The 50,361-nt window shown below is 52.5% G+C and carries 46 protein-coding genes and 3 tRNA genes (1 of these 49 cut by a window edge); 19 read left to right on the top strand and 30 right to left on the bottom strand.

Annotation, left to right across the window (positions count from 1 at the left end; genetic code table 11):
* Positions 1-307 precede the first annotated feature (307 nt).
* Both ACIPUG_RS17155 and ACIPUG_RS17150 read left to right on the top strand, forming a co-directional pair.
* Positions 308-1,384 carry a sugar ABC transporter substrate-binding protein gene (locus ACIPUG_RS17155; RefSeq protein ID WP_039468151.1) on the top strand — a complete coding sequence of 359 codons (1,077 nt, stop codon included), beginning with the start codon at positions 308-310 and terminating at the stop codon, positions 1,382-1,384.
* A gap of 14 nt (positions 1,385-1,398) precedes the next feature.
* A complete protein-coding gene (locus ACIPUG_RS17150) occupies positions 1,399-2,649 on the top strand; it encodes an LVIVD repeat-containing protein (protein ID WP_039552926.1) in 1,251 nt (416 codons plus the stop codon).
* Between the two features lie 54 nt (positions 2,650-2,703).
* On the opposite strand, the gene pgl is transcribed toward ACIPUG_RS17150, so the two are convergent.
* Together pgl and ACIPUG_RS17140 are read right to left on the bottom strand one after the other, a co-directional pair.
* On the bottom strand, positions 2,704-3,702 hold the full coding sequence (gene pgl / locus ACIPUG_RS17145; RefSeq protein WP_400339396.1) for a 6-phosphogluconolactonase: 999 nt from the start codon (positions 3,700-3,702) through the stop codon (positions 2,704-2,706).
* A gap of 301 nt (positions 3,703-4,003) precedes the next feature.
* A tRNA-Ser gene (locus ACIPUG_RS17140) sits at positions 4,004-4,091 on the bottom strand.
* A 273-nt stretch (positions 4,092-4,364) separates the two neighbouring features.
* On the opposite strand from ACIPUG_RS17140, the gene ACIPUG_RS17135 reads away from it, so the two are divergent.
* Positions 4,365-5,186: a pyridoxal phosphatase gene (locus tag ACIPUG_RS17135; RefSeq protein ID WP_379059821.1), complete on the top strand. Its 822-nt coding sequence runs from the start codon at positions 4,365-4,367 to the stop codon at positions 5,184-5,186.
* Positions 5,187-5,255: 69 nt separating this feature from the next.
* Here ACIPUG_RS17135 and glk read toward each other — a convergent pair whose 3' ends face one another.
* The gene (glk, locus tag ACIPUG_RS17130; protein ID WP_039499108.1) at positions 5,256-6,221 is read right to left on the bottom strand and encodes a glucokinase; all 966 of its coding nucleotides are present in this window, start codon (positions 6,219-6,221) and stop codon (positions 5,256-5,258) included.
* A gap of 239 nt (positions 6,222-6,460) precedes the next feature.
* Between glk and ACIPUG_RS17125 the strand changes: the two genes are divergently transcribed.
* From ACIPUG_RS17125 to ACIPUG_RS17110, 4 genes are all read left to right on the top strand, one after another.
* Positions 6,461-7,654: an MFS transporter gene (locus ACIPUG_RS17125; protein WP_254360350.1), complete on the top strand. Its 1,194-nt coding sequence runs from the start codon at positions 6,461-6,463 to the stop codon at positions 7,652-7,654.
* 130 nt (positions 7,655-7,784) lie between these two features.
* Positions 7,785-8,855: a sugar phosphate isomerase/epimerase family protein gene (locus ACIPUG_RS17120; RefSeq protein WP_400339395.1), complete on the top strand. Its 1,071-nt coding sequence runs from the start codon at positions 7,785-7,787 to the stop codon at positions 8,853-8,855.
* Entirely contained in the window at positions 8,852-10,003 is a 1,152-nt protein-coding gene (locus ACIPUG_RS17115) for a Gfo/Idh/MocA family protein (RefSeq protein ID WP_400339393.1), read from the top strand. The genes ACIPUG_RS17120 and ACIPUG_RS17115 overlap by 4 nt, the downstream gene beginning before the upstream one ends.
* Positions 10,004-10,127: 124 nt before the next feature.
* Positions 10,128-11,108, top strand: coding sequence for a LacI family DNA-binding transcriptional regulator (locus ACIPUG_RS17110; RefSeq protein WP_039275563.1), 981 nt, complete (start codon positions 10,128-10,130; stop codon positions 11,106-11,108).
* A gap of 76 nt (positions 11,109-11,184) precedes the next feature.
* On the opposite strand, the gene ACIPUG_RS17105 is transcribed toward ACIPUG_RS17110, so the two are convergent.
* The 5 genes from ACIPUG_RS17105 to ACIPUG_RS17085 all read right to left on the bottom strand — a co-directional run bounded on the left by ACIPUG_RS17105 (position 11,185) and on the right by ACIPUG_RS17085 (position 15,104).
* Positions 11,185-12,048, bottom strand: a complete 864-nt coding sequence (locus tag ACIPUG_RS17105; protein WP_174442314.1) for a sugar phosphate isomerase/epimerase — start codon at positions 12,046-12,048, stop codon at positions 11,185-11,187.
* 237 nt (positions 12,049-12,285) lie between these two features.
* The gene (modC, locus tag ACIPUG_RS17100; protein WP_400339390.1) at positions 12,286-13,344 is read right to left on the bottom strand and encodes a molybdenum ABC transporter ATP-binding protein ModC; all 1,059 of its coding nucleotides are present in this window, start codon (positions 13,342-13,344) and stop codon (positions 12,286-12,288) included.
* Positions 13,344-14,033: a molybdate ABC transporter permease subunit gene (gene modB / locus ACIPUG_RS17095; RefSeq protein WP_014914697.1), complete on the bottom strand. Its 690-nt coding sequence runs from the start codon at positions 14,031-14,033 to the stop codon at positions 13,344-13,346. The genes modC and modB overlap by 1 nt, the downstream gene beginning before the upstream one ends.
* Entirely contained in the window at positions 14,033-14,803 is a 771-nt protein-coding gene (gene modA, locus ACIPUG_RS17090) for a molybdate ABC transporter substrate-binding protein (RefSeq protein ID WP_014914696.1), read from the bottom strand. Before modA ends, modB begins: the two co-directional genes overlap by 1 nt.
* Before the next feature lie 145 nt (positions 14,804-14,948).
* On the bottom strand, positions 14,949-15,104 hold the full coding sequence (locus tag ACIPUG_RS17085) for an AcrZ family multidrug efflux pump-associated protein (RefSeq protein WP_010285329.1): 156 nt from the start codon (positions 15,102-15,104) through the stop codon (positions 14,949-14,951).
* Positions 15,105-15,300: 196 nt separating this feature from the next.
* Between ACIPUG_RS17085 and modE the strand changes: the two genes are divergently transcribed.
* The 10 genes from modE to gpmA all read left to right on the top strand — a co-directional run bounded on the left by modE (position 15,301) and on the right by gpmA (position 27,811).
* On the top strand, positions 15,301-16,092 hold the full coding sequence (modE, locus tag ACIPUG_RS17080) for a molybdenum-dependent transcriptional regulator (protein ID WP_400339387.1): 792 nt from the start codon (positions 15,301-15,303) through the stop codon (positions 16,090-16,092).
* A gap of 40 nt (positions 16,093-16,132) precedes the next feature.
* Positions 16,133-17,608, top strand: coding sequence for a molybdate ABC transporter ATP-binding protein ModF (gene modF, locus ACIPUG_RS17075; RefSeq protein WP_400339385.1), 1,476 nt, complete (start codon positions 16,133-16,135; stop codon positions 17,606-17,608).
* 198 nt (positions 17,609-17,806) lie between these two features.
* Positions 17,807-18,826 (top strand): UDP-glucose 4-epimerase GalE, encoded by a 1,020-nt coding sequence (galE, locus tag ACIPUG_RS17070; RefSeq protein WP_039275569.1) that lies wholly within the window; start codon positions 17,807-17,809, stop codon positions 18,824-18,826.
* Between the two features lie 123 nt (positions 18,827-18,949).
* Positions 18,950-19,996: a galactose-1-epimerase gene (gene galM / locus ACIPUG_RS17065; RefSeq protein ID WP_400339382.1), complete on the top strand. Its 1,047-nt coding sequence runs from the start codon at positions 18,950-18,952 to the stop codon at positions 19,994-19,996.
* Between the two features lie 138 nt (positions 19,997-20,134).
* The gene (locus ACIPUG_RS17060; protein WP_094370694.1) at positions 20,135-20,587 is read left to right on the top strand and encodes a hypothetical protein; all 453 of its coding nucleotides are present in this window, start codon (positions 20,135-20,137) and stop codon (positions 20,585-20,587) included.
* A 75-nt stretch (positions 20,588-20,662) separates the two neighbouring features.
* Positions 20,663-21,016 carry a copper-binding protein gene (locus ACIPUG_RS17055; RefSeq protein ID WP_400339379.1) on the top strand — a complete coding sequence of 118 codons (354 nt, stop codon included), beginning with the start codon at positions 20,663-20,665 and terminating at the stop codon, positions 21,014-21,016.
* A 12-nt stretch (positions 21,017-21,028) separates the two neighbouring features.
* Positions 21,029-22,288: a TolC family protein gene (locus tag ACIPUG_RS17050; protein ID WP_400339376.1), complete on the top strand. Its 1,260-nt coding sequence runs from the start codon at positions 21,029-21,031 to the stop codon at positions 22,286-22,288.
* Positions 22,285-23,787 carry an efflux RND transporter periplasmic adaptor subunit gene (locus ACIPUG_RS17045; protein ID WP_039552897.1) on the top strand — a complete coding sequence of 501 codons (1,503 nt, stop codon included), beginning with the start codon at positions 22,285-22,287 and terminating at the stop codon, positions 23,785-23,787. The genes ACIPUG_RS17050 and ACIPUG_RS17045 overlap by 4 nt, the downstream gene beginning before the upstream one ends.
* Positions 23,784-26,921, top strand: a complete 3,138-nt coding sequence (locus tag ACIPUG_RS17040; RefSeq protein ID WP_400339373.1) for an efflux RND transporter permease subunit — start codon at positions 23,784-23,786, stop codon at positions 26,919-26,921. The genes ACIPUG_RS17045 and ACIPUG_RS17040 overlap by 4 nt, the downstream gene beginning before the upstream one ends.
* Before the next feature lie 137 nt (positions 26,922-27,058).
* Positions 27,059-27,811 (top strand): 2,3-diphosphoglycerate-dependent phosphoglycerate mutase, encoded by a 753-nt coding sequence (gene gpmA / locus ACIPUG_RS17035; protein WP_010285317.1) that lies wholly within the window; start codon positions 27,059-27,061, stop codon positions 27,809-27,811.
* A 64-nt stretch (positions 27,812-27,875) separates the two neighbouring features.
* Here the strand turns inward: gpmA and aroG are convergent, their stop codons facing one another.
* Positions 27,876-28,931, bottom strand: a complete 1,056-nt coding sequence (aroG, locus tag ACIPUG_RS17030; RefSeq protein WP_039275579.1) for a 3-deoxy-7-phosphoheptulonate synthase AroG — start codon at positions 28,929-28,931, stop codon at positions 27,876-27,878.
* 296 nt (positions 28,932-29,227) lie between these two features.
* Here aroG and zitB point away from each other — a divergent pair, with 296 nt between their 5' ends.
* Entirely contained in the window at positions 29,228-30,178 is a 951-nt protein-coding gene (gene zitB / locus ACIPUG_RS17025; protein ID WP_014914685.1) for a CDF family zinc transporter ZitB, read from the top strand.
* A gap of 7 nt (positions 30,179-30,185) precedes the next feature.
* On the opposite strand, the gene pnuC is transcribed toward zitB, so the two are convergent.
* Both pnuC and nadA read right to left on the bottom strand, forming a co-directional pair.
* The gene (gene pnuC / locus ACIPUG_RS17020; protein ID WP_039498848.1) at positions 30,186-30,911 is read right to left on the bottom strand and encodes a nicotinamide riboside transporter PnuC; all 726 of its coding nucleotides are present in this window, start codon (positions 30,909-30,911) and stop codon (positions 30,186-30,188) included.
* A 58-nt stretch (positions 30,912-30,969) separates the two neighbouring features.
* The gene (gene nadA / locus ACIPUG_RS17015; protein ID WP_014914683.1) at positions 30,970-32,031 is read right to left on the bottom strand and encodes a quinolinate synthase NadA; all 1,062 of its coding nucleotides are present in this window, start codon (positions 32,029-32,031) and stop codon (positions 30,970-30,972) included.
* Between the two features lie 222 nt (positions 32,032-32,253).
* Between nadA and ACIPUG_RS17010 the strand changes: the two genes are divergently transcribed.
* A complete protein-coding gene (locus ACIPUG_RS17010; protein WP_039552601.1) occupies positions 32,254-32,652 on the top strand; it encodes a YjaA family stress response protein in 399 nt (132 codons plus the stop codon).
* A gap of 14 nt (positions 32,653-32,666) precedes the next feature.
* Here the strand turns inward: ACIPUG_RS17010 and ACIPUG_RS17005 are convergent, their stop codons facing one another.
* From ACIPUG_RS17005 to sucA, 19 genes are all read right to left on the bottom strand, one after another.
* Positions 32,667-33,383 carry a DUF554 domain-containing protein gene (locus ACIPUG_RS17005; RefSeq protein ID WP_039498846.1) on the bottom strand — a complete coding sequence of 239 codons (717 nt, stop codon included), beginning with the start codon at positions 33,381-33,383 and terminating at the stop codon, positions 32,667-32,669.
* 402 nt (positions 33,384-33,785) lie between these two features.
* A tRNA-Lys gene (locus tag ACIPUG_RS17000) sits at positions 33,786-33,861 on the bottom strand.
* A 59-nt stretch (positions 33,862-33,920) separates the two neighbouring features.
* A tRNA-Lys gene (locus ACIPUG_RS16995) sits at positions 33,921-33,996 on the bottom strand.
* A 175-nt stretch (positions 33,997-34,171) separates the two neighbouring features.
* Positions 34,172-34,948, bottom strand: coding sequence for a cell division protein CpoB (gene cpoB, locus ACIPUG_RS16990; protein WP_010285310.1), 777 nt, complete (start codon positions 34,946-34,948; stop codon positions 34,172-34,174).
* Positions 34,949-34,957: 9 nt separating this feature from the next.
* A complete protein-coding gene (gene pal, locus ACIPUG_RS16985; RefSeq protein ID WP_010299226.1) occupies positions 34,958-35,467 on the bottom strand; it encodes a peptidoglycan-associated lipoprotein Pal in 510 nt (169 codons plus the stop codon).
* A gap of 40 nt (positions 35,468-35,507) precedes the next feature.
* Complete coding sequence (gene tolB, locus ACIPUG_RS16980; protein ID WP_400339370.1) at positions 35,508-36,800, bottom strand: Tol-Pal system protein TolB; 1,293 nt, start codon at positions 36,798-36,800, stop codon at positions 35,508-35,510.
* A gap of 138 nt (positions 36,801-36,938) precedes the next feature.
* Positions 36,939-38,114, bottom strand: a complete 1,176-nt coding sequence (gene tolA, locus ACIPUG_RS16975; RefSeq protein ID WP_227527883.1) for a cell envelope integrity protein TolA — start codon at positions 38,112-38,114, stop codon at positions 36,939-36,941.
* Positions 38,115-38,178: 64 nt separating this feature from the next.
* On the bottom strand, positions 38,179-38,604 hold the full coding sequence (gene tolR, locus ACIPUG_RS16970) for a colicin uptake protein TolR (protein ID WP_010285025.1): 426 nt from the start codon (positions 38,602-38,604) through the stop codon (positions 38,179-38,181).
* A 12-nt stretch (positions 38,605-38,616) separates the two neighbouring features.
* A complete protein-coding gene (gene tolQ, locus ACIPUG_RS16965) occupies positions 38,617-39,303 on the bottom strand; it encodes a Tol-Pal system protein TolQ (RefSeq protein WP_039275589.1) in 687 nt (228 codons plus the stop codon).
* Complete coding sequence (gene ybgC / locus ACIPUG_RS16960; RefSeq protein WP_010285019.1) at positions 39,300-39,704, bottom strand: tol-pal system-associated acyl-CoA thioesterase; 405 nt, start codon at positions 39,702-39,704, stop codon at positions 39,300-39,302. Before ybgC ends, tolQ begins: the two co-directional genes overlap by 4 nt.
* 133 nt (positions 39,705-39,837) lie before the next feature.
* Complete coding sequence (gene ybgE / locus ACIPUG_RS16955; protein ID WP_010285015.1) at positions 39,838-40,131, bottom strand: cyd operon protein YbgE; 294 nt, start codon at positions 40,129-40,131, stop codon at positions 39,838-39,840.
* A complete protein-coding gene (gene cydX / locus ACIPUG_RS16950; protein ID WP_011092952.1) occupies positions 40,128-40,244 on the bottom strand; it encodes a cytochrome bd-I oxidase subunit CydX in 117 nt (38 codons plus the stop codon). Before cydX ends, ybgE begins: the two co-directional genes overlap by 4 nt.
* A gap of 16 nt (positions 40,245-40,260) precedes the next feature.
* A complete protein-coding gene (cydB, locus tag ACIPUG_RS16945; protein ID WP_014914677.1) occupies positions 40,261-41,400 on the bottom strand; it encodes a cytochrome d ubiquinol oxidase subunit II in 1,140 nt (379 codons plus the stop codon).
* Positions 41,401-41,413: 13 nt separating this feature from the next.
* Entirely contained in the window at positions 41,414-42,982 is a 1,569-nt protein-coding gene (gene cydA, locus ACIPUG_RS16940) for a cytochrome ubiquinol oxidase subunit I (protein WP_014914676.1), read from the bottom strand.
* Between the two features lie 713 nt (positions 42,983-43,695).
* Positions 43,696-44,865: a YfaP family protein gene (locus tag ACIPUG_RS16935; protein ID WP_039516562.1), complete on the bottom strand. Its 1,170-nt coding sequence runs from the start codon at positions 44,863-44,865 to the stop codon at positions 43,696-43,698.
* Between the two features lie 226 nt (positions 44,866-45,091).
* Positions 45,092-45,964, bottom strand: a complete 873-nt coding sequence (gene sucD, locus ACIPUG_RS16930) for a succinate--CoA ligase subunit alpha (protein WP_014914674.1) — start codon at positions 45,962-45,964, stop codon at positions 45,092-45,094.
* Positions 45,964-47,130, bottom strand: coding sequence for an ADP-forming succinate--CoA ligase subunit beta (gene sucC / locus ACIPUG_RS16925; protein WP_010285004.1), 1,167 nt, complete (start codon positions 47,128-47,130; stop codon positions 45,964-45,966). The genes sucD and sucC overlap by 1 nt, the downstream gene beginning before the upstream one ends.
* Before the next feature lie 202 nt (positions 47,131-47,332).
* Positions 47,333-48,559 (bottom strand): 2-oxoglutarate dehydrogenase complex dihydrolipoyllysine-residue succinyltransferase, encoded by a 1,227-nt coding sequence (odhB, locus tag ACIPUG_RS16920; RefSeq protein WP_014914672.1) that lies wholly within the window; start codon positions 48,557-48,559, stop codon positions 47,333-47,335.
* Between the two features lie 15 nt (positions 48,560-48,574).
* Positions 48,575-50,361, bottom strand: partial view of a 2-oxoglutarate dehydrogenase E1 component gene (sucA, locus tag ACIPUG_RS16915; protein WP_014914671.1) — the 3' portion only. 1,021 nt of this gene lie beyond the right edge of the window; 1,787 of the gene's 2,808 nt are visible here — the last part of the coding sequence; the start codon falls outside the window, past its right edge; the stop codon is at positions 48,575-48,577.

The raw sequence follows: 50,361 nt of genomic DNA, 5'->3' as shown, positions 1-50,361 counted from the left end.
TAGATCACAAAACTCTATGCCTGTCTTTTTTTACCCGCCCATTACTGGGGATTCCTCAGCGCCTCGCGGGCATTTTTCTTTTTATCCGCAGTCAGCACGAATCGTTATAACTTAAACCCAAAAGTCATAATGCTCCCCTCTTCCTCGTCTATCGCTCAACGGCTATGATGCAGTATCACTTTTAAATAGACATCCAGACATAAAGACAGCTATAAAGTAGTGACGCAGAAAACATAACAATACTGCCATCGACACGACACACTTTCATCAACACAAGATCCCTTTATAAAACGCCATGGAGCTGATAATGAAGAAATTTACGCCCGCCCTGCTTGCACTGAGCTTACTGACAGCATTACCGGCACTGGCGAATCAAAATGCCACTATTGCTCCCGTTCCGGCCGCTATCGCCAATCATGACGGTCCGGTTCGCATCGCGGTTATCCGCAACCTGGGTTCCGACGACAACACCACGCAGTTTGTTTCCGGCGTGCTTGAAGAAGGTAAAAAGCTGGGCTTTAAGGTCAGTACCTTTCTGAGCAACGGCGATGATGCCCGTTTTCAGGATTTCGTGAATCAGGCGATTAGCCAAAAATATGATGGCATCATCCTGTCACAGGGCCGCGATCCCTATTCTACCGATTTGATTAAACGTATTGTCGACAGCGGCATTGCCGTTTCCGTGTTTGATACCGCCGTGAATGGCGAAATTCCGGGCGTGACCGTCACCCAGCAGGATGATGCCTCCCTGACTAACGAATCACTTGGCCAATTGGTGAAGGATTTCAACGGTAAAGCCAATATCATCAAACTGTGGGTCGCTGGCTTCCCGCCGATGGAACGCCGCCAGCTTGCCTATCAACAGATCCTGAAAGCCAACCCCGGCATCAAGGAACTCGAATCGATTGGTGCCGTCTCCTCTGACGTTCAGGGCGATACCGCTAACAAAGTCGGCGCGGTGCTGGCGAAATACCCGAAAGGCAAAATCGATGCCATCTGGGGATCGTGGGATGCCTTCAGCCAAGGTGCTTATAAGGCGTTGAAAGAAAACGGCCGGACCGAAATCAAACTGTACAGCATCGACATCTCCAATCAGGACTTACAGCTGATGCGCGAAGCAAGCAGCCCGTGGAAAGTCAGCGTGGCTGTCGATCCTAAACTGATCGGTAAAGTTAACCTGCGTCTGGTTGCCAACAAGATTGCCGGTGAAGCGACACCTGCGACCTACGAGTTCCGCGCTGCCGCAATTCCACAGGCGCTGTTAGCCAGCCAGCCGGGTGCAGTCAACGTCGCCGGATTGGCGAAAATCATCCCAGGCTGGGGCCATACGGATGATTTTATCGCACCGTGGTTTGCTACACTGGAAGCCAAACAGGCGAAATAACACGGAGATAACTCATGGCATCGACCCCTCTGCCCACCCCCGATTACAGCCGTAATATGCGGCTGATTGGACACAGCGATCAGGGTGGCAGACCCGACGGCGTGCAGGTGATGGTTCATCGCGGCTACGCTTATATCGGGCATATGGTTTCACAAGGCGTGTCGATTGTGGATGTGCGCGATGCCAGAAATCCCAAACCGGCGGGGTTTATTGCTGCCCCGCCCGGCACCTGGAATATCCACCTGCAAACGCATGATGACCTGCTGCTTGTCGTCAACGCGCGCGATTTGTTTGCCGACGCCAGCTTCGCCGAGGAAAAGGTCTATTACACCCGCTCCGTCGCCGACACGGTCAGTACCAAACAGCAGGGTAAAAGCTGGAGCGCCGGATTACGGATTTTTGATATCTCAACGCCGGATAAACCGCGCGAGATCAGTTTCCTGCCGCTGGACGGCATCGGCATTCACCGCATCTGGTACGTGGGCGGGCGCTGGGCCTATGTCTCCGCGTTGCTTGATGGCTACAGCGACTACATCTTTCTGACTATCGATCTGGCCGATCCACAGCATCCGGAAGTTGCGGGCCGCTACTGGCTACCCGGCATGCACAGCGCTGGCGGAGAAACCGCAAGCTGGCCGGAAGGCAAGCGTTACGCATTGCATCATGCCATCATCAGCGGCGACACCGCCTATGGCAGCTGGCGCGATGGCGGATTGACGCTGCTGGACGTGAGCGATCGCACTAATCCACAGCTCATCAGCCACCGCAACTGGAGCCCACCGTTTGGCGGCGGTACACACACGGCGCTGCCGCTGCCGGATCGCGATCTGCTGATCGTGTTGGATGAAGCAGTATTGGATAATCAGGAAGATGGCGAGAAATTGATTTGGGTGTTCGATATTCGTGAACCGAGCAATCCGGTGAGCATCGCCACCTTTCCGCAGCCAAAAGAAGCGGACTATGTGAAGAAAGGCGCACACTTTGGCCCACATAACCTGCATGAAAACCGGCCCGGCAGCTTCATTAGTTCGTCACTGATTTTCGCCACGTATCAAAACGCAGGGGTACGCGCTTACGACATCAGTAACCCGTATCAGCCGAAGGAAACCGGTGCGCTGGTGCCTGCTGCGCCAGCCAGAATGGTCGACAAGCGCCCTGGCAGACCGCAGATTATTCAGTCCTGCGATGTGTTTGTTGATGCTGACGGCATCATCTACAGCACGGATTACAACGCGGGTTTGTCGATCATAGAATACCGGGGTTAATCGAAAAAAAAGCCCTGCGGATCAATGCAGGGCTTACTGTTGTGCTTCGCTAACTTAGTCCAGCGCCAGCACCGACACCCACATTGGCCCCTGACCGACGGCGTAACGCGCCAGCGGTTGCAGATCGCCCGAGTTCTGGTCGATGTGATACACCTCAATGTGCTGCGATTTCTGCCCTGCTGAAATCAGGAACTCACCGGTGTTGTCGATATTGAAACCGCGCGGCTGCGTTTCGGTCGGCTGATGTCCGGCCAGCGTTAACGTGCTGCCGTCTTCTGATACCTGGAAAACACTCAGCAGGCTGGCAGTACGATCGCTGATGTACAGGAAGCGACCATTCGGCGTAATGTGAATGTCTGCCGCCCAGCGCGTATCGCTGAAGCCTGCTGGCATAGCATCCAGCGTTTGCACTTTCTGCAATTCCCCACCGGCTGCATCCAACTGATACACATCCACCGAGCTGTCCAGTTCATTCACACAATAGGCAAAGCGTTGATTGGGATGGAAAGCCATATGGCGTGGACCGGCACCTGCTACCGTCGTCATTTCAGACTGACGGTGCACGCTCAATTCGCCCGTCGCACCCAGATCGTACAGGCGGATGCGGTCTTCTTTCAGGCACGGTGCCCATACGACAGAATTGGTTGGATCGATGTTGGTAGAGTGGCACCCTTCCAGTCCGTCCAGTTGTTGGATCGGCTCGCCGACGATGCCGTCAGCACCAATCGGGCTAACGCTAACGCAGGCACCGCTGTAAGACGCGCTGAACAGGAAACGTCCGTCGTTATCAGTCGACAGGTGCGTCGGGCTGCCCGGTAAAGATGCAACACCCGCTTCCGTCAATTTACCCTGTTCATCAATACGATAGCTCAGAACCCTGAAATCAGGACGAACCCCAACATACAGGTGACGCTTGTTCGGTGCGATCACCATCGGCTGAACCTGTCCTGGAACGTCAACGGTTTGCAATAATGTCAGATTCCCCTGAGCACCGAGTTGCCAAACATGAATCTGCTGGCTTTCCGGGCTGGCGACATAAACCACTTGCTGCATCGTATTCTCCTTATTTTTCACGCGAATGTGGCGGCACAGGAAGGCTCAAAAGAAGTTCATCAGAAGGATAATGAACCTGCTCAACCTGACGCACGGCATACCATAAATGACCAATCACTCTATTCTAGAGAGACATCGCAAGGCTACTATTGATTTAAATAATGGCTGATTTAAGTAATGATTGTTTTAAGGAACAGGCGCTGATGGTGGGCAATGACGGATCGATGATGAAAAATGATGGTTCAGAATATCAGGGTAAGATAAGAGAATAATAGCAAGGTATACAGGGAAAGAAGTGAAGTGGCGGAGGAGTAGAGATTCGAACTCTAGAACGCTTTCGCGTCGCCGGTTTTCAAGACCGGTGCCTTCAACCACTCGGCCACTCCTCCGCAATGAGGCGCACTATAAACAGTACGCCGCACATTGTAAAGCAGCGTTGTGGTCAACTGCTTAAAAAATAGATGATAAGCCGTTGAAAGCATAGAAAATCAACAATGGCGCTGTAAAACCGTCCGTTTAGCCTTATTTTCCACCGCCGCGCTGAATCCTTCGTCATCAAATGAACCTCAGACACTTTTATCTCGCTGTTGTCTGTCTATTTTTCGCCATGTCCTTTATCGTAAGGGTAATTTGATACCCACATTTTTATTTGCGAGATAACGATGACCTACCGAGTAATTGCACTTGATCTTGATGGTACGCTACTGAATCAACAGAAAAAAATCCTGCCAGAATCGCTTAGCGCACTCGCGCTGGCCCGTCAGCAAGGCATAAAAGTGATGATCGTCACCGGACGCCACCACTCGGCAATCCATCCTTTTTATCAGGGATTGCAATTGGATACGCCCGCCATCTGCTGTAACGGCACCTACGTCTATGATTACCAGCAGGGCCAGGCATCGCACACCAATCCGCTCTCTGTCGAACAGGCAAAAAATGTCATCACGCTGCTAGAGGAATGTGATATTCATGGGCTGATGTATGCCGATGACGACATGTATTACCAGTATCCGACCGGGCACGTAGTCCGCACGCTGGCATGGGCTGCGAACCTGCCGGAACAGCAGCGTCCTCGTTTCGCTCAGGTGGAAAATCTGGTGCGTCAGACCGAAGCGTCCCACGCTATCTGGAAATTCGCGACCACGCACGCCGATGTTCCCACGCTTAACCACTTCGCCGCAGAAGTAGAAAAACAGCTCGGACTCGCCTGCGAGTGGTCATGGCAGGATCAGGTTGATATCGCCCAAACCGGCAACAGCAAAGGCAAGCTGCTCCAGCAATGGCTTGGCGAACAGGGCATCAGCATGAAAGACGTCGTGGCATTCGGCGATAACTTTAACGATATCAGTATGCTGGAAGGCGTAGGATTAGGTGTCGCGATGGGCAACAGCGCCGATGAGATCAAGGCGAGAGCCGATCTGGTGATTGGCAGCAATGAAGAGCCTAGCATCGCCGATGTCATCCGCACCCGCATTCTGGCATAACCGACGATGACGCAATCAGGAAAAGCGACCACTCTCGCTTGCCTGATTGCGTGCGACTCGCAAACAGACTTACAGCGCGCTACCCAGCACCTGCCGCAGGTACGCCCCCGCCCCCATTAATCCTGGCTGCTCATGGGTAATCAGGTACACGGGGATATCCTGCATATAGCCTTTGAACCGCCCTTTGTCTTCAAAAGCCGCCCGAAAACCGGAAGCTTTAAAGAATTCAAGAAAGCGCGGAACAATGCCACCAGCAATATACACACCGCCAAATGTGCCTAAATTTAACGCCAGATTGCCGCCGAAGCGTCCCATAATGACGCAGAAGAGCGACAGCGCGCGGCGACAGTCCACATCCGTATTGTTGACAGCCCGTTCGGTAATATCTTTCGGCTCCAACTCCTCCGGTGTGCGGTCATCAGACAACACCACAGCACGGTAGATATTTACCAGCCCCTGCCCGGAGAGTATGCGTTCAGCGGAAACATGCCCGAGCGACTGGCGCAAAACAGAGAGAATTTTGTCTTCTTCATCGCTATTCGGCGCGAAGTCTACATGCCCGCCCTCACCCGGCAGGCTAATCCATTGATTGGCGGCATGGACCAGATGAGCAACGCCTAACCCCGTGCCTGCACCATACACAGCAATGGGTTTACCTGGCACAGGCTCCCCACCGCCAAATTGGAGTAAATCGGTGTTAGCCATCACCGGCACCGCCATGGAAACGGCGGTAAAATCGTTGATGACCTCAAAATGGCGCAGACCCAGACTCGCTTTCATTTCTGCGATGGAAAATGCCCAGGTATGGTTCGTCATTGCCACCCAGTCACCGGTAATCGGGCAGGCAATCGCGATACAGGCATCCTGTACCGTGACCTGCCGCGAATCGAGATAATCACGAATGGCTCCTTCCAGCGAAGGAAAATCCAGCCCGGAATAGGTCTCGGTTTGCGATAATTCACCCGTTGTGGCATCACACAATGCCAAACGCGTATTGGTGCCACCGACATCGCCCACTAAAACAAAGTGCGTCATTCTTCTTTTCCCCCTCAAGCAAAGCAGACTCCCGATCATTGCGCGAAAACAGCCAGCTACGCTATGGCTATATAACTTTCTAGTGATAAGGATCTCATTTATGGCTAAAAGCTGCGGTTAAGTTAAAAGTAATCGATTACATTTAGAAAACACAAATTGTAATCGATTACTTTTAAGAGAGATACCACATGGTTTCTTCATCTGAAAACACAGCTACCAAATCGTTACAGCCGGCCTTCGTGGTTCCCAGACTGTCACTCATGATGTTTTTAGAGTTCTTCATCTGGGGCTCATGGTCTGTCACCCTGGGCCTGGTTATGACACAGCACAACCTGGCCGCCATGATTGGCGACGCATTCTCTGCCGGACCAATCGCCTCAATCCTGTCGCCGTTTGTACTGGGCATGGTGGTTGACCGCTTCTTCCCCTCACAAAAAGTCATGGCGCTGCTGCACCTGATCGGCGCGGTCATCCTATGGTTTGTGCCTACCGCGTTAATCAACGAAGACGGCTCACAGCTGCTGATCCTGCTGTTCGCCTACACGTTGTGCTTTATGCCAACGCTGGCATTAACCAACAACATCGCGTTCCATAACCTGAGCAACAGTGAGAAGAGCTTCCCGGTTGTACGGGTCTTCGGCACCATTGGTTGGATCGTCGCCGGTGTCTGCATCGGGACGGCGGGCATCTCCGCAAGCGTTAATATCTTCTACGTCGCGGCCGCTTGCTCTGCCATTCTGGCTGCCTACAGCCTGACGCTGCCGCATACCCCAGCGCCGGCAAAAGGCTTGCCGTTGGCAGTGCGCGATCTGTTCTGTGCTGATGCCTTTGCGTTGCTGAAGAAAGGCCACTTTCTGGTCTTTGCCATCTGCGCCATGCTGATCTCTATTCCACTGGGTACCTACTACGCTTACACCGCATCCTTCCTGAGCAATGCAGGCATCAGCGACGTCAGCACCGCGATGTCGTTTGGTCAGATGTCCGAAATCGTCTTCATGCTGATCATTCCGCTGCTGTTTAGAAAGCTGGGGGTGAAATACATGCTGTTCATCGGCATGTTGGCGTGGTTCGTACGCTATGCCCTCTTCGCGATGGGCGTGAATGAAGAAACGCGTTGGTTGCTCTACATCGGTATCCTGCTGCACGGTATCTGCTATGACTTCTTCTTCGTCATTGGCTTCATCTACACCGACCGCATCGCGGGAGAGAAAATCAAAGGTCAGGCACAAAGTATGGTGGTCCTGTTCACCTACGGTATCGGCATGCTACTGGGCTCGCAGGTTTCCGGTGCAATCTATAACCGTCTCTTCGACAACGGCACGTTAAACGCGCCTGAAATCTGGGCGACCTTCTGGTGGATCCCTGCGGTTGCCGCAGCCATCATCGCCGTCATTTTCCTCTTCTCCTTCAAATATAAAGAAGAGCGGGCCTAATCATTTAAGACAGATTATTTAACGAGAAAATGGGATGAGGTCGCCGATGGCACCTCATCCCACTGCATTCTCCGCTATCGCAATCGTGCAACGGTATTCATGACCACACCTGTTGCCAAAGGAGGTAATAATGAAGACGTTAAAAGGACCGGGTATTTTTCTCGCCCAGTATATTGGCGATCAGGCTCCCTTTAACACGCTGGAAAATCTGGCGCAATGGGCAGCCGGATTAGGCTTTAAAGCGCTACAAATCCCCTGTAATCACCCGCACATTTTCGATCTAGCCACAGCCGCTGACAGCCAAACTTACTGTGATGATGTGAAAGGACTGTTGGCGCAGCATGGGCTGACCATCAGCGAACTGTCGACCCATCTGGAAGGGCAGCTCGTTGCCGTCCACCCCGCGTATGACGATGCATTTGATGATTTCGCATCACCGGCTTACCGCCGTAATCCACAGGCTCGTCAAGAGTGGGCTATTGCGGCAATCAAGCAGGCAGCAAAGGCTTCTTCACGCTTAGGACTAAACGCCCACGCTACGTTTTCCGGTGCATTGGCCTGGCCCTATTTTTACCCCTGGCCACCGCGTAAAGAGGTCATGATTCAGGAAGCCTTTAAAGAACTTGGCCGCCTGTGGACGCCGATCCTCGACTGTTTTGACGAGCACGGCGTGGATGTGTGCTACGAGCTGCACCCGGGAGAAGATTTACACGACGGCGTAACCTTTGAACGCTTCCTTGATGTCGTCAATCATCACCCGCGCGCCAACATTCTTTACGATCCTAGCCATATGCATTTGCAGCAGATGGACTACCTCGGCTTTATCGATCGCTATCATGCACGAATCAAAGCGTTCCATGTAAAAGATGCGGAATTTAACACGTCGAGCAAAAGCGGCATCTACGGCGGCTATCAGTCATGGGCTGAACGCGCCGGCCGCTTCCGCTCACCGGGAGATGGTCAGATCGATTTCGGCGGCATCTTCAGCAAGCTGGCCCAATACGACTACGACGGTTGGGCGGTGCTGGAATGGGAATGTTGCCTGAAAGACAGCAACTGCGGTGCGAAAGAAGGAGCGGCGTTCATCAACCGCCACATTATTCCCGTCGCAGGACGCGCTTTTGACGATTTCGCTGCGACCAGCGACGATCGTCCGTTAGTCAGAAAAATGTTGGGATTAAAAGAGGAGAACGCAGAATGATTCGCGTTGGCATTATTGGTTCCGGTTTTATTGGCCCAGCACATATTGAAGCGATTCGTCGCCTTGGCTTCGTTGAGGTGGTGGCGCTGGCGGAAAATTCGCTCGATCTGGCACAGCAAAAAGCGCGCCAGCTCAACATTCCTCATGCCTACGGCAGCGTCGCTGATTTGTTAAATCATCCTGGTATTGATGCGATCCATAACTGCACGCCGAACCATCTTCATGCGGCGATCAATAAGCAGATTATTCAGGCAGGCAAGCACGTCTTTTCGGAAAAGCCGCTGTGTATGACCAGCGAGGAAGCGCGTGAACTGGTGGCGCTGGCGGAAGAAAAAGGCGTTGTTCACGGCGTCAGCTTTGTCTATCGCCAGTTTGGCATGGTGCAGCAGGCTGCCAGCATGATTAAGCGTCAGGAGATCGGCCGCGTCTTTGCGGTACACGGCGGCTATCTGCAAGACTGGATGCTGCGCGACACCGACTATAACTGGCGTGTTGAACCGGAGTACGGCGGCGTTTCCCGCGCAGTGGCCGACATCGGCTCGCACTGGTGCGACACGGTGCAGTTTATTTCCGGCCGGAAAATTGTCGAAGTCTTCGCCGATTTAGCCATCGTCCACCCGATCCGAAAATCCAATCGGAACGGTACGGCCACGTTTTCGTCGTCCAATGCGCCGCCAGAGTACGACGACAAACCGGTCAAGACCGAAGACTACGCGACCGTGTTACTGCGCTTTGAGGATGGCAGCCGTGGATCGTTTACCGTTTCTCAGGTCAGCGCCGGCCGGAAAAATCGCCTGACGTTTGAAGTGAATGGCAGTGAACAGTCGCTGGCGTGGGATCAGGAAACGCCGCAACAGCTGTGGATCGGCCATCGTGATAAACCGAATCAGGTGTTGTCGGACGATCCTGGACTGCTGAACCCGGAAGCCGCCGCCGCGGTCCACTTCCCCGGAGGGCATATCGAAGGCTGGCCGGATGCGTTCAAGAACATGATGGCGAACTTTTATACCTATCTGCGCGACGGCAAACAGCCTGGCGTCGATCCGTGCAACTTTGCCACCTTCTACGACGGCGCGAACATCATGTTCATCATTGACGCCATCGTGCAAAGCCATCAGCAACAAACGTGGGTGAAGGTCGCCAATTAAGGCATCAGACCGTTCATTCTCTCACGGTATTCATCCCGCAGGTGCGACGCCTGCGGGATGCAGCCAGAGATATTTATGGTAATCTGCTCAGCCAAGCATAAGTAGCGTGAGTGCCTTCTGAATTATGTCGATTCAAAAAATAGCACGGATAGCTGGAGTCTCAGTTGCCACCGTTTCACGGGTGTTGAACAACATTGGTAGCGTGAAACCGCAAAACCGGGAACGTGTTCTCAATGCGATAAAAAGCAGCAATTATCAGCCGAACTTACTGGCCCGGCAGTTGCGTACCGCGCGCAGCCAGATGTTATTGGTCATGGTTTCCAACATTGCCAACCCCTTCTGTGCCGATGTCGTGAAAGGCATTGAGGCGGAAGCGGAAGAAAACGGCTACCGCATTCTTCTGTGCAATTCAGGTGCCGATATCGTTCGCGCCCACTCCAGCCTGCAACTGCTGTCCGGTAAAATGGTCGATGGCGTGATCACCATGGACGCCATTTCAACGCTGTCAGCGCTCCAGGACATGATTGGCACCGCGCCTTGGGTGCAGTGCGCCGAGCATGATGATACATCCGCTATTTCATCCGTCGGGATTGATAACGCCGAAGCATCCCGTTTCGTGATTAATCACTTTATTGGCAAAGGCCGCCGCCGTATCGCCATGATTAACCACGACATGAATTACCTCTACGCCCAGCAGCGAGAGAAAGGCTATCGCGACGTTATCGCAGAGAATGGGTTTGATTACGGCAAAGTCGAATACGCCAGTACGCTGAGCTACTCAGGCGGAAAAGCCGCAATGAACGCGCTGCTTAACGATCCAGATCGGCCAGATGCCGTCTTTGTGGTGTCCGATACGTTGGCTGCTGGCGCACTGTCGGCAATCTGTGAGGCGGGATTGAGCGCGCCACAGGATATTGCAGTGATCGGTTTCGACGGTTCAGAGCTGGGTTACATCACCTCGCCTCAGCTCAGTACGATTCAGCAGCCGTCCGCACATATCGGCAGAGAGGCCGTGAAATTGCTATTACAACAAATCGACCAGCCTGCCAGCGAAACAGAAAAGCGCTTACTGGAATGGACGTTTGTCGAACGGGCATCCAGCTAACTGACTCAGAATATCCGGTTCACTATCCCACATTTTGCAACCTGCGGTCCGCTGACCGCAGGTTGATAGCGCTTCCTTACTTACTTTTGATCTTACTCAGCTTTTCATACAGCGACTGATAAGCCGCGGAAACAATGGCCTGTGGATCTTTTGGTAAGTCATGTTCAGCAACAAACCACTGAGCACCCGCCTTAGACGCAGCAGGAAGAATCTCTTCCCACGCCAAAATGCCCTCACCCGGTGGGGCAAAGTTCATTTCATCATCGCGGATGCCGATTGAAGTATTGTCTTTCGCATGAATTGAATAAATACGCCCTTTGTACTGGCGCAGGAGACGCACAGGATCCTGTCCTCCGCGCGATACCCAGGCGACATCCATTTCCAGCATCAGGTTCTCTGGCTCTGCCGCATCCATCATGATTTCCAGCGCGGTTTTACCGCGATACTTCTTCATCTCGAAATTATGGTTGTGATAAGCCAACTTCATGCCCTGCTTCTTCAACTCACGTCCAAGATCGTTCATTTCCACACCAAAGCGCTTCCAGCCCTCTGCGCTATCTGGTCGGTCTTCTACATTTAGCCACGGCACGATAATCATGCTGTTGCCGATGGCTTTGTTAAAGGCTACAACCTCAGCCATATTGCTTTTCAGTTCACCAAACTGGACATGCGCAGCAATGGCTTTCAACTGATACTTTCCTAATAACCCCTTCATTTCTGACGCACTAATGTCATGCGTCCCAACCAGCTCAACCGCCTTAAATCCGGCGTCTCGCGCCATGGAGAATTGCTCGTCGAGCGTATTCAAGCTGCGCAGCGTATACATCTGCAACGCTATTTTTTGGTTTTCTGCTGGACGCTCGGCAAGCGCCAAACCCGATGAAACTATCAACAATAGCGGTATAGCGAACGCACGGCGCAATAACGTCATACAAGGCATGTCCTTCTCCTATTTTTATCCCGTAGCACAGGTGAAAACAAAAAGTAATCGATTACTTTTTATGATGAAAAAATAACAACGCGGGAATAATTTATCTGACTACCTTGTTTACGCGGTAGAAAAAACGAATTGAAAATCACTCTCAATACTCATTTTGTTATCTTAGTCACAGAATATCGACTGATTCACGAGATAGACCGAGCGATATGAACGGCTGTTCCATCGCTCGGCCTGTGCTTACGCCGTGATCGACACGCTCTTAATCTGTGCGTAGATCGTTTGCCCAGGATGAAGTGCGAGATCGTCCCGTGCCCACGGAGTAATACGGGACCACAGCGTCTGCTGGCCGATCGCAAGCTTCACTTCAACCTGTTCGTCGACATCAATGCACTCCACCACGCTGGCACGCAGCACATTACGGATGCTGCTTTTTTCCGGCGGCTCCAGCACCAGAGAGACATCGGCAGCATTCACGCGAATGCGTAACGCGGCGTCCTGCGGGAGTTCGACTTTTCCGACCCACACCTGCTGGTCGCCTAATGCCAGCGCCGTCATTGCGTAATGCTCATGCTGAACCAACACGCGCGCACTCAGAATACTGCTCTGTTCGTCTTTCGGTAGCCACGGGCGTAGCGCGCTGCTGGCCCACACCGCTTCCAACAGCCCCTGCGCTTTCACCTTGCCTTTATCAAGTACCACGACATGATCGGCTAACCGGACAATCTCTTCCAGACTGTGGCTGACATACAAGATCGGGATATTGACTTCTTTCGCCAGACGCTCCAGATACGGCAACAGCTCGCGCTTTCTGGGTAAATCCAGCGACGCCAGCGGTTCATCCATAAGCAGCAGTTCCGGTGCGGTCAGCAACGCCCGACCAATCGCAACACGCTGTTTTTCGCCACCGGACAGCGTCCGTGGATAGCGATTCAGCAGCGGCTCAATGCCTAGCAAATTGACGATGTCATCGAACTGCGATTCCATTGTCTCCGCCATGCCATAGCGCAGATTACCGCGCACGCGATAGTGCGGAAACAGGCGAGCATCCTGAAATACATAGCCGATTCGCCGTTTTTCCGGTGGCAGAAAAATACGCTGCTGCGTATCCACCAGCACATGGTTATTAAGCACAATCCGCCCGCCATCTGGGCGAGTCAGGCCAACAACGGCGTTGATCAGCGAGGTTTTCCCTGCCCCGGATACGCCGAAAATCGCGGTAATGCCGTTCGCAGGCAGCTCAGACTGAACGCGAAGTTCGAGGCTACCCAGCTGTTGATGAAAATCGAGTTGCAGCATTATCCCCCCAACCGCTTGCGGCTCCAGTTTGTTAGCCATTCCGATGCTAACAGCGCAGCCAGCGACAAGACGATGGCAATGATACACAGCCTTGCTGCATCAGCCTCCGCGCCGGGCGTTTCAATCAGGGTATACATCGCCAGTGGAATAGTTCGGGTTTCGCCGGGGATATTAGAAACAAACGTAATGGTCGCGCCAAATTCGCCCAGCGAACGGGCAAACGCCAATACGGTTCCAACAACAATCCCAGGAAAAGAGAGAGGTAATGTGATGGTGAAAAACACGCGCCACGGCGAGGCACCTAGTGTTCGAGCAGCCTGTTCCAGATGCGTATCGACGGCATCAAGCGACAGCCGGATCGCCCGAACCATTAGCGGAAATGCGACAATCGCCGACGCTAATGCGGCACCGCGCCAGCTAAAACTAAAGCTGAAGCCGAACCAGTCATAGAGCCAGGAACCGATTACGCCGCGTCTTCCCATCGCCACCAGCAGCAGATAACCAATGACCACTGGCGGCAGCACCAGTGGTAAATGGATAATACTATCCAGCAGTGATTTACCAGGGAACCGACAGCGCACTAAAATCCACGCCATCAGTATCCCAAACGGCAAGCTGCACGCCACGGCCACAACGGAAACTTTGAGGCTCAGCTCAACCGCCTGCCATTCGTAATCACTCAGCATCATTAACGCGGCGCGAAGCCGTAACGTTTAAATACCGCTGCCGCTTCTGGCGTTTTCAGGTAATCATAAAAACCGGTAACCGCCGCGTTTTTATGCTCTTTGACTATTGCCATCGGGTATTCGACAGGCTTGTGGCTCGTCGCAGGGAATGTACCGACGACCTTAACTTTGTCGCTGGCAACCGCATCAGAACCATAAACGATACCCAACGGAGCTTCTTCACGCTCCACCAGCGCCATAGCTGCACGTACGTTATTGGCGCGCGCCATCAGCGGGGAGAGTTCATCCCAGGCTTTCAAATTCTGTAAGGCTTCTTTGGCATAGATCCCTGCAGGCACGTGATCCGGATCGCCAACGGCCAGACGTCCACCTTTCAGCAGGCTTTTCCAGTCGGTTTTATCGTCAATCTTAATTTCTTTCTGCGCACTCGCCTTCGGCGCAATCACCACCAGCTCATTGCCCAGTAGCGTGTGACGCGTAGCCGTATCCATCAGGTTTTTATCCTGCGCATAGTCCATCCACTGCTGGTCAGCGGAGATGAACAGATCGGCAGGCGCACCTTGCTCAATCTGGCGCGCCAGCGTTGAGGATGATGCGTAAGACGCCACAACAGCGACGTTTTTCTCTTTCTGATATTGCGTGGCGATTTCCTGCAACGCATTCGTCAATGATGCGGCGGCGAATACAGTAACTTTATCTTCTGCTGCCGCAGGCAGCGCCATTCCTGCACTGAGGGTCAGTGCGGCAAACCATTTTAACCATTGCTGCTTCATTCTTGTCTCCTGACAATTATCGTTGTGTAAATAATGATATAACGAATTATGAAGCAGTGTCATGCGCTTTAAAGAGGTAGATGGGGGAGGTAGAAAAGAAATGTCCGGCCAAAAGCCGGACATCAAAATAGGAAAGGATCGTGAATCAGTGCTGATTCTTTGCGCGCTGGCCGTCGGAATGACCGATGCGGGACAACACGTTAAACACTTCGCCCAGGCAATAAATTGCACCCATGATAACCACCATCATCACAGGAACCATGGCAACTGCAAACAGCAGGCTCTTCAACAACTCCAACATGCTTACCTCACTTATTGCAACGGTTACCGCTACTTTAGCCCGTCTAACGTGCTATTTCACTGTAAGCCGAGATCGTCGTAATTGCCACGTAGTCTACCGCAGTAATAGAAAATAGTGCGTCTATTTGTGCGATTTGCCCCCGATGAAGAAAATAGCGACAATACAGAGAATTAAACTCACCAACGGTGCCCTCACTATGCAGGCTGAAATTCTTCTCACCCTGAAACTCCAACAGCGTTTATTCGCCGATCCGCGGCGCATTGAATTGCTCAAGCAAATTCGTCATACCGGTTCAATCAGTCAGGGCGCCAAGCTGGCAGGGATTAGCTATAAAAGCGCATGGGATGCCATCAATGAGATGAATCAATTGGCCGAACAGACCATCGTCGAGCGTATGACCGGTGGCAAAGGCGGTGGCGGGGCCCAGCTCACCCGCTACGGCGAACGTCTTATCCAGCTGTACGATTTGCTCGCGCAGATTCAGCAAAAAGCCTTTGATGTCTTGCAGGAAGACGGCCTGCCGTTAGATAGCCTGCTGGCAGCCATCGCGCGTTTCTCACTGCAAACCAGCGCCCGTAACCAGTTTTTTGGAACCGTGCTCGCACGCGGTGAAGAACAGGTGCAACAACATCTGGATCTTTTACTCGCCGATGGTAAAACAACGATCAGCGCCCTGATTACACAACAAAGCGCCGAGCGTCTGCAATTACAGAAAGGGAAAGAGGTGTTGGCACTGATTAAAGCACCGTGGATCGATGTGTACGCTGCAACATCCACAGCGCCTGATGTTGATAACGTCTTATCAGGGCAAATTCAGTCCATTCAGCACGGTGTGGAAAACAGCGAAATTCTGATTACGCTGACCGGGGGGGAAACCCTGTGTGCCATGGTGCCGAATGTCTTGCTTGAGCAGCAAAAGCTGCAACAGGGAGCGGAGGTGAAAGCCTGCTTCAATGCGGACCGGGTTATTATCGCCACACTTTGTTAATGTCGCTTTAGCGCTATCGCCGTCTGACGAAGGATAGAGAATGTCATTGTTAAAAATCACTCAGGGGCTGTTTCGTCTCAGCGACACCCGCATGCTGCGTCTGGACGAACTGACGCTCGAACAAAACCAGTGCTGGGCCTTTGTCGGGGCCAACGGAAGTGGTAAATCTGCACTGGCGCGGGCGCTATCCGGCGAACTGCCAATATTACGTGGTGAACGAACAACGGGATTTCAACGCCCCGTCCGACTGTCGTTTGAACAATTACAAAAACTGGTTTCTGACGAGTGGCAGCGCAATAACACCGATCTGCTCAGTGAAGGTGAAGACGACACTGGCCGCACCACGGCAGAAGTGATTCAGGATAGCCTCAACGATCCCGTGCGTTGCCAACAGCTGGCAGACCAGTTTGGTATTGCGCATTTGCTGGAGCGCCGCTTCAAGTACCTCTCTACGGGGGAAACCCGTAAGGCGATGCTGTGTCAGGCGCTGATGCCTCAACCCGATCTGCTGATTCTCGACGAGCCTTTCGATGGGTTGGACGTTGCCTCCCGTCAGCAGCTTGCCGATGAACTGAGGAAACTGGCAGGCACCGGTTATACGCTGGTGCTTATTCTGAATCGCTTCGACGACATCCCTGACTTTATCAACCATGTCGGTGTGCTGGCAGACTGTACGCTGACCCGCGTCGGCGAGCGTGAAACGATCCTCTCTGAAGCGCTGGTAGCCCAGCTCGCGTTTAGCGAAAAACTGTCGGGAAGTTCGCTGCCAGAACCGGAAGATCCGCAGCGGTATATGACGCTTCCCGCTGACGAGGCACGCATTCGGCTGCGTAACGGCGTGGTGCAGTACAACGACCGCCCTATTCTGCACGAGCTAACGTGGGAAGTGTTGCCCGGTCAGCATTGGCAGATTGTCGGGCCAAATGGCGCGGGGAAATCGACGCTGCTCAGCCTGATTACGGGCGATCATCCGCAAGGCTACAGTAACGACCTCACGCTGTTTGGACGTAAGCGCGGCAGCGGTGAAACCATCTGGGACATCAAGCGCCACATCGGTTACGTCAGCAGCAGCTTCCATCTGGATTACCGCGTCAGCACCAGCGTGCGCAACGTTATCCTGTCAGGCTTTTTTGACTCTATCGGCATTTATCAGGCCGTTTCTGACCGCCAGCGCCACCTGACCGAACAGTGGCTCACGCTGCTTGGGCTCAATGGCGCTATTGCCGATACCCCGTTTCAGTCGCTCTCCTGGGGTCAGCAACGTCTGACGCTGATTGCCCGCGCGTTAGTCAAACACCCCGCCCTGCTCATTCTTGATGAACCGCTACAGGGGCTTGATCCGCTCAATCGCCAACTGGTACGCCGCTGGCTGGATATTCTGATTGGCGAGGGCGAAACGCAGCTACTCTTTGTCTCTCACCACGCGGAAGACGCGCCCGAGTGCATCACGCATCGGCTCACTTTCGTCCCGCACAACGACATCTACCGCTACCAGATTGACGCGTTATGTAAATAACGCCTAAAAACAGGGATGATAACGCTACCACAAAATAAAATGTAGGGTAGAAAGCCTGGCTCATTTACACTGTAGATTATGCTTCACTCAGTTTATTCGTAAAGAAACCATCGATAACAGAGGCAGATTCTCGCTGTAGATCACCTTTTTCTGCCCCTAACCATGTTATTTTGCTGCATTGCGATAATAGAGGTCATTATGAACGTTCTTGTCACAGGTGGTAGCGGTTACATAGGAAGTCATACTTGCGTACAATTGCTGGCTGCCGGGCACACTCCCATCATTCTCGATAACTTGTGCAACAGCAAGGCTAGCGTCGTTAAAACCATTACACGCTTAACCGATAAGACACCCGTTTTTTATCAGGGCGATATCCGCGACAGCGCGCTGCTGGACGATATTTTCGCTAAGCATTCCATTGATTCTGTCATCCACTTTGCCGGCTTAAAAGCCGTGGGCGAATCGGTGCGTGAACCGTTGAGCTACTATGATAATAACGTCTACGGTACGCTCGTACTGGTTGAGGCGATGAAGAAAGCAGGCGTGAAAAACCTGATTTTTAGCTCCTCCGCCACCGTCTATGGCGATCAACCACGCACGCCCTATCAGGAAAGTTTCCCCACAGGGCACCCTGCCAGCCCTTATGGCCGTAGCAAGCTGATGGTCGAGCAAATCCTGCAAGACTTACAGCATGCAGAACCGGAATGGAGTATTACGCTGTTGCGATATTTCAACCCGGTTGGCGCACATCCATCGGGTGAGATGGGTGAAGACCCACAAGGTGTGCCCAATAACCTGATGCCTTACATCGCTCAGGTTGCTGTCGGGCGTCGCGACTCGCTGGCGATTTTCGGTAATGACTACCCTACCGCTGACGGCACTGGCGTGCGAGATTATATCCACGTCGTCGATCTGGCTGACGGTCATATCGCCGCCATGAACACCCTGCAAAATCGTGCTGGCGTGCATATTTATAATCTGGGCGCAGGCGTAGGCTACAGTGTATTGCAGGTCGTCGAAGCCTTCAGTCAGGCCTGTGGCAAGCCGCTGGCTTACCATTTTGCCCCACGTCGTCAGGGCGATCTGCCTGCTTATTGGGCAGATGCCGAGCGTGCAGCGAAAGACCTTAACTGGCGAGTCACACGCTCACTGCAAGAAATGGCGCAGGACACCTGGCGCTGGCAGTCCAACCACCCTAATGGGTACGACGAAGCGTAACGGCGTTTTTACGTCAGATGACAGATTAAGGGAAGCGCGGCAGAGTTGATTTCTGCAACCTTCCCCTATTTGCAACCATCGGCCAACCTTCTCTATCTTCTCAGGCCTCTACAGGAGCAAGTCATGTTGAATGAAAGTCTTAGCACGCTGGCACCCGATGGTCAGCCGTTTCAATTAACGACCTTGCAGAATCAGGCAGGCATGCGCGTGCGCCTGATGGACTGGGGTGCAACCTGGCTTTCCTGTGAGCTGCCGCTACCAGAGGGTGAGGTGCGAGAAGTCTTACTGGGCTGTGCATCGCCCGAGCAGTATCCGCGACAAAGCGCTTATCTCGGTGCATCGATTGGCCGCTATGCCAACCGCATAGCCAAAGCCACATTCAGTCGAGAAACCGAAACGTTCCATCTGATTCCAAACCAGAACGAGCACCAGTTGCACGGTGGCCCGGAAGGCTTTCACGCCCGCCGCTGGCGAATTGCCAGTCAGGATGCAACGCAGGTGACGTACCAGTTGCACTCACCGGATGGCGATCAAGGATATCCAGGGCATCTCAACGTACAGGTGACCTACGCGCTGACCGAACATAATTCGCTGGAAATCTCGTATCAGGCGACCGTAGAGAAAGCCTGCCCCGTTTGCCTGACCAACCACGCGTATTTCAACCTTGATGGCGATCTGACTGACGTCCGTAAGCACCAGCTGCAACTGTTTGCCGACTATTATTTACCGGTTAATAGTTCGGGCATTCCTAACGCCGATCTGACACCGGTAAACGCTACCGGAATGGATTTCCGCCAGCCAAAAACGCTGGAAGAAGATTTCCTGCGCGACAGCGATCAAATGGCCGTCGGCGGCTACGATCACGCTTATTTATTGCATCGTACCTGCGGTTCCAGCGAAAGTCCGGCTGCCAATTTATGGTCATCCGATAGCCGCGTGCTGATGAGCGTTTTCACCAGCGCTCCCGCCTTACAGCTCTACAGCGGCAACTTTCTGGCCGGAACGCCCTCGCGAGACGGCGGTCAATATGAAAACTATGCCGGTGTCGCACTGGAAAGCGAATTCCTGCCGGACAGCCCGAATCACCCCGATTGGCCGCAGCCCGATTGCTGGCTGAAACCGGGGAAAGTCTATCGCTCAGATACCACGTACCAGTTTCTCGTACAGTAACCGAACGGCAAAACATAATTAACCCATTGATAACATTGGCAGATAACTTTCTGCCAATTTACAAAACTATGCTATTCCCCGCTTGCCCCCTTCCCGCTCAGACGCATACACTGCCAAAACGTCCAAAAAGGAAACGCCATGTCCGCATCATCACGGTCTCCATTATTCATTCATCATCTGCGCCATAAAGGCAGGTGGGGATGGCTATTGGCGCTGTGCTGGTTTTTCCTGAATGCGCAACTGGCTATCGCAGGTCATCAATGCGATATGACGATCAGCCAGACATCCCCCGCACTCCAGCATCAGGCACATCTGCAACAGGCTGACGTTCAGCCGTTATCATCTCATGCTCAGCATACGGCTAAAGCGTCTTACGTTGCCGAGCAGCAAACACCGCTGTGCGAAAAACACTGCGTGCCGGATAGTGTGAAGCAGGATAATGGCTCGCTGGCATTATTAGCGCTGCCGGTCAGCGGTGAGCTAGTCTTAGCGGATAATCCTGTCACCCTTAGTCCGACATCTGATGTCTGGCTCTCGCCTCCTGCGGTCGGCCCTCCGGCTGAAATCCGCTTTTGCCGATTCAGAGAATAACCCAAGCGATTGATAACCCCTGCGCCAGCGAGCGCAACGTCTTGTTTATCAATTATTTTTATTGGGATTATTTTTATGCGTATCACTTATATGGCTTTGATCAGCAGCCTGATTTTTTCTGTTTCTTCCTTCGTCTTCCCCGTGTGGGCAAACGACCACCAGCATCACGCGATGATGCCGACCACGCCCCCTGCGGCCACAACAGCCGTTTATCAAACTACCGGGATTGTTAAGCAGTGGGATACCAACAGCGTCACGATCTCTCACGCGCCGATTGCCGAGCTCAAATGGCCAGCCATGACGATGGCCTTTGCGCTGCCATCCCGCGGCGGAATCACGCCGTTGCCTGTCAACACACCCGTTACGTTCAGCTTTATCCAGAACGATAGCGGCTACACACTGACCGCGATTACGCCACAGCAGCCTTAACCGGAGCACACCATGAACTTATCCAAACACGCTGCTGCGCGCGCGTGTCTGGCGATGTTGCTGTGGCTGCCTGCCATCGTCTTTGCGGCAGATCTGAGTCTTGAACAGGCTTTACAGGCGGCGGAGCGTTACTCCGCCGATCTGTCGGCCAATCAACACCAGATGAACGCGCTCCAGAACATGGCCGACTCTGCCACGCAACTTCCCGATCCAAAGTTGAAATTTGGCGTCGAAAATTTGCCATTGGGCGGCAACAACGGTAGTCGACTCACGCGTGAAGGGATGACGATGCAGCGTATCGGCGTCATGCAAACTTATGTCAGCAGCCGTAAGCGAGATAGCAAAGCGCAGGCTATTCGGGTCGAAGCCGAAGCACTGCAAAGTAATAGCGAAAGTATTCGTGCTCGCCTGCAACGGGAAACGGCACAGGCATGGCTGGATCTGGCGCTCTCCCAAAAGGCGTTGGCCGACGTCACCGCGTTGGTCAACGAAAGCCAGCGGCAGATAGCCTCACAAAAAGCGAGTGTGGCAGCAGGCAGTGAAGCCAGTAGTGTTCTGGATGCCCGCCTGACGCTGGTAGCCATGCAGGACAGACTGGCCGATGCCGAGCGTGATACCCACATCGCACACGCCCGACTGGTGCAGCTTACTGGCGTGACGGATATCAACGTGCACGGCGAACTGCCTCGCTTTGAACGGCTGCCCGCCTCACCGGAGGTGCTGGGCAACGCCATTCATCAGCATCCAGAAATGCAACAGGCGCAGCGTGAAGCCGAACTGGCTCAGGCTCGCTCCGCACAGTCGGCCGTTGCCGCCATCCCCAATGTCGATGTTGAAGTCTATTACGCGAAGCGCGGAGATGATTACGACGACATGGCGGGCATGATGGTGACGGTCGATCTGCCGCTGTTCACATCCAAGCGTCAGGATAAGGACTACGCCGCAGATGTATCACGCAGCATGGAAGCGCGCGACAGAGTCTTGCTCACTGAACGAGAGCATCAGGCACAGCTCGATACGCTGATTGCTCAATATCAAGCCGCACAGTCACGCTGGCAGCGGCAGAGCAATGACGTTCTCCCGCTACAACAGCAGCGCATCAAACTGATTCAGGCTCAGTACCAATCCGGCAGCAGTAACCTTTCTGCCGTACTGGATGCCCGCCGAGCGCTGCTCGAAAGCCGGATCGCCGTTCAGGATACCGCACGGGAGATGGCTCAATATTGGGCCGCTATCCGCTATCTGACGCCACAAGGAAGCCCTACGCGATGAGCAAAACAATCACGAACAAATCACTGAGGTTTAGCCTCATGACGCTGGCTATCCTCAGCGCGGGTGGCGTGGGCTATCTGGTGGGTAAACAGCCAACACCACAGTCTTCTTCAGCCGCAGCGTCAGCACGTACCGTCCTCTATTGGTACGATCCGATGGTGCCGGATAAACGCTTCGATAAACCGGGGAAATCCCCCTTTATGGATATGGAACTGGTGCCCCGCTACGCCGATGAAGCGCAGAGTGATGGCGGTATTACGGTCAGCGCCCGCCAGCAGCAAAATCTTGGGGTTCGCACGGCGCGCGCGGAAATGCGTGAACTTTCCAGTAGTAGCACAGGTTACGGCACCGTCACACTCAACGAACGCGGATTACACACGCTGGTGGCACCCAGCGGCGGCATTGTCGAGAAACTCACGGTCAGTGCGCTACAACAGCAGGTGAAGAAAGGCGAAACGCTGGCTACCTTGTGGAACCCGACCTGGGCAGCGGCGCAGCGCGAATATCTGGCGGTACGGCAGTTGGGCGACGACATGCTGACTCAATCGGCTCGCCAGCGGCTGGCACTGATCTTCATGCCAGAAGCAATTATTCGGCAGGTCGAGCGTAGCGGTAAGCCGCAGGACAGGATCGCGATTACCGCGCCGGAAGACGGCTACGTGAATAAGCTAGAGGTGCGGCAAGGCATGCAGTTAAGCCCAGCTCAGCCTCTCTTTGAGCTTGCCAGCCTGAATCCGGTGTGGGTGGATGTCGATTACCCCGAGTCGCAAGCCGCGCAGCTCACTCTCGGCAGCGACATCAGCGCGACCAGCAGCGCCTGGCAGGGTAAAACGTTCCATGGCAAGATCAGCGAACTGCTGCCCGTATTAGATAGCACCACACGCACGCTAAAAGCGCGCGTGGTACTGGATAACCCGCAACAGCAGCTTAAACCCGGTATGTACCTGACCGTGCAGCTCTCTCAGCCGCAGGCACAGCCGCGTCTGGCGATCCCGCAGGAAGCGCTATTGGTCAGCGGTAGCCAAAACCGGGTCTTACTGAGTGATGGCACTGGTCATTTTACCCCACGTAACGTCACGGTGGGTGCGTCGCTGGGCGACTGGGTCGAAATCCTCAATGGACTGAAGGCAGGTGACAATGTGGTCACCTCCGGTCAGTTCCTGATTGATTCCGAAGCCAGCCTGCGCAACGCCCTACCGCAGTTTGATGCGGAAAAGTCGGCAGCCCCAGAAACGTCGGCTACACCCGTTGGCTATCACACTCAGGGAGTCATCAGAGCGATAAACGGCAATCAGGCCACCATAGAACACGAAGCGGTTCCGGCACTCAACTGGTCACCGATGACGATGGATTTCACGCTGCCACCATCAGGGCTACCTGAGGGAATGGGAATCGGCAGTACCGTGCGTTTCCAGTTCAACATGGACGACAGCGGGATTCACGTCCTGAATTTTTCTACCATTGACGATCCGCATGCCAGCCATGGAGGCCATCCATGATTGCCTACATCATTCGCTGGTCGCTCAAAAACCGTCTTCTGGTTTTACTGGCAGCGCTGTTCATGGCCGCGTGGGGCCTGCTATCGCTACAAAAAACGCCGCTGGATGCTCTGCCCGATTTATCGGACGTACAGGTCATCATTCGCGTCAGCTATCCAGGAAAAGCACCACAGGTGGTGGAAAATCAGGTGACCTACCCGCTGACCACAACCATGCTTTCCGTTCCGGGGGCCAAGACGGTACGGGGCTTCTCCATGTTCGGCGATGCCTACGTTTATGTACTGTTTGAAGATGGCACCGACCCTTACTGGGCGCGTTCTCGCGTGCTGGAATATCTCAGCCAGGTGCAATCCAGCCTGCCAGCCGACGCCAAGACGTCACTCGGCCCGGATGCCACTGGTGTCGGCTGGATTTACGAATACGCGCTGGTGGATCGCAGCGGCAAATACAGTCTGGCCGACCTGCGCGGTTTTCAGGACTGGCTGCTGAAATATGAGTTGAAAACGGTGCCTGATGTGGCGGAAGTCGCCAGCGTGGGCGGCATGGTCAAACAGTATCAGATCGTCGTCGACCCGGAGCGCATGCGGACACAGGGCATCACCCACCAGCAGATCGTCAGTGCCGTACAGGCCGCCAATCAGGAAAACGGCGGTTCCGTGCTGGAGTTGGGCGAAGCAGAGTACATGGTACGCACCACGGGTTACCTGAAAAGTATGCAGGATTTTAACCACGTGGTGATTACCACCCGCAACGGTATTCCCGTGCTGTTGCAGGATGTGGCTACGCTCAGAGAAGGGCCGGAGATGCGGCGCGGCATCGCCGAACTGAATGGCGAAGGTGAAGTGGCCGGCGGCATCATCGTCCTGCGCTATGGCAAGAATGCGCTGAATACGCTGCATGCCGTCAAAGCGCGGTTACAGGAAATACAGAAAAGCCTGCCCGCGGGTGTAGACATCGTCCCAACCTATGATCGTTCGCAGTTGATTGAACACGCTATCGATACGCTCAGCTTCAAGCTGCTGGAAGAGTTTATCGTCGTGGCGATTATCTGCGCCCTGTTTCTGTTTCACTTCCGCTCGGCGCTGGTGGCGATCATCAGCCTGCCGCTGGGGATTCTGGGGGCGTTTATCATCATGCGCTATCAGGGTGTGAACGCCAACATCATGTCGCTGGGCGGTATTGCGATTGCCATCGGCGCGATGGTGGATGCCGCGATTGTGATGATAGAAAACATGCATAAAGTCATTGAGCAGTGGCGACATGAGAATCCAGGGAAACAACCGCAGAATAACGAGTGGTGGCAGTTAGCGGAACGGGCCGCGGTGGAGGTCGGGCCCGCGCTATTTTGCAGCCTGCTGATCATTACGCTGTCGTTTGTCCCCGTGTTCTCACTGGAGGCGCAGGAAGGCCGCATGTTTTCACCGCTGGCCTTTACCAAAACCTATGCCATGGCCGTCGCCGCCGGATTAGGGATTACGCTGGTGCCGGTATTAATGGGATATTTCGTTCGCGGCAAGATACCGGACGAGCAGTCGAACCCGATTAACCGCTGGCTGATTGCCGCCTATCACCCGGTGCTGCAAAAGGTGCTGAGCTATCCGAAGACCACGTTGCTGCTCTCCGGCCTGCTGTTGCTGTTGACACTCTTTCCACTCAGCCGTCTGGGAAGTGAATTCATGCCGCCGCTGGATGAAGGCGATCTGCTGTATATGCCTTCCACCCTGCCCGGTATCTCCGCGCGTGAGGCGGGTCGTCTACTGCAACAAACGGACAGGCTGATTAAAACCGTGCCCGAAGTCGAATCGGTCTTTGGTAAAGCAGGCCGTGCCGAAACAGCAACTGACCCGGCACCGCTCACCATGCTGGAAAGTACTATTCGGCTGAAACCGCGCAACCAGTGGCGCGAAGGCATGACCATGGACAAGTTGGTGGCCGAGTTGGATCGCACCGTCAGCCTGCCGGGTATTGCCAACGTGTGGGTGCCACCGATTCGCAACCGGCTGGACATGCTGGCCACCGGCATCAAAAGCCCGGTGGGCATCAAGGTTAACGGCAACAATCTGGCCGATATCGAACGTACCGCCGCACAAATCGAGCAGGTGGTGAAGCAGGTTCCGGGCGTGACCTCTGCGCTGGCGGAACGGTTAGCGGGCGGGCGCTATATCGATATTGATATCGACCGGCAACGCGCCGCACGCTACGGCGTATCCGTCGAAGAGCTTCAGTCGGTGGTCGCTACGCTCATCGGTGGGCAAAATATTGGCGAAACGATTGAAGGTCGCCAGCGTTATCCCATTAATATCCGCTATCCACGTGAATTACGCGATTCACTACAAAAATTGCGTGACCTGCCCATTGTGACGGCCAATGGCAGAAGAGTGACGCTGGCAGAACTGGCTGATATTCGCGTCAGCGAAGGGCCACCAATGCTGAAAAGTGAAAACAGCCGCCTGTCGGACTGGATTTATGTCGATCTACGCGGTCGCGATCTGAAATCCGCCGTTGAAGACATGCAGCAAGCCGTTACCCAGCAGGTTACGCTGCCGGAAGGCGTTTCACTGAGCTGGTCCGGTCAGTTTGAATATCTGGAACGCGCTACGGAGAAAATGAAAGTCGTCGTACCCTTTACGCTGCTGATCATTTTTGTGCTGCTGTATGTCACCTTCAACCGCATCAAAGATGCATTGCTGATCATGGCAACCTTACCTTTCGCGCTGATTGGCGGCGTCTGGCTGCTCTATATCCTTGGCTATAATCTTTCTGTAGCCGGTGCCGTAGGCTTTATTGCTTTGGCGGGCGTGTCGGCGGAATTCGGCGTCATCATGCTGCTCTACCTCAATCATGCGGTAGAGAAGCACCGTGTGGCAGGTCAGGTGCTGTCACGCCAGCAGTTGATGGATGCCATCCACGAAGGGGCGGTTCTGCGCGTACGGCCAAAAATGATGACCGTCGCAACGATTATGGCAGGGCTGCTTCCCATCATGTGGGGCGGCGGTAGCGGATCCGAAATCATGCAGCGGATTGCCGCGCCGATGATCGGCGGGATGGTGAGCGCTCCTCTGCTGTCGATGCTGGTGATCCCTGCGGTCTATCTGTTATTGCACAAGGGGGATTCCGGTTTGCTGAAACGGTAAAGCCAGAGCGTGATTTTACGCAAATAACCTGCGGATAAATCACGCTTGCCATCGACTATCGATTGCCGATAACCGTTCTCCACCCCTATAATGAAATCAGTTATCACAGAAATCTTAGGATAGGAAGGAGTTTAGCTATGGCTGTAACTAAGCTGGTACTGGTAAGACACGGTGAGAGCCAGTGGAACAACGAAAACCGCTTCACAGGCTGGTACGATGTCGATCTATCCGACAAAGGCCGTTCAGAAGCCAAAGCCGCAGGTCAGCTGCTGAAAGACGAAGGTTTTGCCTTTGATTTCGCTTATACCTCCGTGCTGAAACGTGCCATTCACACACTGTGGAATATACTGGACGAGCTGGATCAAGCCTGGTTGCCAGTTGAGAAATGCTGGAAACTGAATGAGCGTCACTACGGTGCGTTGCAGGGCCTGAACAAAGCCGAAACCGCTGAGAAATACGGTGACGAGCAGGTTAAACAATGGCGTCGTGGTTTTGCAATTACGCCTCCAGAGTTAACGCGTGATGACGAACGTTTCCCGGGCCACGATCCGCGTTACGCTTCTCTGAGCGACAAAGAGTTGCCACTGACTGAAAGCCTGGCGCTGACCATCGACCGTGTTGTGCCTTACTGGAACGAGACTATCCTGCCACGCGTCAAAAGCGGTGAGCGTGTGATCGTTGCGGCTCACGGTAACTCACTGCGTGCACTGGTGAAATATCTGGACAACCTGGGCGAAGACGAAATTCTGGAACTGAATATCCCAACTGGCGTGCCATTGGTTTATGAGTTCGACGAGAACTTCAAGCCGATCAAACGTTACTACCTGGGCAACGCAGATGAAATCGCTGCAAAAGCTGCCGCAGTAGCGAATCAGGGTAAAGCGAAGTAATTTACCCCTGAATGAGAAAAACCCGGCCTGTGCCGGGTTTTTTTATATAGCACACTATTCGATATTACTTGTTACGGCGTTCGCGTACAGCAGACGCTAACTGGCGCAGCAGGGATTCAGTGTCTTCCCAGCCAATGCAGGCATCGGTCACACTACGGCCATAAACCAACGGCTCACCGCTTTCCAGATTCTGATTGCCTTCGACCAGATGGCTTTCCACCATCACGCCCATAATCGCTTTCTCGCCCTGCGCGATCTGCCCACAGACGTCAGTACAGACATCCATCTGCTTTTTGAATTGCTTGCTGCTGTTCGCATGGCTGAAATCGATCATGACCTGCGGTGTCAGGCCCGCTTTTTCCAGACCGATCTTCACGTCTTTCACATGCTCAGCGCTGTAGTTCGGCGTTTTACCGCCACGCAGAATGATGTGGCAATCGTTGTTACCGCTGGTGTTCACGATAGCCGAGTGGCCCCATTTGGTCACAGACAGGAAACAGTGTGGTGCACTGGCAGCGTTGATCGCATCAATCGCGACTTTGATCGTACCGTCGGTGCCGTTTTTAAAGCCGACAGGGCATGACAGGCCGGATGCCAGTTCACGGTGTACCTGAGATTCCGTCGTACGTGCGCCGATAGCGCCCCAGCTCATCAAATCCGCCATGTATTGCGGGGTGATCATATCCAGAAACTCACCCGCAGCCGGTAAACCGATGTCGTTAATCTCCAGCAGCAGCTGGCGTGCAATGCGCAAGCCGTCATTGATCTGGAAGCTGTTATCCATGTGCGGATCGTTGATCAGCCCTTTCCAGCCAATCGTAGTACGAGGTTTTTCAAAATAAACCCGCATCACTACTTCCAGATCGTCGCTCAGCTCGTTACGCAGCGTCAGCAAACGCGCGGCATACTCTTTTGCTGCTTTCGTATCGTGGATCGAGCAAGGACCAATGACCACCAGCAGGCGGTCGTCATTGCCGTTAAGAATTTTATGGATGGCAGTACGCGCGAACGATACCGTTTCCGCTGCCTTCTCCGTGGCTGGAAACTTTTCTAGCAAAGCAACCGGCGGCAAAAGTTCATTAATCTCTTTAATTCTTAAATCATCATTTTGGTAATTCATAAATAAATCCATCGGTTCCGAAACGGTATGTTAGCCCCATCCAATACGCGCCATCCCGCCTATACGGGTCGTCTGAGAAACGGGATGTTTCATATTGAAGATTGATTATTATATGTCAAGCTGGTGTTGTCAGGGCGCTGAAATCAGCGGGATTTACGCGATCAAATGCTCTCAGATGCCGCATCCGTCCTATTTTCATCAGAAAATAGCTCAACTGACAGATCGGGTGAATGACAGAATAGGTTTTCTCTGTGGGTTTCAGTAAAGTGGGATAAAACCGCAACTCAGGGTGATCTATGGCACATAATCACAGCCACACGGAATCCGGCAACAGTAAACGTCTGCTGGCCGCGTTTATCATTACCGCCACGTTTATGGTGGCAGAAGTCATTGGTGGTCTGCTGTCCGGCTCCCTCGCGCTGCTGGCAGATGCAGGCCATATGTTGACGGACGCCGCCGCGCTGTTCGTCGCGCTTGTCGCCGTACGTTTCGCACAGCGTAAGCCCAATGCGCGCCATACCTTTGGCTATTTGCGACTCACGACCCTCGCCGCCTTTGTGAACGCGCTGACGCTGATACTGATTACTGCCTTCATCTTCTGGGAAGCCATTCAGCGCTTCTATGATCCCCAGCCCGTTGCCGGTGTGCCTATGCTGCTTGTCGCCGTTGCTGGTTTGGTGGCAAATATCGTGGCATTTTGGCTGCTACATCACGGCAGTGAAGAGAAAAATATTAACGTCCGCGCAGCAGCCCTGCATGTGCTGGGCGATCTACTTGGATCCGTTGGTGCGATTGCCGCAGCCATTATCATTCTTTATACCAACTGGACACCTATCGACCCGATTCTCTCTATTTTGGTCTCGTGTCTGGTGCTGCGTAGTGCGTGGGCGTTATTGAAAGAGAGTATTCATGAGTTGCTGGAAGGTACGCCTGGACAACTTAGCGTTGAGGTTCTACAGAAAGATCTGACGCTGAATATTCCCGAAGTCAGAAACATTCATCATGTCCATTTATGGCAGGTTGGCGAAAAACCGATGATGACGCTGCATGCACAAGTGGTTCCCCCTCACGATCACGATGCGCTGTTAAGACGAATTCAGGAATATTTACTGAAGCATTACCAGATTGAACACGCGACGGTTCAGATGGAATATCAACGCTGTGATGATGACCACTGCGCTTTCCACTATCAGGAAAGTCATTATCATGAAAGTCATGATGCAGAAGGTCACCACCACAAGCATTAAGTTTGGACTACACGCCGTGTGAAACCGCGCTGACGCGGTTCTCCTGTGCGCTCTTAATCCACAGCCAAGAGCCGTTCAGGGCAATCAGCGTCAGGATGGCGTACTCTACCGCCATTGCATACACGCCCTGATAAGCAAAAATCACCACGCTTATCACATCAATCACCACCCACAGCAACCAGTTCTCGACGTATTTACGCGTCATCAGAATCATCGCCACGATCGACAGCACCATCATGGTGGAATCCCAGAATGGGAACGCATCTGGCTGGAGAGTCGGCATCTGCACAGACAGCCCCAGCCCCTGCATGCCGGAAACAGCAATACGCGTCAGCACAGCAAACACCGCGTCAATGTAGAACGTCATCAAACCAATCGCGACAATACACGCCACCGACCAGCCAATCAGTTTCTGTACTGGCAGCCAGCGGATACGTAACTCCACTTCCTGCGAATCCGTCTTACGCGTCCAGGCATACCAGCCGTAAATATTGGCGGCAAAGAAGAAGATTTGCAGCAACAGACTGGCGTAAAGCTGAATCTGGAAAAAGATCACGGCAAACAACGTGACGTTAATCAATCCAAACAGATAGTTGATAGTTTTTTCCTGACTCGCGAACCAGATACACAGCAGGCCAAACAGCGTGCCAATCGCCTCAATCCAGGAAAGATCGTATCCCCCTTCCCCCAAAGGGATATGAATTAAAATATTGCTGGTACTAAAAAAATCCATCTCATCACCCTGTCTCAATTATTGTAAAAAAACGCTATCAAGATGCCCAAGATCTCCGTCAGGCATTCCCTTTAACACGCAATTTTAGCGAAGCCGCAAAATCCAGCATGCGATTCAGCGGGATTAACGCGCCTTCTCGCAGGGCTGCATCAACATGAATCTCATGAGCGTCACCGCCTTGCTCCAGACCGTTAGCAATTGCCTCCAGCCCATTCATCGCCATCCACGGACAGTGGGCGCAGCTGCGGCAGGTGGCCCCTTCTCCCGCTGTCGGCGCTTCCAACAACGTTTTCTCCGGGCAGGCCTGCTGCATCTTGTAGAAAATGCCGCGATCGGTCGCTACAATCAGTTCGCGCTGTGGCAGCGTTTTCGCCGCCTGAATCAGCTGGCTGGTTGACCCAACGGCGTCAGCCATCTCTACCACGCTCTGTGGCGATTCCGGATGGACTAGAATTGCCGCGTCGGGGTACAGGATCTTCATGCGCTGCAGCGCCTGCGTTTTAAATTCGTCATGCACAATGCACGCGCCTTGCCAGCACAGTACATCCGCTCCTGTCTGCTTTTGTACATAGCTTCCCAGATGGCGGTCCGGAGCCCAGATAATCTTTTCTCCCAGGCTATCCAGATGCTCGATCAATTCCACCGCGATGCTGGATGTCACCACCCAATCAGCACGTGCTTTCACTGCCGCGGAGGTATTGGCATACACCACCACCGTTCGGTCTGGGTGCGCATCGCAAAAACGGCTGAACTCATCGACGGGACAACCGAGATCGAGCGAGCATTCTGCTTCCAGCGTAGGCATCAGAATCGTCTTTTCCGGGTTGAGTATTTTGGCGGTCTCTCCCATAAAGCGGACACCTGCCACCAGCAGCGTTGATGCAGAGTGGGTGCTGCCGAAGCGTGCCATCTCCAGCGAGTCCGCTACACAGCCGCCCGTTTCTTCCGCCAGCGCCTGAATTTCAGGATCGGTATAATAGTGCGCGACCATGACAGCATTTCTTTCCCGCAGCAGCGTTTTTATCCTGCTACGATAGTGCTGTTTTGCATCAGCCGATAAAGGCCTGGGTTTTGGCGGAAAGGGATAAATGGTCTCATTGCTATCAAAAAGGATACTCATTATAAATTTCCACGATGACAACTCGGGTTGTAACACCAGATACTCATTAATCATCAGCACTGACGTTTTTTATCCTAAACAAAATACCGAAAACCCTCCCTAAAGTCGCGGTGTTTTTTCCATAAAACCCGCAATTTTGTTTACTATGCTTAAAATCGTGAGATGGAATGCGTAAGTGGCATGACTTGTAGAAAGTAGAAAAGAGACAAGGAGAGAAATGGCATGGCCAGCCTCTATATCAGAATCTATCGCAATACCCTGACCGTCAGAAACGTGGACACAAAACAAGAGGTAACAGAGCAATCAGAAACGCCTTTTACCACCACCCGCTTACTACTCGGACAGATGATTCCGGCGATGAAGCTATTGGCTCGACTCACGCGTAAAGTGGCGTCCAAACGATTAATCGATCTGTTCGCCTCGCACAAGGTCATCATCCATGCCATGGAGATGAATGAAGGCGGGCACAGCCAGGTCGAGTTTGCCAGCTACATCGAGCTAGCCAAGAGCATCAGCCCGCAAGGAAAGCATATTTATGTCTGTAGCAAAAGCGTGCCGCTTACCGATCAGGAAGTAACACAAATCTTTAGCGGCGACATGCCTTCGATCGTCAGCCGCTAATCAGATGCTGCGCTTTAGGCGAAGAAGCGATGCCAGTATAGAGAGATAGGAATAACCAGAACCAGTGCAGGCAGGAAGTTAACCACCGCAAATGATTTGATCTGCGCGATCCTCAGCCCTACTGCAATCATGATAATGCCGCCACAGGCAGAAAAATCACCCATCGTGATGTCTGTCATAAAAGGCATAATCAATTTCGCGGAGAAGAACAACAGCGTCTGGACAATAATCTGTGGTATCGCAATCGACATCACGGCAAGGCCAAGCGTAATGGAGAAAATCAGCGCGGTGAAAATATCCAAAGCAGATTTGATGATCAGCAGTTGATAATCGCCAGTTAGCCCTTCCGTCAACGCCCCCACCACACCGGTCCCACTGGCACAAAACAGAACGATTAACGCGGTAAAGTTCTGAGTGTAGACATCCTGCGGCAAACGGTGCTCCTGTGCAGGCAGTACGCGGTTTAATGCCTTCTGAATCATCGTGCCAGCCCACTGCACACCAGACTCCATGCGGAGCAGCTCGCCTAACGCCACACCAATCACGATAGCCAACGCCACCGCAGGCAACTGCTGGACTTTAACAACCAGCGTGATCCCCATTGCAATCGACACCATCGCAAACGCTGGCGGCAGGCCATCTTGCAAACGCTGAGGGATAAAACGACGTAAAGCAATGCCCAGCCCGCTACCAATCAAGATAGCGGCACCATTAATCAACGGACCAATCATATATCTTCCTAAACAGGGCTACACGCGCTTCCCTGTGGCAATGACTCCATCCCTGCTCGATAGGATTAAAAAACAGTTCCTGACGGGTTATATAGTCCATAGAGAGGGGTAAAAATCTAATATACCGCAAAGCCTTACCGAGTAGGAATGATGATGGGTTTTATCTCATCGATACGGTGTACACGATCGTTGTCTCAACGTGGGTTTCTGCGAGGAAGGAATGCTACAGCTATAAATGGCGAGCCGTGCAGGATAGCTCGGCCTTCATGGTCAACGTTAACGCGTGCTGTCTCGCTTCGCTCGGCTAGAACGTGCGACCAATTAATTGAAAGTCACTGTGTTTATTATGCAGGTAATTAGAAAAGCGAAGGTTGTTTAGTTTGGAATTGTATTGCTAGAAGATGGTGGGTCGTGCAGGATTCGAACCTGCGACCAATTGATTAAAAGTCAACTGCTCTACCGACTGAGCTAACGACCCGCAATGCGGAACTACTTGATACTTACTGGTGCTACGCTTACTGATAATGCTTTTGAAATTGGTGGGTCGTGCAGGATTCGAACCTGCGACCAATTGATTAAAAGTCAACTGCTCTACCGACTGAGCTAACGACCCAATTTCATGCTGCTTTAGCGTTTTGCTATTTGCCTTGGCAACGGCGGCACATATTACTGATTTAAATTTTCAGCGCAACCTATTTTCTTAAAAAACTGTTTGATTGCTTACTCTTAAGACGTTTAGGCACAAAAACCGCTCATGATGCGCAATTTTTGTGCCAATTAATACGGTATTACGATCCGGCTAAACGCTTTTGCGCCTGCTTTGCACTTTCCGTATTGGGGTACATTTTTACAACCTGCTGGTAAACGGCCTTAGCTTTATCAGCCTGACCCTTTTCCTGCATGATCACCCCAACCTTCAGCAAGGCTTCAGAACTTTTTGGTGACTTGGGATAATTTTTAACAACGTTGGCGAAATAGTACGCCGCATCGTCCTTTTTCCCCTTGTTGTAATTCAACTGACCAAGCCAATAGTTAGCATTAGGTTGATACGTTGAATCGGGGTACTTCTTGACGAATGCCTGAAATGCGCTGATAGCCTGATCGTACTGTTTTTTCTCCAGTACGAGCGCGACTGCAGCATTGTAATCAGTATTTGCATCACCCGTACTGGCCGGTGCCGCCGTATTGGCTGCACCGGTATCAGTCCCCGCCGCAGCGGCAGGCGTGCCATCTGTCGTCGGTGTAGAAGGTGATTGCGAACTTAATCCATCAATCTGCTGATAGATCTGTTTCTGCCGTTCAACAACCTGATTCAACTGATACTGACTTTCCTGAATCTGCCCACGGAGGCTGTCAATGTCACGCTGATTATCAGAGAGCTGCTGTTGAAGTTGGGTTAAAAGCTGACTGTGAGCGTTAGAAATACGCTCCAATTGAGTGACGCGGTCTTCGACCGAGCCTGAGCCGACATTACTGATTGGCGCTTGGGCAGTAGCGGCCCAAGGGACCGCTACGCCAACCAGTAACGACAGACCCAACAGGTGACGTCTGAAGTTACTGCTCATGCGATTCTCTTAATATACCAGAACGGCACGACGGTTTTTGGCATAAGCCGCTTCGTCATGGCCGAGAACAGCTGGTTTCTCTTTACCGTAAGAAACGATAGAGATCTGATCGGAAGAAACGCCTTTACCTTGCAGGTACATTTGTACCGCGTTGGCACGACGCTCACCCAGAGCGATGTTGTATTCTGGCGTACCGCGTTCGTCCGCGTGACCTTCGATAGTCACTTTGTAAGACGGGTTGCTACGCAGGAATGCAGCGTGTGCGTCCAGCATCTGAGCGAATTCAGAGCTCACATCGTACTTGTCCAGACCGAAGTAAACGATGTTGTTGCGCTGTAATTCTTGCATCTGCAAACGAGCTTGCTCAGAAGAAGACATGTTACCGCCGTCCATCATGCCGTTGTTACCAGCACCCATGGAAGATTGGTCATTGTCCGCGTTCTTGTTGGAGCTACAAGCGGCCACTGCCAGTACCGGCAGAGCCAACATCAGGCCTTTCAGCACTTTATTGAATTGCATTTCTTATGTCCTTTGACGAGTTTATTGTACATATCTGTACTTATAGATACGGCGACCAGGCAGGGAATTTAACCTGTCCATCAGTAGCCGGAAGACGCGCTTTGAAACGCCCATCTGTCGAAACCAACTGTAGCACTGAACCCAGCCCTTGTTTGGAACTGTAGATCACCATCGTGCCATTCGGTGCGATACTTGGCGTTTCGTCCAGGAACGTGTCCGTCAATACTTGTACGGCACCCGTTACCAGATCCAGTTTGGAAATATGCTGAGCCCCACCATTCGAGCTCACCGTTACCAAAAATTTCCCGTCGGCGCTCACATCGGCGTCCTGATTCTGAGAACCTTCCCAGGTCAGACGCTGTGGCGCACCGCCGTTAGCATTCACTTTATAAACCTGCGGACGACCAGCCTGGTCTGAAGTATAGGCCAAGGTCTGGCTGTCTGGGAACCAGGTTGGTTCCGTGTTATTGCTGCGACCATCGGTCACCTGGCTGATTTGCCCCGATCCCAGATTCATCACATACAGATTCAGGCTACCGCTCTTAGACAGTGCGAAGGCCAACTTGCTGCCATCAGGAGAGAAAGAAGGCGCACCGTTGTGACGCGGGAAGGAAGCAACCTGACGGATTGCACCATTTGCCAGCGTCTGAATAACCAACGCAGAACGACCACTTTCAAACGTTACATAGGCAAGTTTGCTGCCATCTGCGGACCAGGCCGGGGACATCAGCGGCTGTGGTGAGCGGTGAACCACAAACTGGTTGTAGCCATCGTAGTCTGCAACGCGCAGTTCATAAGGGAACTGACCACCGTTGGTCTGAACAACGTAAGCGATACGGGTACGGAACGCACCTTTGATACCACTCAGTTTTTCAAACACTTCATCACTGGCCGTGTGCGCAGCATAACGCAACCACTGTTTGGTCACTTTGAACTGGTTCTGCGCCAATACGTTACCAGGGTTACCGGAGGTATCAACGAGTTGGTAAGAAACCAGGTAGCTGCCATCAGCACTCGGCTGAACCTGACCAACAACAACCGCATCGATGCCCAACGCCGTCCATGCAGCAGGCGTCACTTCGGATGCTGTTGCAGGTTGCTGAGGCATACGGTTTGCGTCGATCGGGTTGAATTTGCCACTGTTACGTAAGTCAGCACCGACGATGCCGCCGACGTCTTCAGGCGCAGCGCCCGGGCCCACCCATTTGAACGGAACCACACCGATAGGACGCGCAGAGTCTACCCCTTGGGTAATCTCTATACGTACTTCCGCGTGAACAACCGCAGTCCACAGCATTAAAAAGCTTAATGCAACTTTCAGTACTTGCTTCATCTCATCTCCCTTATCCAGACGCGAAGTCTACGATAAATTAGCAGAATTTTAACAAAAACAAACCAATGTCAACAAAACAACATAACCTGGTTTATTTACCATCGTAATAATCTTAAATCTATTGGGTAAACAGCCCGGTTACTGCGGTTTAAAGTCTATCGGCGCATTTTTGAAAGCCTCATAAACCTCTGGACTTGGTGGCTTCGGTATTCTGGCCTGTTTGGCAGCCGCAATAGCCGCCTGACATAACGCCGGATCGCCGCCTTCAGCAGTGACGTCAATCAGCAGACCATCTGGCGCCAGCTTAATCCGTAACGTACAGGTGCGACCTTTGTAGAGCTGCCAGTCATAAAACTTGCTCTGAATGGCTGAACGCACCTGACTACCATAGCTATCAAGCGCTGCACCTGATGCACCGCTCTTCTTATTGTTACCGGTGCCCGCAGGTGCACCACCGCCAGACTTCGGCGCATTTTTCGATGAAGCCAGCCCGCCCAGCAAATCATCAACGGCGCTTTCCTGCTTAGCGGCCTCTGCTGCCGCTTTCTTTTTCTCATCAGCAGCTTTCTTAGCCGCAGCTGCAGCTTCTGCTTTCTTCGCTGCTTCAGCATCGGCTTTTTGCTTAGCGGCCTCGGCTGCTGCTTTTTGTTTAGCTTGTTCAGCCTCTGCGGCTGCTTTTGCTGCTTCTGCTTTAGCGGTTTCTGCAGCCTTCTGCTTGGCGGCTTCAGCCGCTTTTTCTTTAGCCTCTTCTTCCGCCTGCTTTTTGGCAGCAGCGGCCGCAGCAGCTTGTTTCTTCGCTTCGTCTTCCGCTTTCTTCTTAGCGTCTGCCGCCGCTTTCGCCTGTTGTTCAGCTTCGGCCTTCGCTTTTGCCGCTGCAGCTTCGGCTTGCTTCTGCTGTTCTTTTGCCTGCTGAGCGGCCGCTTCAGACTGCTTACGCTGTTCAGCCTGCTCCTGAGCCTGCTTTTTCGCATCTTCCTGCGCTTGCAGACGCTCTTTTTCCAGTTCTTTCAGCCGCTGCTGTTCAGCCGCTTGCTTCTGTTGAAGCTCTTCGGCCTGCCGTTCAGCTTGCTTTTGACGCTGCTGTTCAGAACGTTTTGCATCCGTCTGCTGCTGCTGTTGCCGGTTATACTGCTCCACCACTGCGCTCGGATCGACCATGACGGCATCAATTGACGAGCCTCCGCCGCCCCCGCTGGCATCCATCGTTTGCGTCGACGAACTCCAAAGCAGCAAAGCAATCAGTATGATGTGCAAAACAGCCGAGATAATAACGGCGCGTTTCAGCTTATCGTTTTGTTCGTTTGCCTTTAGCACAAGCGATTCCCAAAAACAGTGTTGCCAGAAATAGGCTTAACGATCATTACCGTGATGCGCTCATTTAAATCGGTTGTGTCATCAAACCAACGGATTTTACGCCAGCCTGATGCAACAAATTCAACGCTTTAATGATCTCATCATAAGGAACATCCTTCGCGCCACCAATCAAAAAGACCGTCTTGGGATTGGTTGACAGCCGTGATTGCGCTTCAGCAACCACCTGCTCTGCCGGAAGCTGTTCCATACGGTTTTGTTCAACAACCAGGCTATATTGCCCTATGCCTGAAACCTCTACGATCACGGGCGGATTGTCATTGCTGGAGACCGTTTTTGAGTCGGTCGCATCCGGCAGATCCACCTCAACGCTCTGCGTAATAATCGGGGCTGTCGCCATAAAAATCAGCAACAGCACCAACAGCACGTCCAGTAACGGGACAATGTTGATCTCGGATTTCAGCTCACGACGGCCTCTGCGTACTCGTGCCATGATCCCCCCTGATTACTTGCTGTTGTCGCTGGAGAACGCCTGACGGTGCAGGATCGCGATGAACTCTTCCGTAAAGTTGTCGTAGTTCTGCTCCAGTTTACCCACCCGCAGGCTAAGACGGTTATACGCCATGACCGCAGGGATCGCCGCAAACAGGCCGATTGCCGTTGCAATCAAGGCTTCGGCAATACCAGGGGCAACCATTTGCAAGGTTGCCTGCTTCACTGCGCCCAGCGCGATGAAGGCATGCATAATTCCCCAAACGGTACCGAACAGACCGATATACGGGCTGATAGAACCCACGGTTCCCAAAAAGGGAATGTGCGTTTCCAGCGTTTCCAACTCACGATTCATTGAAATACGCATTGCACGGGACGCCCCTTCCACTACGGCTTCCGGCGCATGGCTGTTGGCACGATGCAAGCGTGCAAATTCTTTGAAACCTGAATGGAAGATTTGTTCAGTGCCCGTCAGGCTATCGCGACGAGTTTGACTTTCCTGATAGAGGCGGGACAGTTCGATGCCCGACCAAAATTTGTCCTCGAATGCCTCGGCCTCACGCGTCGCCGAGTTCAGAATTCGGGTACGTTGAATAATGATCGCCCAGGAAGCGATAGAAAAACAGATTAAAATCAGCATGATTAGTTTGACCAGAAGGCTTGCCTTCAGGAACAAATCAAAAACGTTCATGTCAGTCACTGCTTGAACTCCGCGACAATAGACTTAGGAAGCGCAATCGGCTTCATTTGATGTGGATCGATGCATGCGATCAAAACTTCAGCATGGCTTAACAGGGTGCCATGAGCATTGAGGATACGCTGGGCGAAAGTCATAGAAGCACCGCGTAGCGAAATAATCTCGCTTTGCACTTCCAGCATGTCGTCAAGGCGCGCAGGAGCAAGATACTCCACCGTCATCCGACGAACAGCAAACGCGACATGCTCACTGAGCAAGGCTTGCTGGTGAAAGTTGCGTTCACGCAACGCCTCGGTTCTTGCCCTTTCATAAAAGGCAACATAGCGCGCATGGTAGACAACGCCACCTGCATCAGTGTCTTCAAAGTAGACTCGAACTGGCCAGCGAAACAACGAATTACTCACTCTACATCCCAGTAATGCATTAAACCTCGCTACTATACGCAAGAGAAATGAGGTTTGGAATGGATTGTGACAGCGGAAAGAAAATAATTATGGGCTGCAAGCAACCCATAACTAAATGGAATAGGAGGCTATTTTAGCCGAAGAAATAGTACAATCCTGCGCACAGGATCACAAAGGCGGGAAGTGGTGCGAAAAACGCGCGCCAGAGCAGGCGATGTGGACGAAAACCAACACCATGAACAACGCCAGCGCAAACGGCCCAAATCAACAGCAGCCCCTGCCAAACCGCGAGCTCACTGGTCCGCGCCGCAAAGCGCGTCGGATCCCAGAATACACAGCCAGCCAGCAGCAACGCCATGATAAGGGAAAGAGCCCTTAACGGGCTCTTATCCATCAGGCGATAGAGTTTATCGACCAGATCACTCATTGCTTATCTTCTTCAGCCGCTTTGCTTGCCTCACTCTGCTCAATAGCCAGGGCCGTGATGATCCCCAGTGAGCAAGCAAGAAGCGTTCCGAGTATCCAGGCAAAATACCACATAAATTAAGCTCCTTACTTAGTACATAGAGTGAGTGTTTTGCTCAATCTGCTCTTTGGTAATGCGACCGAACATCTTGTAGTAACACCATGCGGTATAAGACAGCACGATAGGAACGAAAATTATCGCAACCACAGTCATGACTTTCAGCGTCAGCAGGCTTGATGTTGCATCCCATACCGTCAAGCTGACGTTAGGCACAGTCACTGACGGCATGATGAACGGGAACATAGCAATCCCTGCGGTCAGAATCACACAAGCGATAGTCAGAGAGGAGAACAGGAATGCCCAAGCCCCTTTCTCTGCGCGCGCCATAAGGGTAGTCAGCACTGGCAGCACTACGCCCAGAACAGGGATAGCCCACAATACCGGATGGTTATTGAAATTGATCAACCAGGCACCTGCTTGCTGAACGACTTCTTTACGTAGCGGGTTAGATTCAGCCGCGGTGTTAATCGCAGACGTCACCACATAACCATCAATACCGTAAACGACCCATACGCCAGCCAGAGCAAACGTCACCATCATCACCAGCGCGGAAATCTGCGCGGCAGATTTGGAACGCACGTGCAGATCGCCCGTGGTCCGCATCATCAGGTAGGTTGCACCCTGAGTCAGGATCATCGTCAGGCTAACCACACCAGCCAACAGGCCAAACGGGTTCAGCAGCTGGAAGAAGTTTCCGGTGTAGTACAGGCGCAGATATTCATCAACGTGGAACGGCACGCCCTGCAACAGGTTACCAAATGCCACACCAATCACTACCGGTGGGACAAAGCTACCGATGAAGATGCCCCAGTCCCACATACCACGCCAGCGCGGATCTTCGATTTTTGAACGGTAATCGAAGCCGACAGGACGGAAGAACAACGAGGCCAGCACCAGAATCATGGCAATGTAGAAACCGGAGAACGCGGCAGCGTAAACCATCGGCCAGGCAGCAAACAGCGCACCACCGGCGGTGATCAGCCAAACCTGGTTACCGTCCCAGTGCGGCGCAATGCTGTTAATCATGACGCGACGCTCGGTATCACCACGTCCCATCAGACGCACCAGAATGCCCACGCCCATGTCAAAACCATCAGTGATAGCGAAGCCAATCAGCAAAATACCGATCAACAGCCACCAGATAAAACGTAAGACTTCATATTCAAACATAGTGGACTCCTGTTTACCGTGCTTCCTGCGCAGCCGCTATAGGTTGTTCAAAATGGTAGCGCCCTGTTTTCAGGCTGCTTGGCCCCAGACGTGCGAATTTGAACATCAGATACATTTCTGCAATCAGGAAGAGCGTATACAGACCACAGATCAGCCCCATGGAGAACAGAATATCCCCTGCGGTCAGTGATGACGTCGCAACGGCTGTCGGCAGAATCTCACCGATAGCCCAAGGCTGACGGCCGTATTCAGCCACAAACCAGCCGGCTTCGATAGCAATCCACGGCAGCGGAATACCGTACAACGCCGTACGGAGCAGCCAACGTTTCTGACCAATTTTGTTGCGCAGAACACTCCAGAAGGACAGGCCGATGATTAACAGCATCAGAACGCCACAGCCCACCATGATACGGAAAGAGAAATACAGCGGTGCAACGCGCGGGATAGAATCTTTAACAGCCTGTTGAATCTGCGTTTCTGTCGCATCAGAGACTTTCGGCGTATAGCGTTTCAGCAGCAAACCATAGCCCAGATCCTGCTTAGCCTGATCAAACGCTGCTTTTACTGCCGGGTCGGTGTTGCCCGCGCGTAATTCTTCCAGCAACTGGTAAGCCTTCATACCATTGCGAATACGCACTTCATGCATCACCAGCAGTTCTTTCAGACCCGTCACTTCTTTGTCAGTAGAACGCGTGGCAATGAGCCCTAAAGCATAAGGGATCTTGATGGCATAGTTATTTTCCATCGTATCCTGATTGGGGATGCCGATCAGCGTAAAGGATGCCGGTGCGGGTTGCGTTTCCCATTCTGCTTCAATTGCCGCCAGTTTGGTTTTCTGTACGTCACCCATTTCATAACCGGATTCATCACCCAGTACAATAACGGACAGGACAGAAGCCATACCGAAGCTTGCTGCGATAGCGAATGAACGCTTGGCAAACGCCATGTCGCGGCCTTTCAACAGATAGTAAGAACTGACACCCAGAATGAACATCGCGCCCGTACAGTAACCTGCCGCTACCGTGTGAACGAATTTCACCTGAGCAACCGGGTTCAGTACCAGATCGGCGAAGCTCACCATTTCCATACGCATGGTTTCGAAATTGAAATCCGATGCGATGGGGTTCTGCATCCAGCCATTGGCAACCAGAATCCACAGTGCGGAGAAGTTAGAGCCCAGTGCGACCAGCCAGGTCACGGCCATATGCTGCACTTTTCCTAAACGGTCCCAGCCGAAGAAGAACAAGCCAACAAAGGTCGATTCCAGGAAGAATGCCATCAGGCCTTCAATCGCTAGCGGCGCGCCGAAAATATCCCCGACGTAGTGAGAGAAATATGACCAGTTGGTCCCGAATTGAAACTCCATGGTCAATCCGGTAGCGACACCCAGAGCAAAGTTAATTGCAAATAACTTGCCCCAGAACTTGGTCATATCTTTATAGATTTGTTTGCCGGACAGCACATATACCGTTTCCATAATCGCCAGCAAAAACGCCATCCCCAGCGTTAATGGTACGAATAGAAAATGGTACATTGCAGTTAAGGCAAACTGTAAACGTGACAGTTCGACTACATCAAACATTTTGACTCCTTGCTCCTCGCAGGAAGGGATTAGCTTGCAAACGCTGACAAGCCGCCAAACATCCGGCCATTACACCCAAAAAGAACACAACAAGAATTGCTTTAACACAAGCTGTAATGAACGCTAGAAATACCGTTCACCAGGGCAGTCGCATCGCGATACCCCGACAGCAAGCTCAAGATAAATCACAAGTATTACAAATCGCGTACCCCATAGGGAGGTAGCCGTATATTACGCCTGTAATCCCCTACAATAAATAGGTTTTTACGTGACCCAGACTAGGTTTTTGGCTTCAAATCAACTTTTCCACTAAACGACGTGAAAGACGATAATTGACCTCGCGCAATTTAAGCCTATTTCAGAAATTATATCCAGAGGCGTTTTTTGATCTAAAACAATTTAACGCTTTTCTCGTGATTGCCGCGTTGCATTAATTTCCTTATTACACTCATTGTTAATGCAATGTGACTTTTAGGTTTAATTAAAATTAATTCGGCAATATAATTTTTACTTTCCGTTATCGATTATTCACATGCATTTTTTTATCTTCTATTTTATGTCAAATTTCTATTTTTTCTTGCTGACAACGACGCTGTATTTTAGCCGTGAACTCCCCTGCCCTTCCCCCTGCGCCGCCTGCTTGTGACGATCCATGACAAAGCGGAGACCAAAAGGCCTCCGCTGTGGTTACACACGTAGCAAGATGCTGCGATTTAATTCTTCGCTTTCATCCGCTCAATGGCTTTATCGTAAACCGTGTTACTTTTCTGGCTTCTTGCAAGCTCATAATGCTGAAGTGCATCGCTGAACTGACCCGCATTCTCGTAAATTTTTGCAATATTGTAGTACGAGCTGGCACGCGTGGTTGCCGCGTTGCTACCATTTGCCAGCGCAATCGCTTTACGGTTGGCCCAAATGGCTTCAGCAATATTGCCGCGCTTTTGATAGGTCAGACCCAGGTTGCTATATGCCTGACCAAACGCACTGTCCTGATCGATCGCGGCCAGGAACAGCGTTGTGGCCTGCTCTAGCTCACCGCGCCCATAGGCGGCTTCACCGTCGCGATTGAGGCTTTTTGCCAGCGCGGTATTCCCGGTAACTGAAGTGGCGGTCTGCGTCGGGTTAAGCACCATTGGCAACGCATTACCATCCTTCGCTTTTGAGAAATCGGCCTCGCCAACGGCGTTGATGTCTTCAAAGTCACCGTTAGGGTTAAGACGGAAAACCGTCCAAACATTTCCTACCTTGTTCAGTGGGACAGAATATGCACGTACCTGTGAACTTCCAACATAGACAAATACTTTTGCACTACTTGCGGAAAGCGCTGGTGAATTATTTTTATCACCGTTCGTATAATCATGAACAGCATAAATATAACTTTCACCTAAACGCTTTTTATCAATGGTGATGGTTTCCGGCCCAAAGCTATCGGTATCATCAACATCAAGATTGGCATCGCGTCCTTTCTTGTGTTGGAAATAAATATGATTATCCGGATAAATGAGATGAGAATCTAAATCGAAAGGTCTTTCACCCCATGTTAATACAATTCGCATGCCATCCAGGTTTTTCATTACTGGACTAATAGCATAGGTCATTCCATCACACGGACATTTAACCACCAGATCGGAATAGCCTTCTTTTTTAATGATCAGCAGACTATCTTGATCCACCTCGAACGGCGCGTTAAGCCCCACGCGGCCAGTAGCATCAGAGCGAGCTGTCACTGACTGTGCTCCGTTCTTCTGTAGAATCACCGTTGCATCATCAATCTTTTTATCTTTAATCGTCGCACTTAGCACTTCAATATTAATAGACTGCGCGTTGGCCGCGCAGGTAAATGCAGATAATGCCAAAATCAGCGCTTTTATATTTCCTTTCACACAACATCCCCTAAGGCAAATTAATTAATCATTCCCTGCTTACACAAACCCAATGAGATAATCATCATTTCTGTTTATCACTCATCGCTTTTTCAAGCGCGCGAATTATCCAATAAAACCCCGAAAAAGTCATGCGTAATTCAATTACACCTATTAACGTCGAGGATTAAATTTGAATAAAAAAAAGCCACCCGAAGGTGGCTGGTATATTTAATCGAATAATCGATTAACGCGCTAATATCGCTTTTACAGCATCGCCGATATCTGCCAAGCTGCGAACGGTTTTAACACCCGCCGCTTCTAACGCCGCGAATTTATCGTCAGCGGTGCCTTTACCACCGGCGATGATGGCGCCAGCGTGGCCCATGCGCTTACCTTTCGGTGCAGTCACACCCGCGATGTAGCCGACAACCGGCTTCGTCACGTGCTCTTTAATGTAGGCAGCCGCTTCTTCTTCCGCCGTACCGCCGATTTCACCGATCATCACGATGGCTTCAGTCTGCGGATCCTGCTCAAACAGCTTCAGAATATCGATGAAGTTAGAACCTGGGATCGGGTCGCCGCCGATACCCACACAGCTTGACTGACCCAGACCCGCATCGGTCGTTTGCTTCACCGCTTCATACGTCAACGTACCGGAACGAGAAACGATACCCACTTTACCCGGCAGGTGAATATGGCCCGGCATGATACCGATCTTACATTCGCCCGGCGTGATCACACCTGGGCAGTTCGGACCGATCATCCGCACGCCGCTCTGATCAAGTTTCACTTTCACCGTCAGCATATCCAGCGTCGGGATACCTTCGGTGATACAGATGATCAGCTCAATACCTGCGTCAATCGCTTCCAGAATAGAGTCTTTACAGAACGGAGCGGGAACGTAGATAACGGATGCCGTTGCGCCCGTCGCTTCTACCGCTTCACGTACCGTATTAAATACGGGCAGACCCAGATGTTCCGTGCCGCCTTTACCCGGCGTCACACCGCCAACCATTTGCGTACCGTAAGCAAGTGCTTGCTCAGAGTGGAATGTCCCCTGACTACCGGTAAAACCCTGACAGATAACTTTGGTATTTTTATTAATCAGAATGGACATTATTTACCCTCCACAGCTGCAACAACCTGCTGAGCAGCACCCGTCAGGCTGGTCGCGGCAATAATATTCAGGCCGCTATCCGCCAGTTTCTTGGCACCCAGCTCCGCATTGTTTCCTTCAAGACGTACCACAACCGGTACGTTAACACCCACTTCGGCTACGGCGCCGATGATGCCGTCAGCGATCAAATCGCAACGTACGATGCCACCAAAGATGTTAACAAAGACAGCTTTTACCTTGTCGTCAGACAGGATAATTTTGAACGCTTCAGTAACACGTTCTTTCGTCGCACCGCCACCAACATCAAGGAAGTTCGCAGGAGCACCACCGTGCAGTTTCACGATGTCCATCGTGCCCATCGCCAGACCGGCACCGTTGACCATACAGCCAATGTTGCCGTCCAGCGCAACATAGTTCAGTTCCCACTGTGCCGCATGCGCTTCACGAGAATCTTCCTGACTTGGGTCGCGCATTTCACGCAGTTCAGGCTGACGGAACAGGGCATTGCCGTCCGCGCCCAGTTTGCCATCCAGACAGATCAGATCGCCCTGCTTGGTGATAACCAGCGGGTTGATTTCTACCAGCGCCAGATCGCGTTCCAGGAACAGCGTCGCCAGACCCATGAAGATTTTGGTGAACTGAGCAACTTGCTTACCGCTTAAGCCCAGTTTGAAAGCCAACTCACGGCCTTGATAAGGCTGTGGGCCTACCAGTGGATCGATCGCCGCTTTATGAATCAGCTCCGGCGTTTCTTCTGCCACTTTTTCAATTTCTACGCCACCTTCGGTGGACGCCATGAACACCACGCGACGCGTGCCACGGTCAACAACTGCGCCCAGATAAAGCTCTTTGTCGATATCCGTTGCAGCTTCAACCAGGATCTGATGAACCGGCTGACCCTGTGCGTCAGTTTGATAAGTAACGAGTTTTTTACCCAGCCAATTTTCAGCAAAGGCGCGGATATCTTCTTTATTGCTGACGACTTTAACGCCGCCCGCTTTACCGCGACCGCCTGCGTGAACCTGACATTTTACGACCCACGGACCCGCACCAATTTTAGACGCGGCTTCTTCCGCTTCACGCGGAGTGGTACAGGCATAGCCGGTCGGTGCCGGTAAACCATATCGAGCAAAGAGTTGTTTTGCCTGATACTCGTGTAAATTCATGATGTTCTATCCATTTAGGTTTGGAGATAAGTCGGCAGACGGTTTGTCATCACCGAATCTTTCGGTAGAGAAAAGCGCCATTAACTCTCTGATATATTTGGATAACGCCGTTGAAAAGAAACGGCCTGCATAGCACATAATCTGGTATATCGTTTCGGGCGGAAACCGTCAGGATTATCCGCCCGAGAGCCTATCTGTCGGACTAAACGTCTAACAGCAGACGCGCTGGATCTTCCAGCATCTCTTTCACTGTCACCAGGAAGCCAACGGATTCACGGCCGTCGACCAAACGGTGATCGTAAGACAGCGCCAGATACATCATCGGCAGAATAACGACCTGACCATCAACCGCCATCGGACGATCTTTAATGGCGTGCATACCCAGAATCGCACTCTGCGGTGGGTTGATGATTGGGGTAGACATCAGAGAGCCAAAGACGCCGCCGTTGGTAATGGTGAAATTACCGCCTAGCAGTTCTTCAACCGTCAGTTTGCCGTCACGGCCTTTCACGGCCAGCTCTTTGATGCGCTTCTCGATGTCGGCCATGCCCAGCGCATCCACATCACGCAGGACTGGCGTAACCAGACCACGCGGGGTAGACACCGCGATGCTGACATCGAAGTAGTTGTGGTAAACCACATCTTCGCCATCAATAGACGCATTTACTTCTGGATAACGCTTCAGCGCTTCGACCACGGCTTTGATGTAGAAGGACATGAAGCCCAGACGTACACCATGACGCTTCTCGAATGCGTCGCCGTACTGCTTGCGCAGATCCATGATTGGCTGCATGTTGATTTCGTTGAACGTCGTCAACATTGCCGTGCTGTTTTTCGCTTCCAGCAGACGCTCTGCAACACGCTTACGCAGGCGCGTCATCGGTACGCGTTTTTCGCTACGCGCGCCCAGAGCTGGTGCCGGAGAAGCCGCCGGGGCTTCAGACTTAGGCGCTTTACCAGACTCTTTCTTCTGAGCAGCCAAATGCTTATCCACGTCTTCACGGGTAATTCGACCGCCTACGCCGCTGCCTTTGATAGCAGAAGCATCGAGATCGTGCTCTGCAATCAGACGGCGGATCGCCGGGCTGAGCGCGTCACTGTTCTCTTCTTCCAGCCCAGCCGTATGACGCTGTGCCGGTGTTGATTCTTTGCTTTGTGATTTCTCGCTGGTTTCTTTACCAGAGCTGTCGCCACGACGAATGCGGCCCAGCAGTTGGCGAGACGTTACTGTCGCGCCTTCCTCTTCCAGCACGGCATCCAGAATGCCAGCTTCAGAGGCAGGAACTTCCAGTACAACTTTGTCAGTTTCAATTTCAACCAGTACTTCATCGCGCTCGACGCTATCGCCTGGCTTTTTATGCCAGGTAGCAACGGTGGCGTCAGCGACGGATTCAGGCAGGTCGGGTACATGAATATCTACGCTACTCATTATCTATCCTTTTATTTAATCAACGTTCAGCGCGTCATCGACCAGATCTTGCTGTTGTTTCTGGTGTACGGACATATAGCCAACGGCGGGTGATGCAGACGCCGGGCGTCCTGCGTAACGTAAAGAAGCCCCAAACGGAATCACTTCACGGAAATGGTGCTGACTGCAATACCAGGCTCCCTGATTCAGCGGCTCTTCCTGACACCACACGAAATCGTGAACATGGGCAAACGATTCCAGCGCAGCTTGAACGGCCTGATGCGGGAACGGATAAAGCTGTTCGATACGGACGATCGCGACATTCTTTTGCTCGTTCTTGCGGCGCTGTTCTACCAAATCATAGTAGACCTTACCGGAACAAAGCACGACACGCTTCACGGCTGCCGGATCTAATTCTTCTACTTCACCAATCGCAGGCTGGAAGGAACCATTTGCCAGTTCATCCAGTGAAGAAATCGCCAGCGGATGGCGCAGCAGAGATTTCGGTGACATGACCACCAGCGGACGGCGCATACCGCGCAGCGCCTGACGGCGAAGCATGTGATAAACCTGCGCTGGCGTTGACGGAATGCAGACCTGCATATTTTGCTCAGCGCACAACTGCAGATAACGTTCCAGTCTGGCAGACGAGTGCTCAGGGCCCTGACCTTCGTAACCGTGCGGCAGCAGCATAACCAGACCACACATACGGCCCCACTTCTGCTCACCGGAGCTGATGAACTGGTCGATAACGACCTGCGCACCGTTGGCGAAGTCACCAAACTGCGCTTCCCAGATAGTCAGGGTGCGCGGTTCTGCTGTCGCATAGCCGTATTCAAACGCCAGAATCGCCTCTTCAGACAATACGGAGTCCCAGACGTTAAACTCGCCCTGTCCGTTATGCACGTGGTTCAACGGCGTGTAGCTGGAACCATTTTTCTGGTTATGCACGACAGCATGACGATGGAAGAACGTACCGCGACCGCTGTCCTCACCAGACAGACGAATCGGAATGCCTTCATCGACCAGCGTAGCGTAAGCCAGCGTTTCTGCCCCGCCCCAATCAAACGGTTTATTGCCCGCCGCCATTTCGGCACGGTCAGCATAAACCTTGGCAACGCGAGGATGGATTTCAATCCCTTCCGGCACTTCGCTGATACGCTTCGCCAATTCCTGCAAGCGTTTCATTTCCGTTGCATGCGGATAAGGCTCATCCCACTCATGGTTCAGATACGGCGTCCAGGTAAAGGACTGCATATCCATCTGACGCCACTCTTCCACCACACATTCACCCGCATCCAGCGCATCGCGGTACAGGTTGACCATTTCGGTGGCATCTTCCAGCGTAATGGATTTTTCCTGCTCCAGACGATCGGCGTATACCTTACGCGGCGTCGGGTGTTTCTTGATCTTCTGGTACATCATCGGCTGCGTTGCACTTGGCTCGTCAGCTTCGTTATGACCATGACGGCGATAACAAATCAGATCGATGAACACATCACGCTTAAATTCATTACGGAAATCCAGCGCCAGACGCGTAACAAACGCCACCGCTTCCGGGTCGTCTGCATTAACGTGGAAAATCGGCGCCTGCACCATCTTGCCGATATCGGTACAGTATTCGGTTGAGCGAATGTCCAGCGGGTTAGAGGTGGTAAAACCGATACGGTTGTTGATTACAATACGCAGCGTGCCGCCAACTTCGTAGCCACGCACCGTCGACATGTTCAGCAGTTCCTGCACCACGCCCTGACCGCTAATTGCGGCATCACCGTGAATGGTGATAGGTAAAACACGCGGACCGCTCTGGCTATTCAGACGAT

The organism is Pectobacterium sp. CHL-2024 (assembly GCF_044751765.1).
GTDB classification, from domain to species: domain Bacteria; phylum Pseudomonadota; class Gammaproteobacteria; order Enterobacterales; family Enterobacteriaceae; genus Pectobacterium; species Pectobacterium brasiliense.
The sequence above is the reverse complement of the archived record's forward strand: the minus strand, read 5'-3'. Positions and strand labels throughout refer to the sequence as shown.

Bases quoted from the DNA above. Each gene is read 5' to 3' on its own strand.
- ACIPUG_RS17110 (WP_039275563.1), top strand. From the start codon at position 10,128: ATGTCGATTCAAAAAATAGCACGGATAGCTGGAGTCTCAGTTGCCACC.
- sucD (WP_014914674.1), bottom strand. From the start codon at position 45,964: ATGTCCATTCTGATTAATAAAAATACCAAAGTTATCTGTCAGGGTTTT.
- cydX (WP_011092952.1), bottom strand. From the start codon at position 40,244: ATGTGGTATTTTGCCTGGATACTCGGAACGCTTCTTGCTTGCTCACTG.
- pal (WP_010299226.1), bottom strand. From the start codon at position 35,467: ATGCAATTCAATAAAGTGCTGAAAGGCCTGATGTTGGCTCTGCCGGTA.
- aroG (WP_039275579.1), bottom strand. From the start codon at position 28,931: ATGAATTACCAAAATGATGATTTAAGAATTAAAGAGATTAATGAACTT.
- ACIPUG_RS17010 (WP_039552601.1), top strand. From the start codon at position 32,254: ATGGCCAGCCTCTATATCAGAATCTATCGCAATACCCTGACCGTCAGA.
- sucC (WP_010285004.1), bottom strand. From the start codon at position 47,130: ATGAATTTACACGAGTATCAGGCAAAACAACTCTTTGCTCGATATGGT.
- ACIPUG_RS17050 (WP_400339376.1), top strand. From the start codon at position 21,029: ATGAACTTATCCAAACACGCTGCTGCGCGCGCGTGTCTGGCGATGTTG.
- ACIPUG_RS17040 (WP_400339373.1), top strand. From the start codon at position 23,784: ATGATTGCCTACATCATTCGCTGGTCGCTCAAAAACCGTCTTCTGGTT.
- pgl (WP_400339396.1), bottom strand. From the start codon at position 3,702: ATGCAGCAAGTGGTTTATGTCGCCAGCCCGGAAAGCCAGCAGATTCAT.
- zitB (WP_014914685.1), top strand. From the start codon at position 29,228: ATGGCACATAATCACAGCCACACGGAATCCGGCAACAGTAAACGTCTG.
- nadA (WP_014914683.1), bottom strand. From the start codon at position 32,031: ATGAGTATCCTTTTTGATAGCAATGAGACCATTTATCCCTTTCCGCCA.
- ACIPUG_RS17045 (WP_039552897.1), top strand. From the start codon at position 22,285: ATGAGCAAAACAATCACGAACAAATCACTGAGGTTTAGCCTCATGACG.
- modF (WP_400339385.1), top strand. From the start codon at position 16,133: ATGTCATTGTTAAAAATCACTCAGGGGCTGTTTCGTCTCAGCGACACC.
- tolR (WP_010285025.1), bottom strand. From the start codon at position 38,604: ATGGCACGAGTACGCAGAGGCCGTCGTGAGCTGAAATCCGAGATCAAC.
- modA (WP_014914696.1), bottom strand. From the start codon at position 14,803: ATGAAGCAGCAATGGTTAAAATGGTTTGCCGCACTGACCCTCAGTGCA.
- ACIPUG_RS17105 (WP_174442314.1), bottom strand. From the start codon at position 12,048: ATGCCTTGTATGACGTTATTGCGCCGTGCGTTCGCTATACCGCTATTG.
- ACIPUG_RS17120 (WP_400339395.1), top strand. From the start codon at position 7,785: ATGAAGACGTTAAAAGGACCGGGTATTTTTCTCGCCCAGTATATTGGC.
- tolB (WP_400339370.1), bottom strand. From the start codon at position 36,800: ATGAAGCAAGTACTGAAAGTTGCATTAAGCTTTTTAATGCTGTGGACT.
- ACIPUG_RS17135 (WP_379059821.1), top strand. From the start codon at position 4,365: ATGACCTACCGAGTAATTGCACTTGATCTTGATGGTACGCTACTGAAT.
- ACIPUG_RS17060 (WP_094370694.1), top strand. From the start codon at position 20,135: ATGTCCGCATCATCACGGTCTCCATTATTCATTCATCATCTGCGCCAT.
- modC (WP_400339390.1), bottom strand. From the start codon at position 13,344: ATGCTGCAACTCGATTTTCATCAACAGCTGGGTAGCCTCGAACTTCGC.
- ACIPUG_RS17005 (WP_039498846.1), bottom strand. From the start codon at position 33,383: ATGATTGGTCCGTTGATTAATGGTGCCGCTATCTTGATTGGTAGCGGG.
- ACIPUG_RS17150 (WP_039552926.1), top strand. From the start codon at position 1,399: ATGGCATCGACCCCTCTGCCCACCCCCGATTACAGCCGTAATATGCGG.
- modB (WP_014914697.1), bottom strand. From the start codon at position 14,033: ATGATGCTGAGTGATTACGAATGGCAGGCGGTTGAGCTGAGCCTCAAA.
- odhB (WP_014914672.1), bottom strand. From the start codon at position 48,559: ATGAGTAGCGTAGATATTCATGTACCCGACCTGCCTGAATCCGTCGCT.
- cydA (WP_014914676.1), bottom strand. From the start codon at position 42,982: ATGTTTGATGTAGTCGAACTGTCACGTTTACAGTTTGCCTTAACTGCA.
- galM (WP_400339382.1), top strand. From the start codon at position 18,950: ATGTTGAATGAAAGTCTTAGCACGCTGGCACCCGATGGTCAGCCGTTT.
- ACIPUG_RS17115 (WP_400339393.1), top strand. From the start codon at position 8,852: ATGATTCGCGTTGGCATTATTGGTTCCGGTTTTATTGGCCCAGCACAT.
- glk (WP_039499108.1), bottom strand. From the start codon at position 6,221: ATGACGCACTTTGTTTTAGTGGGCGATGTCGGTGGCACCAATACGCGT.
- ACIPUG_RS17085 (WP_010285329.1), bottom strand. From the start codon at position 15,104: ATGTTGGAGTTGTTGAAGAGCCTGCTGTTTGCAGTTGCCATGGTTCCT.
- cpoB (WP_010285310.1), bottom strand. From the start codon at position 34,948: ATGAGCAGTAACTTCAGACGTCACCTGTTGGGTCTGTCGTTACTGGTT.
- galE (WP_039275569.1), top strand. From the start codon at position 17,807: ATGAACGTTCTTGTCACAGGTGGTAGCGGTTACATAGGAAGTCATACT.
- ACIPUG_RS17155 (WP_039468151.1), top strand. From the start codon at position 308: ATGAAGAAATTTACGCCCGCCCTGCTTGCACTGAGCTTACTGACAGCA.
- modE (WP_400339387.1), top strand. From the start codon at position 15,301: ATGCAGGCTGAAATTCTTCTCACCCTGAAACTCCAACAGCGTTTATTC.
- gpmA (WP_010285317.1), top strand. From the start codon at position 27,059: ATGGCTGTAACTAAGCTGGTACTGGTAAGACACGGTGAGAGCCAGTGG.
- ybgE (WP_010285015.1), bottom strand. From the start codon at position 40,131: ATGAGTGATCTGGTCGATAAACTCTATCGCCTGATGGATAAGAGCCCG.
- pnuC (WP_039498848.1), bottom strand. From the start codon at position 30,911: ATGGATTTTTTTAGTACCAGCAATATTTTAATTCATATCCCTTTGGGG.
- cydB (WP_014914677.1), bottom strand. From the start codon at position 41,400: ATGTTTGAATATGAAGTCTTACGTTTTATCTGGTGGCTGTTGATCGGT.
- ACIPUG_RS17055 (WP_400339379.1), top strand. From the start codon at position 20,663: ATGCGTATCACTTATATGGCTTTGATCAGCAGCCTGATTTTTTCTGTT.